Below are 57,671 nucleotides of genomic sequence, written 5' to 3'. Positions count from 1 at the left end.
ACCCGGTTGCCGTGACCCGCACATAGTCTGCCGGGCCGCGCCCACGCCGACGGCGCACAATCTGCCCTTCAGGGAGGGTCACGGTATTATCGGCGGCTGGTTGAATCGCACGCCAGCCATGGGGCGCAGCCAGATCGAGGATACTAAACTGTTGCTTTTCCTGCACCGGAATCGTGCGCAGTCTACCAGGGGCTACTGATGGCAGAGCCGGCAGCGCCGCAATCCGGTCGGCAATTGTCAGCGTCACGAAACTACGCTGCGCCAGGCGGGCAAGCAAACCTTCCCGTCGCCAACTGGTTAGCCGAAAATGAAACCCTTCCCGTTCGCCTTCACCGCGCAACACGGGACCAAGTGCCGGATTGTGGATGAGAAACAGATTGGGTTGAATCTCTTCAAAATCGGCGGGCGCACCGGGGCGACGACGAGAAGCCATAATGCAATACACCTGTCAACATTGCCAGGAACTGTGTCTTGTCCCAGCGTTACGCAGCGCGGGATGGTCACGACAACCCAAAGCGCTGGAGGGTTGGGGCAGTATAGGCGTGGCAGATCGCAATCGCCAGCGCATCAGCAGCATCATCGGGGCGGGGTATCGTGGCCAGACCGAGCGTCAGGCGAACCATCTCCTGCATCTGCCGCTTATCGGCGCCGCCGTAGCCTGCCACTGCCTGCTTCACCGCCAGCGGCTTATACTCGTGAACAGGAATACCGGCCTGTGCGAGCGCCAGTAAGGCCACCCCTCGTGCCTGACCAACCGTCAGTGCGGTATTGACATTCTTCCCGAAAAACAGCTCCTCGACCGCAGCGGTATCCGGACGCAGGCGTTCAATAATCGCACGGAGGCCATTGTAGAGCTGCAAGAGCCGTTCAGGGTGGGGCATACCGGCAGGAGTCGTCAGCGTACCAACATCGATCAGGCGCAAATGACCATTGCTGAACTCAACGACACCCCAGCCCATCGTAGCCGTACCGGGGTCGATACCAAGCGCACGCACAGCCTGTTCCTGTTCAACACCGGGCAGCTACGCATCGAAGCGCGCAACCAGTTCGGCGGTAATATCGAGGTTCGAGTACACCTTCTGCACGTCGTCGAGATCTTCGAGCTTCTCAATCAGGCGCAGTGCCGCCAGCGCGTCTTTCTCATCGGGCTGAATAAGCGTCTTGGCACGCATAATCTTCTCAGCATTTGCTACCGGTACACCCTGATCGAGCAACGCCTGCCGAATCGCATTCAGTTGCGTCCAGTCACAGTAAATCTCAAGCGTCTCATCATCGACGACCACATCATCAGCTCCGGCATCGATTGCCATCAGTTGCAACTCATCGGGGTCGTGTTTGACGGCACTGAGGTCAATGGTGATCAGTCCCTTCTGCTCAAACATCCAGGACACAGAGCCGGGTTCACCGGGGTTTCCGCCATTCTTGTTAAACGTGGCCCGAACTTCCGAGTTGGTACGGTTGCGGTTGTCGGTTGCCGCTTCGATCAGAATCGCAACGCCCCCAGGGCCATACCCCTCGTAGAAAATCTCTTCCAGCGCAGCTTCATTCGATTTGCCTAGACCGCGATCAATGGCGCGCTGAATGTTCTCGTTCGGCATATTATTGGCACGCGCTTTTTCTATCGCCAGGCGTAGGCGAAAATTTAGATCCGGGTCGCCACTACCGCCTTCGCGAGTTGCAATTGTTATATCACGCGCCAGTTTGGTAAAAAGCTGCCCACGTCGCTGATCATTGACACCTTTTGTGCGACGAATAGTATGCCATTTCGAATGGCCTGACATACGATCCAGCCTCCTTTGATATAGAAGGTTATACTAAACCAATTATAGCATGCCTGGTCGAGAGGCTTACACAGATCGCTACAATATGTTTATCAAGACGTTTATACAGGTATAGCATTCAGTCATCAGTCGGCAGGAGGAGCGCATGAAGAAGATAGTATCGGCGGAGCGAGTACGGTGTCTACCTAACGACATCTACGTCGTCACGACCACTGCCGGCGATATTCTGGTCAATAGCCCACCAGAGAGTCTGAAATTTCTGCTCGCGCACGGCTTAACGCTACCTCAATATGTCCTGTTGCCGCCTGATGCTCCGAGCGGGAGTGAACCGGGTTCGCATGGCTTTGTACGGCGCGGGATCAATTATGCCAGCGTCGAGTTTCTGATCTATGCCAGCTTCTTCGGTCGGCAACAGCGGATTACATTAATCACGCCCACGGTAGCCCAGGCTCAGCGACTACGCATCCTGTTGCAAGAGACGATCAACGGCCCTTCAGTACCGGAAGATTGGCCTGGAAGCTGGTTACAACAGGAATGTGCGACGGTAGCTTTCTTTCCGCCACTTAGCCGCGCACCGACTGTTGACGATATGGTCACCATTGTGGCGCTGGAGACCGGTGGCGGCAACCTTGGTGAAGTACAGATCACCTATCAAGACAATGCGTTTCACTTTACCGAACATGGGGTTGACATTGCACGTATTCCGGCCACGATTACCAGCATTGTGCAGCCGCTCACGGTGGCGCCACCACGTCCGCTTGTGCGTCAGATGATCACACTCCAATTCATCGGGGGCAGTGATGGTTTTGATCCGACCGGCATCACAACCTGCTTTCTCGCCTATTTTGGCAACAATCAACCCCTCTTGCTTGATGCCGCAGCCTATCTGAATGTGCGACTGGCCCATCTTGGTCTCTCACCACGGCAAATCGATCTGGTAGTCATCTCGCACCTCCACGAAGACCACATTGCCGGCCTACCTGAATTGATCCTCAACGGTGGTAAACGTGTGCAACTGGTGACGGCCCAACCAATCTATCGCTCGTTGCTGCGTGTTTTGGGCGTCATGCTTGATCTACCCCCGACAACAGTCGCCGAACTGTTTGACTTCTACCCGCTTGATCCGGGGCGACCGCTCGAACTCCATGGCTATCACTTTACTGCAACCTATGCAGTTCATTCAGTGCCCACCATTGCGGTGCGGGTGAACGGTGTCGGTTATTCAGGTGATATGCGGTACGACGAAGCATGGCTGGAACACCTGCATCAAACCGGCCATCTGAGCAGTGAACGGCTCGATGAACTCCGTCGGTTTGCCGATGGTGTCGAAATTCTGGTGCACGATATGGGTGGTGGGGCTATCCATACCACGCCGACTGAACACCTGCTCCGCACTCTTAGCACACGTAGCCGGCGCCTGGTACTGGCCCACACCAGCCGTCAGGATTTCACCGTAACCGACGAATTGGCCGACCGGGTGGAAGTTGCCGGGAGCGGTCATGTTGTCGGGATAGGTGAAATTGTCCACGACGACGAACAGCGTCAGCGCTTTGAAACCTTCACCATCTGCCCGCTTTTTGCCCGCCTCCCGGTCGCAGAGCGGGTAAACCTGGCAAACCAATGTGTTATCGTCTCGTACCCGGCAGGGCAGGTGATTGCCCACGAAGGTGAAGCGTCTGACGGTTGTGCATACGTGATACACCGCGGAGTCGTGGAGATTATTGTCGGCAACGAATCGGTACGCTTCCTGGGGCGTGGCAATAGTCTGGGCGAACGCGGTGCTTTGATTGGCGAGCCTCGTACCAGTACTATGCTGGCTCACAGTGATGTACAACTCTTACAAATCACCCCAGATTTGTTTACCAGAGTGGCCGGGCAACTGGGATTAGCAGAGGCTTTTGCCCGTGCTGACTGGCTCTGGCAACAATCAACACTGGGGCAATTGCCCTGGGCAACGCTGCTCGATCTGGCGCTTGATTTCACACCGCATACGGTCGCAGCCGGTACGGTACTCTGCCGGCGCGGCGAGATGAGCACAACCGGCTACTTGCTGGTGCACGGTCGTGTCCACTACAGCGCCATGCGTGATGGTGAGAGCGAGCGAAGTGGTGACTGTTTTGGGATGCGATCTGCCCTGCGTGGCGAACCTTATCGCCTGACCGTGCGCACACTTAGCGACTGCGTGGTATGGTCGATAGAGGCTTCTTCCCTCCAGCGCTTCTATCTGACGTATCCCGATTTATTTCTCCACTTGCGGGTGATTGATCGATGAAGGCCAACTAATGCCGTTCCGTACGGTCTGCCATATCTGGCAAACTCGACCGGTGATGATCGTATCCGCCGCAGGTACGGTGATCATCCGGCGGGACGGCACTTATAGAGCAGTTATCTCATTAATTACCTACAGACTACATGATCGTGACGAGAACTCACAGCATCCCCGTGACCACAGAGTGAACGGCGTGACACGCGCCTGACTCAAAGCACGGCTGTTGCGGCAGCAAGGCTGCCGCACTCCAAACGACGCGACACGCTCATGATGCGCGGGCAAGGCAATCCATCCAGTGCGTGATGACACCGGAGATGGTTGTAAGCCATCCTCGCTGCCATACTGGCAGGTTGGGAGCGGGATACATTGTCGTTGGCGATTGGCAAGCGTTTATGAACCTGTGCTACGGGCAGGTAGCAAGAACTGCGCAGCTTTTAAGTTCTGAAATGAGGTTCACAGCCAGCACTTCTCACCTGCGTTAGAGATGCCGGGCTATTGTAGGGGCGACGCATGCGTCGCTCATCCTCTGACGCCAATTCACCAGCGACTCGCCGCTAATACACCCGGCAACGCTTCAGCACGCGGCTCGCCCCTGAACGATGCACATTGTTGCGCAAGATTTAGTGCAAGACACCCTGGCTTACCCATTTGACAAAGTTCAGTGCTCGTAGTATTATTTCACTTGCGTCGGGGAACCGAGCCATGCCGAAGTGGCGGAACTGGCAGACGCGCTACGTTCAGGGCGTAGTGAGGGTGACCTCGTGTGGGTTCAAATCCCACCTTCGGCACCATGTTGGGGGATAGTTTAAGGGTAGAACACCTGGTTCTGGCCCAGGCGGTTGGGGTTCGAATCCCTGTCCCCCAGCCAAATAAAACGATATAACCCCTTCTTCACAATGGCGTGAAGAAGGGGTTTTTATATGGTCATCCTGGTATCGATTATCAATCTATTTTGCCACCCGCGTGCCACAGGCAGGACAAAAAATGGCCGTAGCCGGCATCTGGAACCCGCACTGCGGACACATTTTCGACCCAGTCGTTGGCGCAGGGGCTTCGCTGATCGGCACCGATTGCATCGGTGGCGGTGAGGGCGTTGGTTCGATATACACCTCATTCTGCGCTTTCTTCAGCTCTTCTTCGCGCACCAGCAAGGTAGAACGCAACTGATCGAGGGCTACCGCTAGCTCAGCTAATGAAGGTGCCTGAATCTGACCGGCCCGCTGCAAATCGTATGCACGTTGCCCTATCTCCATCAGTTTCTGATCGATCTGGCGACGTAACTCATTAATCTCGGCCTGGAGACGAGTCGTTTTTTGAAATTTCTCGGCCTCGAACTTTGCCCGATCAGTAACCTGGGAAAAGGTTTTCCCCAGTTGATCTAAGATACCCATCGTTCATTCTCCTTCTGTCGAGTATGGTTGTGTTCATTGTAGCATCAGACAGGTTACCGTCTCTAGCTTTGACGAACAAAGGTAATTGCTGGATGCAGCAGGGTGAGCGGCGTTTGAGACAGGCTGATGAGTAGAGTTCATATTTGACGATCACCCTGGTACCACCTATAAGCGTGGAAGTGCAGCACCAGCATTGCTGCTCCTCACGCAGTGGGAGTGGGTTTCGGTGAGGATACCCTTGCCGGGTAGAGGTGTCCGTGGCGCGTTGTGTGGAGTGCGGCAGCCATGCTGCCGCGCAGCCGTGCTCGTGCTCCGGTGCGTGGCAGATCGTTGCCTCAACTCATCACGGGGATGCCGGGTGTGATCGTTACAGTCATGGGGTCTGTCAGTACTGAATGAGATCACTTCAGGAGATGTTTTTTGAAACAGGTTTTAGTCTCTTGATACCTGCGTTGACCCCTTGAAACCAAATCTTGCTCAACAATGTGAATGTGCATTGTTCAGGTATGCTGGCGGCGGGGCACGGCATGCCGTGCCCCTACCTCGTTCAGGTGCAGTATCAGAGTCATCATCTGGTGGGTCATGAAGTCCATCTCCCGTGCGACGCACATACTGGCATGTGGTATAACAATACTGGCTAGTCGTGTAAGGGTATGCTCATTACCTGTGTTGCGCGCCGTAAACACTCACGGTCAGGCAGGCGTTGCGTTTGGCAGCAGCCTCGCCTACAAGGGGAGATGCTGGACGTTGTTGAATGCTTCTCAAATATCACACAACAGGTAACCCTGCCACAGCATAAATGGGTGATTGAGTGGATGGTGATGAACAGGTTGCTCGCCGTGTACCAACAGCTTGTCCGCTGGCTATTTCACCGCCTGTACAATGAGTTTGCCTGGAGTTATGACGTTGTGGCCTGGGCTGTTTCGGGCGGCTACTGGCAACGCTGGGTACGGGCGGCTGAACCATTTTTGCACGGGCGCATTCTTGAGTTGGGGTGTGGCTCCGGCTATCTGCAAGCGGCTCTCGCGACCCGTACCTGCGTTGTCGGCCTCGACCTGTCGCCGTCGATGCTTCGGCGCGCAGCGCGTTTTAGCCGACGACTGGTACGGGCTGACGCTCGCCGGTTACCCTTTGCCGATGCGAGTTTTGACACGGTATGTGCAACTTTTCCGGCAGAGTACATTCTCGATCCGGCAACCCAGGCCGAAATTCGGCGCGTTCTCACACCTGATGGTCATCTGGTGATTGTGGATGGCGGGCGGCTGGAAGGTGGCTACGGGCGGTTCATCGATGCCATTTACCGCCTGCTATGGTTGGGACGCAAGACAGGGACATTGCCGGCAACGGTACCATTTGGCGATTTTATGCTTCAGGTACAGCGCATACAGGTGGCAGACAGCAGTGTACTGGTGATGATTGGAAAACCGAATGTTGCCCGATCTGAGTATTGAGCACGACTTGCAAATGCGTGGCTACGCAAATCTGGCCGGTATTGACGAAGCCGGTCGTGGCTGTTGGGCAGGGCCGGTGGTGGCAGCGGCAGTTGTGCTTTCTCCAGCGGTTTATCGGCAGCCGGATTTGCTGGCCGGCGTGAACGACTCGAAACAATTGACAGCCGGTGCCCGTGAACGCATCTACACCAGCATTCAGGCCCACGCGCTGGGTGTGGGTGTCGGGATTGTGCCGGCATTTCTGATCGATGCGTATGGCATTCTGTCGGCAACCAGACTGGCAATGACTCAGGCCTTGCTGTCGTTGCCGTGTGCAGTTGATGCCTTGATCATTGATGCTGTGCAGTTGCCTGGTATATCCCTGCCGCAGACGGCACTGGTGCGTGGTGATGAACGGTCACTCTCGATTGCGGCTGCATCCATCATTGCCAAAGTCACCCGTGATCGGTTGATGGTAACAGCCGATCATTGCTTTCCTCACTACGGTTTTGCGCTGCATAAAGGTTATGGTACAGCCACGCATCGGCGTGCACTCGCTCAATATGGTCCCTCCCCTTTGCATCGGCGTACCTTTCAGCCGGTGCTAGAGGCTTTGCTGTCGCTGGAGCAATCATGAACTTGCAAGAACACCTGATCACGTCGACTTTGCTGGCTGTTAGCTTATACCCTCGCCAACCACTGGCAGCAGCACTGGTGATCGCCGGTGGTGTTTTGGTCGATCTCGACCATCTGGCCCTGTACATCAGCCGTACCGGCGACTGGAGCATAAGCGGCGCACTTCATTACAACCGCTATCGTCATCGCTTTCCCCAACCCGGCGATAGTCGACCGCGCTACGGTTCACTGCGTTCCCGCCTTCACCATCCGTTGATCGTCCTGCCACCACTCTGGGTACTGGCACAGCGCCTGCCCTGGGTACGGCCGCTGGCCGCAGGTGTAACCCTCCATCTGCTGCTGGATCACATCGCTCTGCCATTTGTCTGGAACATATACCTGCGGGCCGGTGGCCGTTGTGTACGTTGTGGAAGCCGTCGCAAGGTTAGCGTCTATCTGCGACCCGATGACCGGCATCAGCAATGGCAATGGACAGTTCTCTGCCAACGTTGTGCCTATCACACCAAACCGCTCAGAAGTCGACAATCGGTAAAGGCATCTGTCCGCGATTGAGCAATTCATCAGCAGGAGCAGGGTTTTCTGCCCAAGACGTGGTACACTACATACATGTACGGCGTAAGCAATTGCATCACGCCGGCCCCCTTGTTCAGGTAACGAAGGCAGATTGCACAAAAGCTGGCGTAACCGGAACTGCGTGCTAACTACAAATGACCTCTATCCGTCAGACTGTAAGGAGTTGTTGATGGATCCAGATAATGAATTTCTTCCCGAAGACCCGTTGAACGAGCTGAGTCGACTTGCCGCTGAAGCCATTGAAGGGCAGGCAAGGGGTGCTACGTCAGCCGAGCGTAGACAACGTTGTGATCGAGTACTGGAACTGGAAGCACAGGGACATCTCAATGATGAGCGTGCATACTTTCTGGCCGGCCTGGTCATGATCTGTGGCGAGTCGGTTGCCGATTTTCATCATGCCCATCGCTTTGCGCGGCGTGCCACCGAACTGGGTGATGAACGAGCCTGGACATTGCGAGCAATGGCCTGGGATCGTCTGCTGATCGAACTGGGCCGACCACAGCACTTCGGGACCCAGATCATTCGGATCGGTGGCCGCTGGTCACTCGGCGAGATTAATCCGCGCGTTACCGACTGGGAGCGAGCGCTTTTTGGTGTGCCACCGCTTTATGTTCAGTTGCAACGAGTGGAGGAATTACAGCGCTCTGAGCAGGGTTAGGAGCTGTTGTCTACACGCATACCAGCGTGTGCTTGTTACCTGATCACCCTCTACCGTTTCACCACGTGACATAATTTTTGAACAGTATCTTGCGCACCTATAGCTATAGGGATGCGACGCATGGTGGTGCGTCGCATTTTTATGTGAGAGTAACGATACCGTAATCTACGTAGATTGTACGTGGAATCTAGCTTATCATATATTTTTCATTACCATATCAGGTTTTTTATAAAAAACATAATAGGGGGGGTGTATGAAAGACTTGTCATTACGATCAGTCTTTGCCGTTGGATTCAGTGTATGCATTGCTTTCGTCATCATCTTCTTCGCGTATGGTGCTGCCGCCTCACGGGCACGAGTTGAAATCTTCACACCGCAAGGCTTTGCCTCGTGCGCAACCACGGGTGCTCCGGCACCGGCCATCTTCCAAACCCAAACCCTACTGGCCCACTTCGATTATTACCGCGTCCTTGACCCACCGTTTGGCCCCGAACCTATCGAAGTCGATGTTACCTTTCCTGATGGACGGATTTTTACCCTGGGGGCAAGTCAATTGCTCGATGGCGTGATCGATATGCCGACCAACGTCCAGTTTGCACGCTTCAGTAATAACGCCGGCCAGCTCTCGCTCAACATCACGATACCGGGCACATGGCCCTACGGCTGTTACCGGCTAACCGGACGTGGTCTGAGCAGTGGTGGTGCCAATACCGCCTCAGCGTTCTTTGTTGTGATCCCCGGTGGCCGACCGGGACCTCACGGAGATGTGGAGTTACGAGTAACGTTGAACGGGCAGGACACCAGCGTCATTCAACAGGGACAAATCCTCGAAGTCGATGGCCGTGGTTTCATTGGTGGTGAGTTTGTCTCATTCTGGCTCACGGCCCCTGATGGCACCGTTATCGATTTTCCGCCCGGCCAGCAGGTCGTGCAAGCCTCACCTGCTGGTGCCGTCTCTACATCATTCCAGTTTGAGGGTAAGAATCCAGTTGGCCGTTATACCGTGACCGCACTCGGCAACACCAGCGGTTTTCGCGCCTTTGTCCACTTTGAACTGCGCTCGCGACCGGTAACACCACGCGGCCCAGCCCAGCTATCGGTCATAGTTCCATTTGGTGCCGAAGCTCCGCAGCGCTCGATCTTCTACGCAAACGGTGACCTCTTCTTCCCTGGTGAGCGCGTGGATCTCTGGTTGACAATGCCGGACGGATCGGTGCGCGGATTCCCCTCGACCTTTGCCGATCCTGTAGCGGGTCAGTTTACAGTCGAGCTGTTCCTCGATGAGCGGCTGCCGGTCGGCTTCTACCAACTGACTGCGCAGGGGGCAGTGAGTCAGCAACTGGTGATTGCTACCTTTACCCTAACCCAAACGACAGATACGATTGTCAATCCACAACCGGTACCGCAGATCGGGCTAGACAACAATCCGATCACGCCGCCCAATATCTCTTTCAATGATCCCGATCCAACGAATATTAACGAATACGGCAATCCCGATGAGTAGTTGCTGGATCGCATGCCCGATCACCGCAAACGTGTGAACAGCCATCACTGACGACCATGAAGAGTGGGCGGAGGAAATTCTTCTGCCCACTTGTCATACCTCAAAAACAGACTTAAAGTGTTGCTTACCAGATCGGGGGGAACTATTCGCCGACAGTGGGTGAAGCAATTAACCCAAGTAACCGATGCACTTCTTGCAAACGGGCAAACTGCGCTTCGAGATCGCTAAGCGCCTGAAGGTCACCAGCACGGGCGCGTTCAAATGCAGTGCGGGCCTGGGTTTCGATCTCGCCTAACAGCTTTACACTACGTTTACGCCGGGTTTCAAGATCGGCGGCGTAAATTGCCAGTGAAATGTGGCATGCGACCAGTTCCAGCAGATTGAGATGGGAACTATCAAAACGACGACTATGGGTTGTTGTCACCGTAAGTGCACCGAGCAGGCGCGTTCCCCAGCGTAACGGAGCGGCCATCGCACAGCGCGTTGGCGCGTCTATTTCACGCATCCGCAACGACAGCCAGCGGCGGTCGGCTTCGGTCTCATCGATAATCAGTGGCTGCCCTTCACGCAACACCAGACCGGCAAAGCCGTGTTCACGTACCTCACGGGCACGGTCTGGTGTAGCAATGTGACCGTTACTGAGTAATAACATCGGCGATTCTTCATTGTCAAGCGGGATCAGCAACAATGATGCTCGCTCACCACCAACCATCGCCGGCACCTGAGTTGCCAGTTGCAAGCCAAGATGGAGCGGATCGGCCGTAGCGCTAACGACCAGCCGGCCAAACTGCAACAATTGATCGAGGGTATCAGCATGAGCACGTGCCTGGTTGAGGTACTGATCGAGTTGCCCCTGAAATGACGACTGTTCAAGCACCGCACCGACAATCTGACCGAGTGCCATGAGTAATTCGCGATCATCGCTATCAAATGGAGGTGTCGCCCGTGTCACTTCAATGCGCCCGACAACCCGCCGACCAATCGTCATCGGGCCAACCAGCATTGTGGGAGCGTGCGAGCGTAAACTACCGGTGCCGGCGGGAACGATGATTTCAACCTTATCGGCCAAAAGCCACTCACCGCACAGATCGCGCAGCATTGGCAGTGGATCGGACTGGCGAGCAGTTGCGAAAAACGCACCTACCGTCGTTAGGGCATTGCGCAGACGGGCAGTGCGCCGCTGAGCAGCGACAAGTTGATTTGCGACATCGGATGCAGTCACGGCCACTCCTGATCTGGAACAAAGAACTTGATGATCTTCATCCACGATAATACCACGACGCCAGGTGAATGAAGATGACAAACCCGGCGTCGTAGATTACAGTTCAGGCATCAAGAGGTTCAGCCGGACGGTGTTCTTCCATTGTCAAGATACCACCGCGATGGAAGACCAGTTGACCATTCTCGACATCTACTTCTATCTGATCACCGGCCCGGAATATCCCGCGCAGCAGCTCCCGCGAGATCGGAGTTTCGAGGAGACGCTGGATGGTGCGGCGAAACGGGCGCACACCAAAGACCGGATTGTAGCCCTCTTGCACCAGGTATTCCCTGGCAGCCTGGGTCAAGGTGAGACCAATCTGCTGTTCGCGCAGCCGTTCCACCAGCTCGGCGATCTGCAGGTCAACGATCCTGGTCAGATCGTCCATAGAGAGCGGATGGAAGAGAATGATCTCATCGATCCGGTTCAAAAATTCGGGCCGGAAGGTCTGACGCAATGCTTCGTCGACCTTCTTACGTGCCTCACGCATATCAAGCGTTTTGGCGTTTTTGCCGCCGACATTGAAACCGATCCCGCCGCCTTGCAGATGTTCGGTGCCGGCGTTGCTGGTCATGATGATGATGGTATTGCGAAAATCGACCGTGCGTCCCTGACCGTCGGTCAAACGTCCATCGTCAAGCACCTGCAAGAGGGCATTGAACACATCGCGATGCGCCTTTTCGATCTCATCGAAGAGCACAACCTGGTACGGTCGGCGGCGAATGCTCTCGGTCAACTGTCCACCTTCATCATAGCCAACGTAGCCGGGTGGCGCACCGATCAGGCGACTGACGGTGTGGCGTTCTTGATACTCACTCATATCGACGCGGGTCATCGCCTCTTCGCTGTCAAACATAAACTCGGCGAGGGCCCGCGCCAGCTCGGTTTTGCCAACACCGGTTGGGCCGACAAAGAGGAACGAACCGATTGGGCGACGAGGATCGCGCAGACCAGAACGGGCACGGCGAATTGCATCGCTCAGAGCGACAATCGCCTCGTGCTGACCAATCACGCGCTCGTGCAATCGCTCTTCCATGTGGATGAGCTTCTCGCGTTCGGTTTCGAGCATACGACTGACCGGCACACCCGTCCAGCTTGAGACGATCTGGGCCACGTCTTCATCATCGACGACTTCATCGAGGTTGTTGTGCGCCAGCCACTCATTGCGCTCGGCTTCAAACTGGGCCTGGAGGGCAAGGTAGCGGGAACGGAGCAGGGCCGCCCGCTCGTAATCGCGTCGGGCACCGGCCTCTTCCTCTTCGGCCTGAAGTTGCTTCAGTTCTTCCTCTTTAGCCTTCAATTCAGGCGGCATCGAGAAGATGTCGATGCGCAACTTGGCACTGGCTTCGTCGATCAAATCTATCGCTTTGTCAGGCAGGAAACGATCATTAATATACCGACTTGAAAGCTGAACGGCTGCTCGTAAGGCTTCATCGCTGATAGTAAGCTGATGATGCTCCTCATAGCGCTTGCGCAGACCGCGCAGCATCTCGACCGTCGTCTCCGGGTCAGGTTCTTCGACGAATACCGGTGAGAAGCGCCGCTCGAGGGCTGCATCCTTTTCGACATGCTTGCGGTACTCATCGATAGTGGTTGCGCCGATCACCTGAATCTCGCCACGCGAAAGGGCCGGTTTCAGCATATTCGAGGCGTCGATACTACCGGTTGCGGCACCGGCCCCGACGACCGTATGCAATTCGTCGATGAAGAGAATAATCTGCCCCTTCGCATTGCGCACCTCGTCCATGACCGCTTTGAGGCGCTCTTCAAACTCACCGCGGAACTTAGAGCCAGCCACCATCCCGGCCAGATCGAGCGCCAGCAGCTTGCGGTCGCGTAAGGTCGGTGGTACATCACCACGCGCAATACGCTGAGCCAATCCCTCGACAATCGCCGTCTTGCCGACGCCGGTTTCACCGACCAGCACCGGATTATTCTTTGTTCGTCGCGACAGAATGCGAATGACCCGCGTAATTTCGGCTTCACGGCCAATCACCGGATCGAGTTTATCTTCACGGGCCAGCTCGGTTAAATCAACGCTATACTTGCTCAAAATTTCGTAGCGGCTCTCAGCCGACGGGTCATCGCTGCGCTGGCTACCACGAATCTCCATCAACACTTGATAAATCCGCTCCTGATCAATCTGATAGCTCTGCAAAATCCGCGCCGATGGGCCATCACGCTCGTTGGCCAGTCCGATCAGCAGATGATCAAGGCCAACATACTGGTCTCCCAGGCGGTTAGCCTCTTCCTCTGCCCGCTTGACTAATCGCTGCGTGCGTGGCGTAATATAGACCTGACTGCCCATACCGTATGGGCTGAGAATCTTAGGGAGCTTTTCCAGCTCGCGTTCGACACGTCGTTCCACCTCGTGGGGGTCTACGTTTAACCGCGCCAACGCACGAGCTGCCAGACCATCACGCTGCCGGAGCATAGCCAGGAAAAGATGCTCAACATCGAGCTGTGAATGTTGATGCTCCTGCATAATCTCTTGCGCAATATGGAAGGCATTTTGCGCTTTTTCGGTAAATCGCTCCAGTCTCATCGCAGTCCCTCTATTGTGTCCGCCGGAGGCGGGTTAGCAGATCACAACATTGATCTGCTCTGGTAGTATAGCACAGGAAGTGCTCGAAAACAGGGGTAAACTGTTGGATTTGTGTTAATGGAGATAGTATGAAGCTACGATTGTGGTCTTCATCAACCGACATCTGGTTGATGATCGGTGTGATGTGTATTGGGATAGTCTGCGCCGGTATATCCAGTCTGGTTCCACCGATGGGGATTCTCGATATTGGTACCACGTATGCCCAGCCCTACCTGGAAGGATTTCATGGTCTGGAGCGGAATCCTCAGTTCTCGTATTCTTTTACGAAAGAGCAGGCGACAGTCACATTTCCTGGCATTGGTTCTAGCTGGACAACACTCGTCCTGCGTGCAAACGGCTATCGACCAGAGGGTGTTCCACCAGCCGAACTATTTCTGGCAACCAGTGAAACTGCACCGATTCGGCTGCAACTGCGCAGCGATACTGCGCGCTACTATCTCCTCTTGCCGCCAGGGGATGATGATTTGCGCATACAATTGACCAGTACGACCTTCACGACACCGACCGATCCTCGACGGCTGGGAGTGGCAATTGACTGGCTTGCCGCTTATCAACTGGAATACGGCTGGCCGTTCTGTCAGGCATTGTACCTGGCGCTGATCGGTGGTTTGGGCTACTGGTTGTTACGTCGGGTAGCGGTCGAGCGCCAGCCTGCGGCGGTCATTATGCTTGCAGCACTCATCACGCTGAGCGGCCTGCTGGCATCGTTTCGCATCTGGTGGGCCATCTTTACCCCACTGCTGGTTGGGTTACTGGTGGGATTGCACCTTTGTTTAGGGCCACTCCGGGCTTTCACCCGCTTTGCCTTCGCCCGTGGTGGTGAAACGCTCCCCCAATGGCACGAGACGTGGCTCTGGCGGATTGTGTTGCTGGCGGCATTGATCAAAATTGGCGGCGTGATTTACCCGCAAACAATTGTGTATGATGAACGCTGGCATGTTCCGCGCACCCAACTGGTCCTCGATGGCCGGTTTCTGGAGCTGGTAGTACCGAGTCGGGTAACGCTGTTGGGTGATACCGTGGGCTTTGAGGGTGGGCATTTTCCATATTCGCCCCTCTGGTATCTGATTACAGCACCGTTTGGCCTGATCGGTATCGATCTGGGTCTGGCATCGAACGTTTTGAACACAGCCCTTGACGTATCCCGGAGTCTGCTCATCGCCTATATTGCCCTCCGACTATTTGGACGTCCGGAGCTGGCCGTAATAGCCGCCGGTTGTTATCATCTGCTGCTGATGCCCTATTTTCTGATCTCGTGGGGCAACTGGCCGACCCAACTGGGACTCTGGGGAACACTGGTCTTGATTGCGGTTGTGTTGGCTTACGATGATCGGCCAGCAGAGCGCCGGGCATTGTGGGGTGTTGCCGCTGCCGCAGCTCTGGCAATGCTGACCTACACCGTTGTAGGGATTATGGCCTTTACAATGATGGGCATCTATGCGCTGTTTGAACTGGTTCGCCGCGAAATCCTGGCGCGCCATCGGGGCAGACTAATCTTGCTAGGGCTGGCAATCGCTGAGGGAGTGGCATTTCTTATTTATCACATGTGGTATGTACCGGTGATTGTAGCCGAAACTGTGCCAGCCATCGGCGCAGCCCTCAGTCAGCGGGTGAGTCGTGCCGATGCGCCACCATTACCGACACCGATGATTGATGGTGCTTTTATGCTCAATCATCTGACCTGGCCGGGCATTCTGCTGATCCTCGGCGGTGCGGTGCTGGCCTGGTCGGCAGTGCGTCGTGCCAACGGCCTGCTCATCGGTTGGTGGGCAGTGCTCCTGCTCTACTCACTGGTGAGCTGGAATATTGCTGACATGATTTTGAAACAGGTCTTCTTTATGTTGCCGCTGGCTGCTCTCTGCATGGCGCTGGCCATCGATTGGCTCTGGCGCCAGCAGTGGATCGGGAAGACGGCGGTTGTTTTGTCGTTAGTCTATCTCTCACTACGACTTGCCGACCGCTGGTATGAATACATTATGGTGAAGCGTCATATTGGGTAATGGTACCGTTCGGTACAGTGGTGGGAGAAAAGAGAAAATAGGAGAGAGGAAATAGGATATATAGCAGGAGGGAGGAACAAGATACGTCATGTTCAGGCGAGACGTTGAGAGAGGGGCAGGAGTATGCTTCCAGCTCAATCATCTTGCCGGAATGGAGATGGAGATTCTTCGATTGGGCAGGTAGACAGTCAGTACCTGCCACGTCGCAGCGATAGGGGCACACGGCTGTGTACCCCTACTGATACATTCAATCTCCCCCTAACCGTTCGAGACGAGCCGCAGTCGCGGCGGGAAGGAGGTCACCGCCTGTGATGATCCTACTGTCCTCTCTACTCTGGGAACGGGATCGGCGAAGATGGTCGTATCGACCACCGAGTTATTACCGCCGTAGGGGTTGGTGACATAGCTGTCGGCATTCCAGTCGTTGTGCCATTCGTTGCCATTCACAAGGTAGCGATATTGGTAGGTCCGCCCGGCTTCCAGATCGAGCGTCACCATCCAGCCGTGTTCGGTTGCGCGAAGCGGGGTAGCTTGGGGTTTCCAGCCGTTAAAGTCGCCAACGAGATAGATCGTGTCGGCCCACAATGAGGCCGGGAGCGAGAAGGTTACTCGCACTTTTCCGGCGGGGCCGGGCTGTTTCGCAATCATGGCCAAACTCCTTTGTCAGGCCGTTGTTGTGACTACACTGTCAGTTGTTTTTCAAATTATAGCACGCCCCTCGCGGTTATGTCGATAGGTGTTGCGTCTTGGTTTTATCGCATCATCGGTACAATGTATCAAGAGCGGTATGAAATCTCTCGCAGGAGGCCCGACGCATGCAGCCTGGTACTGTCGTTCGTTGTCGGAATCGCGATTGGGTGCTGTTACCATCCGATCATCTCGACATCGTATTACTCCGTTCGCTGGCCGGGGCAAGCGATCAGGTGGCGGCAATGTATCATTGGCCGATCTGGTTGATGACGACAATTACCGGGCAAATGCGCCACCATCGCTTTCGATCACCCTGGTAGATTTCTCGTACCGTTGACAGCAACCGCCCTGCTGTGCTATCATCAATGACGCATTGTGTTATAAAGTAAGGTGTAGCGGAGTGGCACATGCGCTGGATCGGTTGGTCGCTGGCTGGAGCAGGAGTAACGGCAGCAACGGTCTTCGCTCTGCGTCGCCCTTTACTGGCGCGGCTCCTTGGTTTGCGCCCCGCTGAATATGCCGTTCGGGTGGTACGCGACATTCCTATTCGCATGCCCGACGGTGTCACTCTCTACGCTGACCACTATGCCCCACGTACAGGCGGCCCACACCCGACGATTCTCATCCGCACACCTTACGGTCGTCCCGGCGAACTTGGCCCGCTGGGTATCTTTGAGCATACCGGTTGTCTGCTCTTTGCTGAACGTGGCTACAACGTGATCGTGCAGGGGGTGCGCGGGCGCTACCGCTCCGAGGGCGAATTCGAGCCATTTGTGAATGAAGCTGCCGATGGGTGGGCAACGATGGCCTGGATTGCAGCCCAACCCTGGTTTGATGGCAATCTTGGCTTGTGGGGGCCGAGCTATGTCGGCTATGCGCAGTGGGGATTGGCGATTGATGGGCCACCGTATCTGAAAGCGATTGTACCGATCATGACCAGTGCCCGCTTCTCGCCACTCTTCTACCCTGGTGGTGCATTCACCTTCGAGTCAACACTGCGTTGGGTCTTTCTGATCGATGCCACGAACCGCCATCGTCATACCCTCAACCCATCCGCGCTGTGGCGATTATTTGTCGTCGGTGAGCGAATTCTAGATCGCGCTCTTCATCATCAGCCCTACGCCACAGCCGACACTATTGCGGCTGGTGCACCGGTATCCTTTTTTCAGCGCTGGCTCACCGATACCGATCCCCAGGGCGCCTACTGGTCGCGGGTTGATATGCATCGCCAGTTGCACCGGATTGACGCCGCCGTCCATTTGGTGGCCGGCTGGTACGATATTTTTCTCTCCGGCCAATTGGCCGATTACACGGCGCTAGTCGCGGCCGGCAAGCGTCCGTATCTGACGATTCTACCATTGGCGCATACCAGTCTTTCACAGCCGTTTGAAGGGATGCGTGAGGGGTTGTGGTGGTTTGACGCTCATCTGAAGGGCAAACGCGAGCTGTTGGCCCGCCGACCGGTACGGCTTAAACTCATGGGCAGTAACGAGTGGCACGAGATGGATTTCTGGCCGCCACCGGCAACTCTGCACCGCTACTTTCTCCAGTCAGGGCGTGGGCTTGATCGGCAACCACCACCCTCCGCTGCTCAACCGAGCAGGTTTTGCTACAATCCCGCCGATCCGCCGCCGTCGATTGGCGGTGCCATCCTGAGTCCGTTTGCCGGGCCACGTGATCAGCGTGCGCTTGAGGCGCGGAGTGATGTGTTGACCTTTACCAGTTCCCCTCTCACTGCCGATCTGGATGTGATCGGGCCGGTGCGCTTGATCCTCTATGTCAAGAGTGATCACCACTTTTTCGATGTCGTCGGTCGGTTGTGTGATGTCTACCCCGATGGGCGGAGTATCAACATTTGCGATGGTATCATTCGTGTGCGGCCAGGCATTGGCGAATGCCAGCCCGATGGCTCACGCCGTATCGAGATCGATCTCTCGGCAACCGCCCAGCGCTTTCGGCGCGGGCATCGCCTGCGTTTACAGGTGACCGGTGGTGGCAGTCCTCGGTGGGGGCCGCATCCCGGTGATCATAGCCCTTATGGACAGAGAAACGGTGGTTCACCGCTGGAACAGTCTATCTATCACGATGCTGCGCATCCGTCGGTGTTGATTTTGCCGGTCGTGGATGGCATAGTATCGCGTGATCAAACCGCATCCGCCATGTGAAACAGACTGGCCGGTTGGTGGCATCTTCTCTGATCCGTCTTGGGATAGATGGCAGTCAGGTTCGGTTAATGGCAGGCATTGTATGAACGAAGGGAGCTACGACAATGGAGTACGAGCACAGTGAAGAGATCAAGATGTTACGGCAGGCAGTTCGTGAGTTCGTTGACAAAGAGATCCGCCCGATTGCACGTGCCATCGATGAGGAGGAGCGCGTGCCCTTTGAGACGATGAAGAAGGCGGCTGAGCTGGGATTTCTTGGCATTCCTTTTCCCGAACGGTACGGCGGGCTTGAGCTGGGCATTACCGGCTACTGCGTGTTGATGGAAGAATTGAACCGGGTCTGTGCCAGCCATGCCACCATCATCGGTGCTCATTCGCAATTGGCGGCAATGAGTATCTATCTTGGCGGTAACGAGCAGCAAAAAGAGACCTACCTCCGCGCTCTAATCGAAGGCCGGAAGTGGGGGGCGTGGGCGCTCACCGAACCTAATGCCGGCTCTGATGCGGCTCACATTCAGACGACCGCCGAACGACGTGGCGAGGAGTGGGTGCTCAACGGTCAGAAGATGTGGATCACCAACGGCAGCTTTGCCGATGTCATTGTGGTCTTCGCCGCAACCGATAAGAACCTCGGTGCGCGTGGTGGTATCACTGCTTTCATCGTTGAGAAGACCATGCCCGGTTTCCGGGTCGGGAAGGTAGAAGAGAAGATGGGCTTGCGCGCCTCACACACGGCCAGCCTCTACTTCGAGGATTGCCGGGTTCCGGCGGAGAATGTGCTTGGTCAGGTCGGTATGGGCTTTCCGCTCGCGATGCGCACGCTCGACATCGGGCGCTGTGGGTTGGGTGCGAGCAGTATCGGTTCGGCGAAGGAAGCCTTTGAACTGAGCCGCCGGTACATGGTTGAGCGCCATCAGTTTGGCCGCCCGATTGCCGAATTTCAGGCGTTGCAATTCAAGCTGGCCGACATGGCGGTGAAACTCTACACCATGGAGCAGATCGTCTATGACTGCGCCCGTCGGGTTGACGCCGGTCAGCAGGCGACGCTCGAAAGCAGTATCGTCAAGCTCTACTGCACCGAGATGGCCAGCCAGATCATCGATGAGGCAATTCAAATCCACGGTGGTATGGGCTTCTCGCGTGAACTACCTCTGGAGCGGATGTACCGCGATGCCCGCGTAACCCGTATCTTTGAGGGTACCAATGAGATTCAGCGTCACGTGATTGCCAGCGAGCTGCTCAAGCAGGTTGGTTACAAGATACGGTTGTATTGAGGAGTCTGGGGGCGGGAACCAGCGATGCCGGGTGGTTCCCGCTGCCCCCGTACCTGATCGTGAGCATGGGTGGTGCGGCAGCCACGCTGCCGCACTCCATACCATACCATGCACGACGGGCAATCCTCTCGGGCAACGCTATCCTCTCCGAAACGTGAGGCTATTACGTGTGAAGCGGAAACGCTGGTAATGCACTTCCGCGCTCAGGTGGGTGGTAGGGAGATCGTCAGATCACGTATTATGAACGCTATTACATCAGATCCGATACAACCATTCCTCAACTGTTTTGGCATCCACCCCCGGCGAGGGAATCTTACCGTTCACGCGGGTCGAGCGCATCACGCAATCCATCACCGAGGAAGGTGAACGACAGCATCAGACCGGCAATCAAAATCACCGGAAAGCTGAGCAACCACGGCCCGGATGATAGATTGTTGTAGCCTTCGGTCAGCATCACCCCCAGACTGGTAGGGAACGGATTATCGGGATCAAGCGAGGGGCGCATCCCGACACCGAGAATAGTCAGTACAGCTTCGGCGCTGATCAACGCCGGAATGCTGAACGACGTGGACACGATGATCGGAGCCAGGGTGTTGGGTAAAATATGCCGCCAGAGAATAGCCAGCGTAGGCACGCCGATGGTACGAGCCGCCTCTACAAACTCCTTCTCCTTCAACGACAACACCTGACCGCGTACCAGCCGGGCAATGCCGGTCCAACTGACCAGCGACACCGCAATGAAAATCAGCAACAGGCCATTAAAGGTACGGCCCAGCCACGTTTCGCGAAATGCGGTTGATAACGCGATGATGAACAGCAAATCCGGGAAGGCGGCTACAATCTCGGTAAACCGCATTAACAGATTATCGAGCCAACCGCCGGCAAAGCCCGATATTAAGCCGATGGTGACACCAATCAGCAGGATGGCAAATTGCGGCACAATCCCGACAATCAGCGAGACCCGGATCGCATACATTAAGCGCGATAGCACATCGCGGCCCAGGGTATCAGTGCCTAGCAGATGCTCCGGCACCCCCATTCGGGCCGGATTATCGGTTACCCAGGCCGGTGGGCGTAAACTGTTGTTCGGGATTTGCTGAACAGGGTTGTAGGGTGCCAGCCACGGTGCAGCAAGTGCAACGATGATGTACAGCACAATAACCAGCAACCCTAGCATTGCGGCCCGATTACGGCGCAGCCGGCGTAGTGCATCTGACCACAGGCTCCGCGGTTTCGTGTTTAAGTTCTGGAGATCGATAGGATTTGTCAGTGGTCTGGCCGATGAAGTCACACTGTTCCTCACTACTTGTAGGTAATACGTGGATCAAGAATACCGTAAGCAATATCGACCAGTAAATTGGCAATGCCCAGGAAAAAGACGTAGATGAGCGATCCGGCCATGATCATCGAATAGTCGCGCTTACCGATGGCATCAACGAAGGTGCGCCCCATACCGGGAACCTGAAAGATAGTTTCAACAAACAGGGTGCCGGTAATCAAACCGGCCAGCGCCGGTCCCAGAATCGTTACCACCGGCAGTAACGAATTTTTCAGCATATGGCGCCAGATAATCACGTGGCCGGCCAGTCCTTTTGCCTGCGCAGTGCGAATGTAGTCCTGACGTTTCACTTCCAGCACACTGGCCCGTGTCAGGCGGGCAATGAATGCCATGCTGGTCGAACCGAGAGCTACTGTTGGCAAAATCCACGGCTTGATCGGATCGTTCCAGTCTGGAATAACCGTGAACCAGTTGAGGATGACGGCAAAGATAATAACCAGAATCAGACTGGTAATCAGTGTTCCCAACGCAACAAAGATGGTTGATGAGAGTGAAAGCAGATAATCAAGCCAGGTATTCTGTCGTAGTGCCGCCAGGATGCCAAGCGGAATACCAAACACAACAGCAAAGGCCAGTGCCTGCAATCCCAGGCGTGCCGAATAATAGAACTTACTCGGTCGGGATGGTGTGCCTTCAAACAATTCCTGCTGTACCGTCCGCGCCCCGCGTGAAGCGTAGGTTGGGCCGAGATTTCCGGCAATGGCACCCCATTGAATCTTCCATTCACCGGTGCGGGTATCGGGCACAATATCAAAAAACATATAACGGGTAAACTGCCGCCAGAACGGTAAATCCATCCCAAAGCGTTCACGCAAAATTGCTTCAACCCGCGGCGAGAGTTGTCGCCGTTCGGGCTGGGTATCGAATGGCCCGCCCGGCGTTAGCTTGGCAATGCCAAAGGTGATAAACCCAACAATGATGAGAACAGGAATATTCCACAGAATGCGCCGAATGATGTAGCCTGTCATAGGCATGCTCTAGTGGCGCGAGATGGACTGCTCGCGCCACCGATAGGGCTTCAGGAACGCCGACTATGGTTGGACATCAACGTTGGGCAGGTTGAAGAAGCCGAGCCAGTAATCGAGAGGGGTGATGGTATCAGGTGTCACCCCCTTCACGTATGGCTTCACCAGTACCGGTCCGCCGTTGTTGAGCATGAAGACCACAGGTGCATCTTCGACCAGAATCCTCTGCGCCTGAGCGTACAGTTCGGCCCGCCGGACCGGATCTTGCTCGATATCAGCCTGGCGTACCAGCTCATCAAGTTGAGGATTCGAGTAGTTCACCCGTGCGCTGAGCAGACCGTTGGTCTGGAACAACGAGATCCAGTTCTGCGGATCGGGGTAGTCGGCACACCAGCCAAGCGAGAACATCTGCGGCGGGTTGTCCTTGGTGGCCGCAGCAAAGGCTGTCGGATCAATCGGATCAAGGATTACATCGATCCCCAGATTCTGCTTGAACTGGTTGGCTACCCACTCGAAGCGCGCATTGTTACGCGCCGTGCCTGAATAGGTGAGCCGGATTTCAGGCAGCCCCTCCCCATTCGGATAGCCGGCTTCGGCGAGCGTCTGTTTCGCCTTCTCCGGGTTAAACTCCCACAGTCTCAGATCAGGCTGGTACCCAGGGAAGCCAGGCGGGATGAAGCTGTAGGTTGGCGAACCAAGACCCTGGAAGACATCGCGTACATACGCTTCACGGTCGAGTGCCTGCGCAAATGCCTGCCGCACCAGTTTGTTGTCAAACGGTGGCTTCGCCAGGTTGAACCCGAAGTAGACGGTACAAGAACCTGGTACGTCAATTATTTCCTTGCTCAAAACGGGGTCAGATTGAACGGTCGCCAGGTCTTCGGCACCCACGCCGAGGATGTCAAGCTCGCCGTTCTGATAAGCCTGGAACGCTACCTGACCGTCGGTGATCATATAGTACTCAACCCGCTTGAGCTTGACCGGACCGAGTGGGCCGACGTAATTGGGATTAGGCTCCCACACTGCCTTGCTGTCGTGCTCCCACTCCTTGAGCACAAATGGGCCGTTACCGATGTAGTTTTCCGGGTAGTACCACCAGTCGTCACCCTTCGCAACATCCTCCTCACGCACCGGTGCACCAATCCAGAGGGCTGCCATGCTGAGGAAGTAGGGAGCGGGGGCGACCAGCTCGATCTGAAGCGTGTAGTCATCGATGGCCTTGACGCCAAATTCGTCACGCAGCTTCTCGAGATCGAGCTGCATGACCTCTTCCATCGACAGTCCCTGGCACGCAGCGGCACTGTACTCGCTGTAGCCTTTGATGATGCCACACGGCAGCGACTGGTACTTACCGGCAGTCTCAGGATCGGCCAGGCGTTTCCAGGCGTATTCAAAGTTACGCGCCGTCAGCGGCGTCCCATCACTGTACTTACCGTCGCGCCGTAAGGTGAAGGTGTAAACGGTACCGTCTTCCGAAACCTCAACCTTTTCGGCAGCCCCAGGGATGGGATTCATATCGAGATCGAAGGTCATGAGAGCCTGATAGGCCATCATGATGAACTGAATCTCGTTGACGAAGCTGGATTTTTGCGGATCGATGTTCTCCGGCTCAAAACCGGTCACCAGGCGCAGAACGCCGGGTTGCGCAGTGCCGGCGACTGGCGCGGCGGTCGGTTGTTCAGCGGGGGCGGTTGTTGGCTGTGGAGCCGCCGCAGTTGTTGGTTGCTCAGCGGGGGCAGTTGTCGGTTGAGTTGCCGGCGCAGAACCACCGCCACAGGCTGCGAGGATGGGTAAGAGTAACCCAAACAGGAGAGCCAGTGCGAGCGAGCGACGCCAGTAAAGCAAATTCATCGCAACACTCCTTGAAAGGTATCTGTCAGGCGAACAAAACACTCGAAGCGAGGAACACCGGCGAAGTCGCACTACGCTGCACAGGAACGGTTTTTGGACAAGTAGGGTGTGAGTCAGAGAATGGTAGACATACCTCCTTTCTTAACTCAGGTCAAGCGTATCCGTATCAATTGCGTAGTGCGTCCTTGCACATGTGGAAAAATTCCCCGTTCGATGATTGTGATCGTAACACGTTCTACCGAAACCTGTCAAGACAATCATTTGCTACGGCAACATGTTATTGAGATAACCCACGTTGCTACCTTTATCTCCACAGAGGCACGGAGGACACAGAGGATGGGCATAACCCCAGTTGCTACCGTAAGGCGTGATGTAGTACGTCGATGGGAACTGGCTGCTACCCACATGGTTCATACAGTTCAGTTACGTGGCACGGTGTTGTGCCTGGTGTCGTGCTGTTCATCATAGTAGTCAGCCTCACGTGGCCTGCTCACAGCGTAAGTGACACTTGGGTTATTGAGATACTACTGACAGCAAATCTGGTGTCATAAACACTGTCACCCTGATGCCGAACCTGAGCGTTGTACTTCCGTGCGCAAGTGCAGGTATCACCCTGGAAGCTGGGAGCGCGAGCCTCTGGCTCGTCCATCACCTGAAACCGCACTACTGCCCCCCTTCCAACGGTGTATCGTATACCTACACCATCATGCGACAGCGGATGCCATCCTGCGTTGGTATATCTCGCCTCCAGCAGGTACGGATTGTGCCGAGGCGTGTCGCAGATCACTGCCGCGAGAAACTAATGCGTGACAGGTTAGCTACCCATTTTCCCGACGCCGCATCTGAGTACGGATGCGTTATGCCAGCGCTCCCATACGATAACGACGACCCAGCGCTCGCCGGTGGCACGCCTGATGGTCTCTCAGCACGGGGATAATGTCAGCACGATGTACAGCGTTGCGGAAGAGGTGGTATAAGGTTTCTTCTTTTGCAGCAATACTACCGCATCAAGATCCCAACACAGCCGTCGCAGCGATTGCAAAGAAGATTTGAACGCCCAACGAAAACCCTTGCCAGAGCCGGGCTGCCAGCGGACTACGGCGATACACGATCAATCCGCCAACCAGATTCAGCAGCGTGATGATCAGGGCTGCAACAGGCAGAAAGAAGATACGCACCCGTGGTACAAGTTCGGCTGCCGCACCAATCTGATCGCCCCGCCACTCAATCTGCGCCGGTAGGGTTGGATAGATAAAAGCCAGCACACCGAAGATTAGCAGATTCAGGACAAGTGTGCTGAGAAGAATCTGGCGAATCACCGGGTCGGCCCAAAAGTCGTAGACCAGAAAGCGAGCAACCTGAACACCGGGCGCCAGGGTCTGAATAGCACCCAGGCGACGCCGTTGCTCCAGCTCCTGGACAAAGGTCTCCTGGTCAGCAGGCGAGATCGCGTAGGCTTCCTGACCGGCGTAGATGATCAGTGCTTCGGCCAGTGGACGGGTAGTGAAACGGTGGATGATTGTTCCATCCAGCGCTTTCACTCGTCCATGGTAATAGCCAACGCTGGCAAACGAAGTACGCCAATCGCCAATCGCTAGAGCACCCTGTTCGATCCGATCAATCATATTGAGCGGGATGATTGCGCGACTGCCTATCCAGGAGATGTACAGACCATTGCGATCAAGGCTATAGCGGAGTGTGAGCGCAGCACCAAATCGATACAGTAGCACGATGGCGAGGATGATCAGCCCAAGTGCCAGCACGGCTTCACCAAAGAGCCAGCTATCGATGGGCCATTGTTCTGGTGATCCGGTTAGTCTGGCGGCGAGGCGCACTATCAACCAACCGGCGCCGATGAGACTCAGCGCGGCGAGCGCGAGGCTGATCCAGACTCTTGAGGATGGAATTGGCGGCCAGCGTTGCATAAGTCTTTTGCGTGCCGGAGCGCCTGGCTCCGGCACGTGCGAGCGTTACGGTGTGGTAGGAGCAGTCGACGTTGGTGTTGGCGTTACTTCCGCCGTTGGTTCTGCGGTGATCTCCACCGTCGGTGCCAGCGTTGGTGTTGGGAATGGCGTTGGTGGGCCGGGCAGATACGTAGGTACCGGTGTGGGTACCGGTTCGGTTGGCGCCAGTGTCGGTGTTGGAGTTGGTTCGGGGAAGCGACGGACATCAGCGGCTGCCCGCTGTTCGGCGATCCAGCGATCAAACGCCTCGGTGCGGGCCTGGTTTAGTTGTTCTTCCTGAGAAGGAATCGTTTGATCGGTGACTTCCAGGATGTGCCAGCCAAACTGTGTCCGGATCGGATCACTGACCTGATTGACCGGTAGGCTAAAAGCAGCCGCTACCAGCTCCGGCGGATAGGTTGCGCCATTATCGGCGAAGCCATTCCGGTCGAATGAACCAATATCACCGCCATTCTCACGCGATCCAATATCATCAGAACGCTCGGCGGCCAGCGTGGCAAAATCGGCACCACTCCGAAGTTGCGTAACAATCTCTTGTGCCGCAGGTAGAGCCGCTGCGAATGCTGCTTCAATCTGCTCTGGCGTCGCCTCAGCCGGAGGGGTGACGGCAACGAGGATCTGGCGTGCACTAATCCGTTCCGGCTCTGTCTTGTAGGTGAAGCCATCTTCGGGCACCAGCCGGGCCTGAATCTGCTCATTAAGCAGCCGCTCCCGGTACTGATCGATCAACGCCTGCCGGAACTCGTCTTTGCTTAACTCTGGCTGACGTTCAGTGACGATCAGTTCGAGTTCGTAGCGGCGAAACACCTCATCGATGATCTGATCAAACTGCACCCGCGCCTCAGCCGGTAGCGGTGTCGGTTCTGGCGTGAAGGTAGGTACCGGTGTCGGCGACGGCTCTGGAGTTGGGGTCGGACCACCAGGGGTTGGCGATGGAGTTGCGGTTGGTTCTGGTGTCGCCGTGGCCGCCGGATCGACCGTCGGTTCTGGAGTGACATTGGGATCGGGTATCGGTGTCGGTTCGGGTAGTGGCGGAATGAAGATGAAGCCAAGATCGGCAACGATATTCTGGATAACCTCATCATCATTAATAGTCATACCGAATTCACCGGCTGCTCGCTGCTTGATCTGGCGATCAATCCATTCCGACACCACCTGCTGATCAACTTCAGCCCGGCGCAACGCACGGATCTGCTGATCGATCGCGATACTGCGGCCCTGGAACTGCTGAGTAATCTGGGGATTGTTACCAAAGAGATCGAGCAACTGAAAATTCTGGATAATCTGCCGGGCGTATGCAATGCGCTGTTCACGCCAGTAATCACTACGGGTTAACGTAACTGCGCCAACCTGAGCGACCGGTCGGCTGGGAATCCAGAGCTGCTCGTAGATCAATCCGCTGGCAACGGCAAGCAGGGCGATGACCAGCGCACTCGCTGTTACGATAATAATCAGGCGCTGACGGCGCTCTTCTTCCATGCGGCGACGTGATGGACGGCGTGGCGCAGGGGTTGGCGCCGATGACGGTGCGCTCCGTGGCGGTTTGGGTGTTTGTGACATAGGCTAAAACGGAATATCATCATCGCCAATATCGGGCGGTGGTTCACGGCGAGGGCCGCGCGACGGTTCATCAGACCGGGATGGACGCTGATCGAGCAAAATCATATCCTGCACAATAACTTCAACCCGTGAACGTGTCTGACCACTCTGCGCATCCTCCCAGGTTCGCGTTTGCAGGCGTCCCTCGATATACACCCGTGCGCCCCGACTCAGATATTGGTGGCAAATTTCAGCCAATCGATTCCAGGCAACAACATTAAACCATTCGGTCTCATCGTGCAGATCGCCATTCTGGTCACGCCACTGGCGACTGGCAGCAACACGAAACGTGGCGACCGGTGCGCCGGATGCGGTGTAACGTAGTTCGGGATCGACGCCAAGACGACCAATTATCAACACTTTATTCAGATCACGCGCCATGGCGTCTTCCCTCCACAGTTGTATCCATCGCTACCAGCACACCGGTAAACGCCTACGCCTCACTCGGTGCTTCCTCTGTTTCCGATTCTGCCGGTTCGACAGGTGTCACCTGAACCGATTTCTCTTCGACCAGCACCAGCAGGTGGCGGAGAAGGTTGTCATTCAACCTGATAGCCCGGTCGAGTTCGGCAACCTTTGCGGCACTCAATTCGAGGGTGAAGAAGACGTAATAGCCTTCCGTGAACTTACGACGGCTGGCTTCACCGGTCACGTATTCCCGAATGGGATACGCCAGCTTGCGGCGTCCCCACGGTGACGACTGGCTCACCGTGTTAATTTTCCCACCGAGTTGCTCAACAGTCTGCCTGATCCGGTCAATATTCGCCGTAATGCCTTCTTCGTTGGCAAACAATGGATTGATGATCACCACCAGTTCGTACTCTCGACGACGTTCGCGCACAAAATCCTCCTCTGGCGATGTTTCGCTCATTGCATCACCGGCAGCGCGCTCCGGCGAGATGGCGAAACAGAAAGACTATTGGGGAGCTACCCGATTCACGCTCCCCGTGACATCACGCGATTATAGCATACCTTGACTGATATGGTGTTAGGGTGTCTGTTCACCCTCTCGCTGCATCAGCGCTTCCCAGGCAGTTGGGGTATCGACATCGGTAACCACCGCCGGATCGGTAACTTCCAGCTCAATCACCCGATCCGCATAGCGGCGAAAGATGGCACGGGCACCGGTGTCGCCGTGCAGGGTGTAGAGTTCGGGGAAGAGTGAAGCGGCAATGATGACCGGATTGCCACGTTGACCCTGGTACAGCGGCACGAGCGCTGCGGCACCGGGGGTTGTCTGATAGGCACCGAGGAGCTGGTCGATCAACCGGGTGGTGACCAGGGGTTGATCAACCAGCAATACCATCGCAGCAGCGGCATCACCGGGTAAGGCACGCAGACCGGCTACGAGCGAGGTGCTTAAGCCTGCGCTGTAGGCTGGATTTGTGATGATGGTGAGGGGGAGATCGTGTAAGGCGGTACGCACGGCTGCCTCGGCAGCGCCTACCACTACAATCAGGCCGGTCAGTTGACTGGCGAGAGCTTCGCTGGTGATGTGCGTCACTAACGGACGACCACGCCAGGATAAGAGCTGTTTGGGTTGCCCCATGCGAGAAGATTGGCCAGCGGCCAGCAGGAGACCGTATATCTTCATTGCCAGACCTCATGCACGACATTGATCAGAGTGGTGTCTTCGTGGGGGAAAACGCTACGGAGATCGCACAGCACCTGATCATCGACGATGCGGGTTATCACCGGTGGATTGGCCATGCGCAGACGGTGCGCCAGCGCAGTAGCCCCACAGCCAACGGGAAGCAGTGCGACACCGGCACTGGGTTGCGTTGCACCGGGGAGTGAGCCGCCACCAATCGCACTGACACAATCCACCATCTGGGCCGGAATACCGGCAGCGCGCAGTTCACCGGTAATACGCTCCGCTCGCGCCTGTAATGCGGTCAACGGGGTACTGATCAGTTGCCAGACCGGAATCTCGCGCAGGGCAGTGCCGCGCAGATAACTATGCAGAGTCGCGGTTAAGCCGGCAATCGTACACTTATCGACCCGTAAGGCGCGGGCAAGTGGGTGACGCCGCAATTGCGCGATCAACGCACGTCGTCCGACGATGATACCGGCTTGCGGCCCTCCGAGCAGCTTATCGCCAGAAAATGTCACCAGATCGGCACCGGCAGCAACACTCTCCTGCACGGTTGGTTCAGGCGGCAGGCCGAACTGACGGGTATCAATCAGGGTGCCGCTCCCCAGATCATCGAGCAGGGGAATGCCGTGGGTATGGGCAACCGCAGTTAACTCGGCAAGAGGTGGTTCGTGGACAAACCCGATCAGACGAAAGTTGCTAGTGTGGATGCGCAAGATCAGGGCAGTGCGCTCGGTGATGGCTGCGGTATAGTCACGGGCATAGGTGCGGTTGGTCGTGCCAACTTCGATCAGGAGCGCGCCACTTGCCCGTAAGACATCGGGAATGCGGAAGCCGCCACCGATCTCTACCGCCTGCCCACGCGAGACAATCACCTCGCGTCCGGCAGCCAGGGCGATGAGCACCAGATAGACGGCAGCAGCGTTGTTGTTCACGACCAGGGCTGCCTCAGCGCCGGTAAGCTGAACCAGGAGCGATTCGAGATGAACGTGACGTGAACCACGTTCGCCCTGAGCCAGATCGTATTCGAGATTGCTATAACCGCTGCCGACTTCCTGCATCGCCGCGCAAGCCGCAGCGCTCAGCGGTGCCCGACCGAGGTTGGTTTGAATGATGACCCCGGTGGCGTTGATCAACGGACGCAGGCTGGGTGTCACATCTGCGCGCAGGCGCGCCTGGACAGCTGCTACCAGCGTAGACAGATCGGGTGGCGGGTGACCGGCACTGATAGATGTTCGTGCCTCGTGCAAAACAGCACGGGCAGCCTCGCGCACCAGGTCGTGCGGCACATCGGTCCCGTCGCTTCGGACGGCGCGGATGAGTCTATCAACACTGGGTAAGGCGCGGAACGTCATTGTTTATCCCAGACCATCACGACTTGGTTGCGTTATCTCAAAAGCCTTGCGCAGAACCTGTTCGTAACTGGGCGTCAGCTCGCGTTTCCGCCGTGCCATCACGATACGGGCCACACTTATCATAGTATCAATGCGGTACTCGCGAAAGACCTCGCCACCCCAGGTGAAATGGGGAACGTTTTTTGGCGCACTATGCATACCGAAGACATTCGATCCAGTACCAATCATTGTTCCACCGGTCAGATGGAGACCGATCCCCAGCTTCACGTGATCGGCCAGAAAGCAACCCAGTTTCAGAATACCGGTATCGATCTGACCGATACCTTCGAGAAGCACGCGCACCGAACCATAGTTGTTTTTCAAGTCGGAATTGGTCGTCATTGCCCCGATGTTCACCCATTCCCCCAGCCAGCTATGACCGAGAAAGCCATCGTGATGTTTGTTAGAGTAGCCGTGAATGATCGACGCCTCCACCTCACCACCAACCCGGCACACCGGCCCGATACAGGTTTCAGCCCGGATACGAGCGCTGGCAATCAGGGTGCCCGGGCCAATGTAAGCCGGCCCCTGAATGTAACTGAATGGCTCGATCTGCGCTGCCTCGACGAAGACCGGTCCATCGCGACTATCAAACACAATTGGCCCGGCCAGTTGCGCCGCCGGATCAACATAGACTCGCTTGCCGTGGGTAATGACGTGATGCTCATCGGTTGTCAACAGCGGTAACCGGCGGGCTAGCAATGGCTCATCACGGATGAGCTGTTCGCCGGCCTGAGTGATGAGATCCCAGGGATAATTCACCAGTGGCGCGGTGAGTTGCAGTTCGCGAATCCGGGTAAAGCGCAGCAATTCGTCGCGTGCAGCTTCAGCCTGCTGTTCACGGAGATAGTAGATGATTGCACTGGCCAGGGCCGGCGACACGCGAGCACCGAGGAGCGTTTCACCAGCAATATAGGCGGTGTTGATCGGCTCACAGACAAGTGCCGGCAACCACTCCAGATTGAGGGCACGGCCATTCACAAAGATGACCGGATCACTACGGGCCAGCAATTCGGCCAGTCCACCGGCAGGGCCAAAGTGGGACATCAGATGGGCACGACAGAGACCGTAAGCCGGCTGATCAAGAATGGCGGTAACTCGTTCGCGGGTTGAAAATGCCCCACAGCGAAGTTCAAAGACCGGACGGGCTTGAACCAGCGTAGCAAAGTGTCGCCAGAGTTCATCTTCAAACAGGATGACGGTCATAAAGTTTTGAGACCATGGCTATACGGGTGGTGATACTGTTCACTCAAAGCATAGCACAGAATGCGTTGTTGGCAAGGAATTGATAGAACGAAGCTAGAAGTTATCTCATTCATTGATCGTAACAAGCACACACAGCATCCCCGTGACCGGTAGGGTCAACGGTGTGCCACGTGCCGGATCGTGAGCACGGCTGGGGTGACAGCCACGCTGTTGCACGCCAAACGCCGCGACACGCGCCTGAAGATTGGGAAAGGCACCCAATCCAGCGCGTAATGGCACGACCGGAGCTGCTGCGCTTTATCAACGGGTCGGGAGCAGGGTAGGCTATCGTTGGTGATTGGCAAACGTTTATGTATGCGTCTGCGCGACACTGGTAGCATGACCTCACAGCTTTATGAGATAGGTTCGAGATGGAACATCATGCACGCTTGATGGGAGTATGGAAGCCATGCTACTGCCCGCCAAACCACATGTTACGGACACTGCCAGATTTGATATCAGGAATGATGGTGTGTTATCAATCTGTAATCCACCGCTATGCAAAAGTTATCCACAATTTTCGTTCACTTATCCACATTACGACAGGGTATCGTGGATAGATTGGGGATAACGGCGTCCAACGAAACGACAATCGCGATCAGCAGGGCGTTCGCTCTATGAGGTTGATAGCTAATCAGTGCCGATGAGCGATTGCACCACCTGTCTACCTCTGCACCGGTTCGGCAGTTGGCTGAACCGTAATCACACCCACATCAACCGTTCCCTGATTGGGCACATCGACCGCAACTTCCCAGGCAGCACCGGCAAAAGCAACGTACAGTATTTGCCGTCCTGAAGGCACACCACGCACGATGAAACTGCCATCCGCAGCAACCGGAATTTCGGTTAAATCTATCCCGGTGAAGACCACTGCTCCCTCGGCGGGGGCTGCGACTCGCCCCACAATATCACCACGGCCACCGGGAATGGCGATCAGGTTGCTTCGCCAGAGTGCAATGCCCGCTATGATAACCAGTACACCGCTCAAGAAGACAATCGCGATCCGCACCACTCGTCGTCCCTGACCTGGTGGAATAACTGGTGGCTGCCATTGCACATAGTAATCGGGATCGAATTGCCCCTGTGGCGGTTGTGATGATCGCTGTTCGTTGGTCATAATATGCCACCTTTGAGAACATTGCCACATCCTCACGGCCTGCGCACACTCACATCATCGAAGCAGGCACTCGATGCATCCCAACTGCGGAAGCCGATACCGCCTTGCGCAAAACTGCTATCACGCGCCTGAACAACCGGTTGACCATCAATAGAGGCAACAAACGTATTCCCGCGTACCTCCAGGTGCACTGTGCGATTTGAGCCATACCAATCGTAGCCGGCAGGTGCATCTACACGGGCAATCGGCACTGCCAGTTCATTGCCATTGATCCACTTGCGAATGATGAATGCCCCGCGCCCGTAGCCTGGATCGTACTGGAACGAGTAGCCATTGAATTTTGGGCCGCCTGAGTCGCGGAAGAAGAGACCATAGCCATTCCCTCTGGTCAGACGGGCCAGGCTGACATCGATCACGTAGTCACTGCGATCAAATGAGCGATAGATCCGCCCTGGCCCATCGATACAAAGGCGTCCCTCACGAATTTGCCAGCGTCCGTTCTGAATAGTCCAGTTATCGAGATTGGAAAAATCGTCGCGAAACAGATCGCCACAGGTACTCCCGAACGCACTTGCTGCCCGACAGAGCGCATCGCGGGTGCCTTCACCGGTGAGCATTAAGCCGGAAATTGCTACTGCTGCCACCAGTGCCAACAGGATGGTGATTTCAGTCATCGACTGACCGGTTTTTCCCCAATCGAGTCGCTTCACGACACCCACTCCTTTCAGGGTTGTGCTGTGAAGGAAATGTCACGATATGGTCAGATGCGCGATGGCCAGACCTGTACCCGATTACTGTGAAATGTGCTCTGACCACCGAGATCGGCCAATGCATCAGGTGTTGTCCAGTTCACATTCCGCCCGTCGGGCGAGAGCGAAGGCCAGTGGCCCTTGACCGCAGAGACGACACCGGGCGGTACATTGGTACTCACCACTGCACGCAGATAGCACTGACCACGCTGATTGCTGACAACAACAACATCACCATCACGAATGTTGCGGGCGGTAGCATCGAGCGGATTGATCTCGATTGTGGCTTCCCCCTCTTTTGCTCGCAAACCGGGCTGGTTGGCCATACTTGACGAGACAAAATGGTGGGCAGCGGCTGAGATGAGGGTTAGCCATCCCTCTTCCAGTGGATGCGCGACATACTCAGCCGGTGGTTCATAACGAGGAAGCGGATCAAGTCCCTGAGCCGCCATGGTTGCACTCCACAATTCAACTTTGCCCGATGGGGTTGGGAAGTAACCATCAGCAAACGGCACTTCATTCTCTGGTGACAGTGTGAGCCGGACTGTTCCCTCTTGTTGCAGACGTTCAAAGGTGATGCCGGCCAGAAACGGATTGCGTGCCCGCGAGGCATCGAGGACACCACGGATCGCCTCTTCCGCACTCTCGCGCAGCCATGGTTCGCTATAGCCCATCGCCTGTGCCAGCAAACGGGTAACATCCCAATTGCTCTTCGCTTCACCTAAGGGGGCAATTGCCGGCTGGTTAAGCGTGAGATAGCGATGACCATAGGCACGGTGCAGATCGAGGTGCTCGAGTTGACTGGTTGCCGGCAAGACAATATCGGCGTAGCGGGCCGTGTCGGTCATAAAGAGTTCGTGGACGACCGTGAAGAGATCTTCACGCCGTAAACCCTGTTCGATCAGGCCGGCATTGGGTGATGACGCCAGAGGATTTGCGCAGTAGACAAAGAGGGACATGATCGGCGGGTCGGTTACTTCGCCGGTGAGCGCCGCGCCAAGACGGTTCATATTAACAGTCCGCGGTACAGGTGGGCATTCAGAGGCATGACCAACGGCTTCCGCGTCCCACGTGGCATAACCGCCAGTGGAATAGGCCAGGCCACCGCCGCGAACACCGTATTGCCCCACGACCGCCGGCAGGCAAAGGAGTGCCCGGAAGGTTTGCCCCCCATTCTGATGGCGTTGAATACCGTCGGCTGTCTTAATGATAGCCGGTTTGGTGGTTGCATAGCGGCGTGCCAGTTCAATGATGCTCGATACCGGCAGACCGGTAATGGTTGCGACCCGTTCGGGATCATACTCCGCAGCTCGTGCGCGTAGTTCACGCCAGCCAATGGTATGCGCTTCTAACCATGCCTCATCGTGCAGGTTTTCAGCGAAGATGATATTCATCATACCCAGGGCCAGCGCCCCATCGGTTGCCGGCCTGATCGCCAGATGGATATCTGCAGAACGAGCGGTAGCCGTCCGTCGCGGATCGATCACCACCACACAGGCACCAGCACGCTGCGCCTGACGGATAAACGGCATCGCGTGGGGGCCGGCGCTGGCCGGGTTATGTCCCCAGAGGATAATAAGCCGGCTGTGCCGCAGATCGTCGTAGTCGGGACTGCGGCGGGCACCGAGTGTAGCGTAGACAGCAGCGTGGGCAGCAGCGCAGCAGATCGTTCGATCCAGGCCACTGGCACCCATGCGGTTCCACAAGCGGGCGTCAACAATCGCTGTTTGCAGCAAGCCCAGCGTACCACTGTACGAATAGGGCAGGATGGCGGCGGCGCCATGTTCGGCAATAATTGCCTGCCAGCGCTCTGCGATGGTAGTGATCGCTTCGCCCCAGCTTATCCGTTCCCAGCGTCCGCTGCCTTTTGGCCCTAACCGACGGAGTGGATAGAGCAATCGGTCTGGGCTGTACACTCGTTCGAGGTACGGACGGACTTTAGCACACAGCCAGCCCTGGGTAATTGGATGCTCAGGATCGGCATAAAACGCGACTGCCCGTCCATCACGTACTTCGGTTATGGTGGCACAGGTGTCGGGGCAATCATGCGGGCAGCAACCACGAATACGTTGTGTTGTCATAGTAGTCTCTCCGCTTGAGTTTATTGGACTTATTGTAGCACTCTCGATATATCGTGACTAGAATTCTACTTCAAAGCCGCCTAAAAAGCGTGTGCCATGCTCTTTATTCGTGAAATACAATAGGCATTGCATGTCGTCTCATAAGGGTCAGTTTGGGAGGAAACTCTTACTATTTAACCCAAGTTGCCACCTTTGTCACCCCATAAGCACGGAGGACACAGAGGATGGGTATACCCTGATGCTACCTTGAGGCGTGACGTAGCGCGTCGATAGGAACTGGATGCTACCTGCATCGTTCATGCGGGTACGCTGCACTGCATTATGCGCAACCTTGTGCTGTTCATCCTGGCAGTCAGCCTCCATGGCATGCTCACAGAATAGGTGGCAACCTGGGTTACCGTTTAGTGTTTGTGTACAGAGGTACAACGTTCCGGTATGATACCGGTGGTGTGGGAGTGCTGGTGCACGGCAAGGGTGATGGGTGAGCAGCGTGTCACGCTTTGGCCCCGCCCAGCGGCGCTTTGTGACATGTCCCCACGTCAGTCCGCCTGCCCGCTGGAGGCAGATACTACGATACTACAGAACAACCTGATGTGAGAGTATGAGGTAGGGGGACGGCATGCCGCGCCCCTACCTCATCAATATTTCCTGTTTTCGGCTTCCCCGTCAGTCGCTCGACAGCGAATGCTTACCCTCGATGCGATTACATTGCCAGTACCCGGTCAGGGCCAAGCACCTGCTTCAGTTCGGCAACCAGGGCATCAGAGAGGGTAATGGTATGCTGCGACTGTAAGACGACCATGCCCACCCCATTTGGCAGATACAGTGTCACCTGGTCATTGCCCTGACTGCTGCTCAGAATCGTGTGGACGTGCTGCATCAATGCAATATCGGCATCAAAATCGTGGCTACGCGGCAGGTAGATGCGCAGATTACGTGCCGGCGGCCCGTCGACCCGTGGCGGTTCTGGTGTATGGTGACCGCCATGTCCATTCCCATTACCGGCGATCTTGACCGGCTGGCGGGTGCGCACAGCCGGCGGTCTGACCGGCGGCGGCGATGCCGGGGCAGGAGTTGGTGCAGGCGCTGGCGATACCGGTGGCGCCGGCAATTCCACACCCCCTTCACTGCTCAGATCATCGCTTACCCCTTCCAGATCCATCTCAAGCGGTTGGGCACTTGTTGTCTGATCTACTGACGCGGGCGTTTCCACGTGCTCGACCACCAGTTGGGGTGTATCACGACGATTATCAACCTTCGCCGTAATCCGCACTACGGCGTCATTTTGTAATAGATCGGCGCACTTCGCCAGCACCTTTGGAAAGACCACTATCTCGATGCTGCCGGTCAAATCTTCAAGATTGGCGACCAGCATCGTCTCGCCCTTCTTTGTCGCAATCCGACGCACCCCACTCAGCACCCCCACGAAGGTGAGCGTCTCACCAATATGTTCAGCATCAATCGAACCAAGTTCGGTAGCACCGGTGAGATCAATACCTTCGAGGGCCTTAGCGATAGGATCGTCGGAAATATTCAATCCGAGCAGCTCCTTTTCCCAGAGCAGCACCTCTTTCTGATCGGCAGGACTCTCGACGATCAGCGGCAACGGAATACGGGCTACCACCGGATTGGCAGTCGTTGCTTCGCCAAAGATGTCAAACAGGCTACTCTGCCCGATTTCACGTGCCTTTTGGGCTTCGATCCCGGCGCTGACGGCCTGATCGAGGATTGCCAGCTTCTGGCGGCGCGTACCGGGGAGTGAGTCGAGCGCACCGGCTTTGATCAGGCTTTCCAGGGTGCGCTTGTTCAGCGCGTGGCGATCAACGCGCGCACAGAGGTCTTCCAGCGATTGGAAGGGGCCACCTGCCTCGCGTGCAGCAATGATCGCTTCCACCGGCCCTTCGCCGACATTCTTGATTGCCATCAAGCCAAAGCGAATACCGCGTTGGTGCGTTACGCCCGGCGGCAACGGTTGGGCAAGTGGTTCGATGGTGAAGCCCTTGTGCGAGCGGTTGACATCAGGGGGCAGTACTGCCACACCCAGACGCCGTGCTTCGAGCGCCGCCTTCGTTACATCTTCGATCACGCCACCCGCACCGGTCAGCACGGCGGTCATATACTCGACCGGATAGTTCACCTTTAACCAGGCCGTCTGATAGCTGAGCAAACCGTAGAGCGTGGCGTGCGGTCGGTTAAACGAATAGCCGGCAAACGGCAAAATCAACTCCCAAAGCTGATCGGCAACCTCCTTACTGATCCCTTTGCGCTGACACCCCTGCTTGAAAATGGCCTCATTTTCGGCCATCAGTTCACGATTCTTCTTGCTGATTGCCTTGATGACGATATAGGCCTGACCGAGTGTATAATCGGCGACCGTCTGCAACAGTTGCATAATCTGCTCCTGATAGACGATCACACCGTAGGTATCGGACAGGATCGGTTCGAGCACCGGGTGGAGATAGCGGATCTGGGATGGATTATTTTTGTTCTGAATGTAGACTGGAATCTGCTCAAGTGGGCCGGGGCGGTAGAGCGCCACCATCGCGTAGAGGTCTTCAACGCGGGTTGGCTTCAATTGCATCAGGTAGCGCGTCATTCCCGCCGATTCCAGTTGGAAGACATTCTTCGTTTCGCCTCGTCCTAATGCTTCAAAGACCTTTGGATCATCAAGTGGAATTTCATCAAGCCACATCCGCCGGCCAGTCGTTTGCTCGATATACTTGAGGGCCTCGGCCACCACGGAAAGGTTGGTCAGACCGAGAATATCCATCTTCAACAGCCCCATCTTGGCCAGGGTCGGCCCTTCAAACGCAGCCATCAACGCATTCTCGTCCTTGGTCGTGCGTTGCAAGGGCACCAGCTCGGCCAGCGGCGTTCGACTAACTACCACGCCACAGGCATGCGTACCAACCGAGCGCATTCGGCCTTCAACTTTCTGCGCCTCATCGATCAGTTCGCGCAGGTGGGGCTGGGTTTCGTAGATCTGCTTCAACTCTGGGACGCGCTCAAGGGCCTGAGCGATGGTGGTGCCAACCGGTAACGCTGGAATTAGTTTGGCAACCCGATCTACCTCACCGGGATCGAGGCCGAGTACACGGCCCATATCGCGAATCGCCGCTTTTGCTCCGAGTGTACCGTAAGTAATAATCTGCGCAACATTCTCCCGCCCGTACTTCTCGGCGATGTAGTCAAGAATCTCCTGGCGGCGTGAGTCGGCGAAATCGGTATCAATATCGGGCATTTCCAGACGTTCGGGCGAGAGGAAACGCTCGAAGAGCAGCTTGTTCTTGACCGGATCGACATCGGTGATGCCGAGGGCGTAGAGCACGAGCGATGCACCGGCAGATCCACGCGGCAGACAGGGGATACCGCGTGAACGAGCAAATTTCACGTAATCCCACACGATCAACATGTAATCGGGGAAGCCGGTTTGATTAATCACCTCCAGTTCATACGCCAACCGACTCATATACTCGGCAGGTGGCTGGCCGTTGAACCGGCGCATCAACCCCTCTTCACACACGAGGCGTAGATATGAGGCGGCATCGTGGCCCGGCGGCAACTCAAAGACCGGCAACTGAACCCGGCCAAACTCCAGTTTTAACCGGCACATATCAGCGATGCGACGAGTGTTTTCCAGTGGTTCAGTACCGTAGCGCCTAAACCGCTCCCACATCTGCTCGCCTGACAAGATATGGTAGCTCTCGTCCATCGCGTATTCACGAGCACAAAACTCGGCGTAGGTCATATTCATCCCCATCGCCATAATCTTGTGCTGGGTGGCTTTATCTTCTGGACGGACGAAATGCGCGTCACTGGTGGCTACCAGTGGAATGCCCAGCTCGCGACCGATCTTCACCAGCTCTTCGTTGAGTGGTTCGAGTTCGGGGGTGTTATCGTGCAGTTGCAACTCAAGATAGTAGCGGTCGGGGCCGAGCAGATCACGGTAATATGCGGCAGTTTCAACGGCTGCACGACGGTCACCCGCTTTCAGATAGTGCAACACCTCACCGGCCAGACATGCCGAGGTAACGATCAGTCCTTCGTGATGAGCTTCCAGCAATTGCCGGTCGATGCGGGGGCGGGCAAACACACCCTTGCCCATCCCGTCGAGATGGGCGCGCGTGGTGAGTTTCACCAGATTACGGTACCCCACTTCATTTTGGGCCAGTAACAGCAAATGAAAATAATTCTTCGCCCCTTTTGTCATCGGGTCGCTGAGTGAACCAGGGGCCATGTAGGCTTCGACACCGATAATCGGGCGAATACCGGCTTTCTTCGCAGCCTCGTAGAACTCCATTGCGCCGTACATTACCCCGTGATCGGTCAGCGCGATACTGTCCATCCCCAATTCGGCAGCACGCTGGGTAATGCCTTTCGTTGTGGCATAGCCATCGAGCAGGCTGTATTCAGAGTGGACATGCAGATGAACAAAGTCGTGCATGGCGTACTCGTCTCTCAAAACAATTTACACTTAACACAGTTGAACGAAGGCTGAAAGGCGATCTAAGCCTGAAACATTTGTCCGAGAGAATAGATGTGGTGTCGGTTTTTTTGCTATTAAATCAACATAATATCAGGTTGTCAGGCGCACGCTTTCAGTTCTGATTATAACATATCAGCGGCGGCTTGCGAATAGGCTTGTCAACAATTGTAAGGTGTTTGCAAACCCTGACGGGTCTGAACGTGCTGCCGTAGCCTGTTATGACAGGGATGAAAACGTCTTCCAGAAGTTATCTCATTTATTTCTGACCGACTCATCGTAACGAGTACATCCAGCCTACCCCTGATCAGTAGGCTCAACGGCACGTCACGCGCCGGGTCATGAGCACGGCTGCTGCACTCCAAACGTTGCGATACGTATATGACGAGCGAACAAGTCAACCCATCCAGCGCGTGATAGCACAACCGGAGCTGCGCTCTGCCAACGGGTCAGGAGCCGGGTAGGCTGTCGTTGGGATTGGCCAGTGTTCATGCGCCTGGACGACTTTTATGCAATAAGTTCTATTGTGGTGAAGACGGTGCCGCACACGAACGGGAATCGTGGCACGTCCCGCCGGGGGCCTAACCGTAAGGACGGGAACACACGCCGTTGTCAGGTCAGTATGGATGTGAAGCAACAGAAACAGAGGTTGGTCAGGTGAACAAATAGTTATTATTGCCGACGGAGTGCAAACAGGCATAACCCGGCCAGGATCAGCCAGAGCCAGTGCCACAGACCGAAAGGTTGCTGGAAGGCCACAACAATGGAGATGATCACAAAGACCAGTCCCAGCACAGCCAATAGTGCCCGACGATAGGTTGGCGACATGAATGGCCTCAACGTACCACAAAGAAAGCCAGGGCCAGCAGCGCTCCTGCGACAAGGAGTAATAACGAAAACGCCAGGTTACCGGTTGCGCTGATCAGAAAAATGGTCATGGCAATAACAATGATTGCCATCATCACACAACCCCGACGCACCCGGCGAATACTGGTTGTAACATCGGGATCTTCCGGTGCTGAATTCATATACATTATCCGCAGCGACATACGTCCCGGCATATCTTACCATATGACAGCAGCAATCGCATCTGTAATATTTTTGCAATCAAAGAATAGTACTAAAGTACTGTGCAATACTATGACGGCATGATATACTAAAAAGTAAATAAATCATCGTTCTACTACAATGACGCAGGGAAGAAAGGGGGCTGCCAGTGTTTGATCGAGAGACATGGCGGCAGCGGGTAGCCGAACGATTCACAACCTTTGCCCGCAACCCTCGGCAAGAGATACAAATTGCCGGCGTGAATAGTGTGCTCGGATACCTTACCCTGCGTGCACTTGAACCATTTCTTGCTGCCTTCCAGGACGAGCCGGTTGCCGCTGTGCTGTCACTGGCCGAGATTTCACGTGGCCCAGGCGCCAATCACATTGTCCGCCGTGCCAGCCGCTGGCGCTACCAGCTTGCCCACCTGATCGAGCGCGAATTACGTTCACGCCCAGAACTTCGCCTGACCGTCGAAGAAATCCTGTTAGCGTTACAGGTGCTGCATCTCGCCCGGCAGCGTCTCAACAGTTCGCGCGATGAGTGGTTACGGCTGACGTTGCTAGCCGAACTCGACACCTTCGAGAGCGGTGATTTTGAACAGTTACGCCGTCAATTGCAAGACCCTGGCTGGCAAAGTCGCTATGAAGCAATTCGCCGTCTGCGCGTGCGGGAAGGTCACTACACAGCGGCAGACCTGGTGCTCCTGCACGACGGTTTGAGTGACAGCGCCTCGCATGTACGTGCAGCTTCAGCGCGTATGCTCGGCCTGATTAATGGGATACCGCCGCAACCTCTGGTCAAGACACTGATCCGATTGGCAATCCATGATTGTGATTTGGAGACGCGCTTCGCTGCTGCCCGCACACTGGGTCAATTGCGTGATCGGATCATCTCGCCACAACTCCTCGATCATCTGATTGAATGTCTCGACAATCCCGATAGTTTCGTGCGCTCAGCAGCAGCCCTGGTGGTGAGTCAGTTGGGAGAGCTGGCCGGTACGGCCCAGATGATTGAACACCTGCTGCCAATGCTCTCTGATGCTGACGCCTACGCTCGTGAAGCCGCGGCGCGTGCGTTGGGGCGGTTGGGTGTGGCAGCCGCAAACACAACCGTTCTCAATGCCTTAACTCAGGCCGTCGATGATACCGACCCCAATGTCCACGAAGCTGCCGTGGATGCCATTACCCGGCTACGTAAATTACGAGCCACCCTGCCGCTCCCCCCTAGTCGCCATCCAACCGAACCATTAGCCGTGTAGAGGTTGGCATGCAGCGACAGATCAGTGTCTTCGCCGATTGGAACGCGGTAACTGAACTGTTAGCCTTCAGCGATGCGCTGGAGACTGACTGGCAGTTACCGCACGATTATGTCTATCTGTTGCGGCTGGTGATCGAAGAAGTCGCTACCAATATTGTCAAGTATGGCTACGATGACCAAAACCGCGATCAGATTCAGTTGTCGTGCCGGTATGAACAGGGAGTGCTGACGATTATCATTCGTGATCGCGGATACCCCTTCGATCCCCACGACGCACCACCACCCGATCTGGGCAGGGAGGTTGATCAACGGACCATTGGTGGCCTTGGCCTCTTCTTTGTGCGCGAATACGCCGACACCCTTCAGTACCGGCATGATCCGGCAAGTGGCTGGAACGAGTTAATTGTGACCAAAACGATGACGATGCTGGATCGCTTGCGGAGTTTACCGCTCTTTCAGGTAGTACCCGAAGCGATTCTGGCCGAGTTAGCCCCTCGCCTGGCCGAGTGTCGCCTTGCCGCTGGTGAAATATTGTTTCATCAGGGTGATTCGGGAACCGAATGCTTTGTGATCTTGAGCGGTGCGGTAGAGGTGATCACGTTCGTTAACGGCACAGAGTTGCGGCTAGAGGTTTTTCACGCCGGCCAAATCATTGGCGAGATGAGCCTGATCGATCAGAGTCCACGGTCGGCAACGGTACGGGCAATCGAACCGAGTCGCCTGGTTGCGCTGAATGAAGCGGTGTTTGCTACCCTGATTGGCTCCAGTCCGGCCCTGGCAATGACGATGCTACGCAGTATCGTCAGTCGGGTACGCAATACCAATCAGCGCATGATTCATAATCTCGAACGCAAGAATGCCGAACTACTGGCGGCGTATCAGCAATTACAGGCTGCGCAGGCGGAATTGATTCGGCTCAACCGCCTCGAAGAGGAGCTGGATGTTGCCCGTCGTATTCAGCAGTCTTTCTTACCACGGGTGCTGCCGCAACCAGCCGGCTGGCGCATTGCCGGGTTTAGTCGCGGGGCACAGGCTGTGGGTGGTGATTTCTTCGATACCATTACGCTTCCCGATGGTAGGGTCGGCCTGGTGGTGGCCGATGCCTGTGGCAAAGGGGTAACGGCTGCCCTGTTCGTGGCGCTGAGTCGATCATTGCTGCGAGCGGCGTCGCAGGCTGTAGGGATGGCGCAGTCGCCCGGAAGCATCAATACATCTATTCTCCTCCACGCTGTCAGTCTTACCAACGACTATATCTGCCGTGAGCACGGTGATGCCAATATGTTCATCACTCTGTTTTACGGTTTGCTTGATCCACTCAGTGGTACAATGACATATGTCAATGCCGGGCATAACCCTCTATTGCGAATTGCCCGAAATGGCGATGTGGTAGAAGAACTACACGAAGGATCATTACCAATCGGCATTGTGGCCGGGCAAACGTATGACGTGTATGAGTTGCAGATACAGCCCGGCGAGAAGCTGGTAGCCTTCAGCGATGGTATTACCGAAGCGATGAATCCAGCCGGTGAACTGTTTGGTGATGCCCGTTTACAGGCATGTCTGCAAACCCTCTGCCAACAGCCCGCTCCCGATCTGGTGACAGCAGTCGTCGCGGCGGTTGACACATTCGCTGCCGGTGCACCACAGGCTGATGACATTACCCTTTTGATTGTGGAACGTCTGTCTGATGGTCAGCTTTAACGTCAAGGGCTTACCAGAGTACCCAATACTCACAACGATATGCAGAGCATACCGGGCGGTATCCTGAGCGCTGTACTACCTGTTCTAAGACAGGTTCAGAGCATGCTATAATGACGGTACCCTCAATCGTTGCATAGCGGTGAAAACTCGCTAGAAAGAGAGACTTCGGCGTGAAGACCGAGCATGTAGATGATGTGCTCATCATTGAGCTTCCGGCTCGCCTTGATGCAGCCGGGATTGCGACCATCGAGCAGGAGCTGGCAGATGCCATCAACCGGCATCGTGGTAAGGTGCTTGCGGATATGACCGAGGTCAATTTCGTGGCCAGCCTGGCCCTGCGAATGCTCTTGACTAACCTGCGCGCCGTTCAACCACTGGGTGGTGATCTACGGTTGTACGGTTTGCAGCCACAGATTGCCGAAATTTTCCGTAAGAGCCGCTTCGATACGCTGTTCAAGATCTATCCGGATCGGGAAACAGCTTTAGCTGCATATCGCAATCAATAGAAGTTATCACAGAGTCGTGCATTCCACAGAGTTAATCTCGGCTGGATTTACGTTATCCGTGCTGCGTTGTGTCCGTGCGTTCATACACTATACGATGCGGCACGGGTATTGCCGAAGGATGTGTCATTCGGCGGGGTGTGCTCTACGTTAAATATGCCGGCATCGGCACAGTAGAATTTATTTCAAAAAACATCTACTAAAAGCTATCTCAATTCATTACTGACAGACTCTATGCTCGTGACGAGCACACATAGTATCCTCGTGACCAGCAGGGTTAACAGCGTACCACGCACCGGATCGTGAGCACGGCTGCTGCGACCAATGGCTGACAACGGGCCAACCATTTCAGCTCAGTACCACGCACCGGATCGTAAGCACGGCTGCTGCGACAGCATGGCTGCCGCACTCCACCCCCCGCACCACGCGCATGACGAGCGGGTAAGGCAACCAATCCAGCGCGTGATGGCGCCAGCGATGGGCGTCAGCTATCCTCGCTTTCATACCGGTAGACTGGGAGCAGGATTGCTATCGTTGGCGATTGGCAAGCGTGCATGCTCCTGTGCGACCCTCTGGGAGCACGGCAGCATAGCTTTTTATGAAATTAAGTGCTATAGTGTGACCATGCCGCTGGAAATACTTACCGCCATAACTGGTCGAGTAATTCGATTAGCAAATGACTATGACGGATCAGGTCGGTGAGTGAAATATATTCATCAGGAGCAAAGGTCGCGCTCACAACCGGTGTCAGGCCGAGGCTTACTGTTGGAATCGGGTGATGACCCACCAGTAAGCTGAAAGGTACCGTGTATGGGCCAGCCGGCACAATCACCGGTGGTCGTTCAAATACGGTTGCGCCGATAGCAGCCACCTGTGTCACGAAAGGATTATCGGTCGCAGTCATCAACGGAGGATAGCCGCCGGGTAACCGCTCGATCACAATGTCAGGAAACCCCTTCTCGTACAGGTGGTGCTGTATCAGTTTCACAATCGCGTCTGGCTGCTGATGGGGAACCAACTGAATATCGAGTAGCGCCGTAGCCTGCGCAGGGATAACCGGTGTCTCACCCGAAGGGTCAACGGTGATGCTACTTACATTACAGGTGGGGAGTGTTACTTCCGAACGACTCAACGCTGCACCGTCGATACCGAAAAGAAACTGATCGATCCGCCATGCGTCCCGTCTTACAGTCGAGGCCAGTTGCAGTTGTCGGATCACTGCATTATCGTTGCGCGAAGGACCTTCAATCGCGTCGTAGAATCCCTCGACCCGTACATCTTCATCATCACCCTTGAGAGAAGCCAGAGCCCAGATCAACCGCCAAAGCGGATTGACAACGCTGGCAGCAAAGCCGGTTGGTAGAGGGTATGCCGGTCCATGCGCACTCAGACGTAGACGGATCCAGCCTTTACTACCACTCACGCAGATAGGCGTACCGGTAGCATCGCGGTCACCAACACTGGCCAGGATCGCGTCACATTGCAGTAGATCGCTATGCGCGTGTAGAGCTTCTTGCAGACCAGAACTACCCGTTGTGGCTGCCCCTTCAATGACCAGGGTGATCCCACACGGCAATTCCCCTTCACGGTGCAGCATGGTCTGTAGGGCCGCCAGATGGGCTGCCAGGGCACCTTTGCCACCGGACACACCGCGTCCGAATACACAACTATCACGTTCCGCAATATCAAACGGTTCGTATGACCAGTGTCGCCAAGGGCCGGTTGGTGGCGTATCGTAGTGATGGTAGAGCAAAAGGGTCTGTGGCCGTCGTCCTGGCCGATGGGCAATAACTACCGGTGCTGTACCGGTAGTCGCAATGCGCACGTGCATGCCTAACCGACGCACAAGAAGGGCGACATGTTCAGCCATGGTGTGCAACTCATCGATCTGACCGGCGGTCGATGGTTGCTTGCAGAGGTACTGCAAGGTCTGAACAAGTTGCTCAATTGATGGCGGTGCATGGACTGTCACCAGGATGCCCCCTCTTGCTCACACGTTTGCGTTTAGTGAACGAATTATAACACGGTGTTTACTGCACGCTACGCAAGGGTCATGCTAGAATAAAGTGCGATATGTCACATAGTTCTTGCAATCCGCGCCAACACGGTCGCGGCGGGAGGAAGTTGCATGGATCCGCGGCATCGTGCCTTTGTCAATTTTGCATGGCTCAATGTTGGATACAACCTGTTGGTCATCATGTGGGGTGCATTTGTGCGGGCAACTGGCTCAGGTGCCGGTTGTGGCGATCACTGGCCACTCTGTGATGGTCAGGTGATACCGCGGGCACCCGGTACAGCGCAACTCATCGAGTTTTCCCATCGCGTAACCAGTGGCATTGCCCTGCTGTTGACGATAGGGTTACTGGTTTGGGCCTTACGACTGTTTGCTGCCGGCCATCCGGCACGGCGGGCGGCGATTGCAACGATGATTTTGATGATTGTTGAGTCGCTGATCGGAGCGGCACTCGTGCTCTTCCAACTGGTAGCCCATGATGCATCACTGACACGTGCGCTATCATTGGGACTGCACCTCGTTAATACATTTCTGCTGCTTGGAGCAATGGCTCTCACAGCATGGTACGCCGGTGGCAAGCCGGCACCTGACCTGCGTGGTAAAGGTGGCTTGTTGAGCGTGCTAATTGCGGCGTTGGTCGGCACGGCAGTGGTGGGTTCTAGTGGTGCGATAACGGCTCTGGGTGATACCCTCTTGCAATTGGGTGTGCTGCCTGGTGGTGTATCGCAGTCGATCACTCGTGATAGTCATCCCCTGGTATGGATGCGGATTATCCATCCGGTATTGGGTACACTGGTCGGCCTGGCGATGATTTCGCTGGCCCAACGGGCAGTGCGCTACGATCCATCACCAACAACGCGCCGACTGGCGTGGGCTACTGCTGCGATCTTTGTTGGTCAGATTTTTCTGGGTGCAATCAACGTCATCCTGAAGGCTCCAGTGTGGATGCAACTGGTGCATCTGCTCTTCGCCGACCTGGCATGGCTAGCGTTGGTGTTGTTAAGCGCAACTCTCCTCGGTCGATCCGGCGAGGATCATGTCCCACAGCCAGTGACGAGACGTGCACCGGCACGCTCCGCGTAGTACGGGCTGCACCGATTAGCTATGGAACGGGAGAAGGGTAACTGCACTGCGTTACCCTTCTTTCGTTTCCCAAAGGAGCGAGTTTTACGGGGTATTCCACCTGATCATACCGTATGTCTGCCAATCTATGTTCGCGCAGCAACAAGGCTACCCTCAGGCCACACCATGACTTCCGCGCTTCACACAGGCGACACAGACATACTGCACGTGGCAGGCATGCCGGTCAGCAGCGTGCGATCTGCTATGGTCTCCGTAACGCACATTCGGGCTTCGCCGCACACAACAACATCGTCTGCTGGCATGGTGAGGTAGGCGTTACCTAAACCGGTACTATGACGACTTCTTCTATGACTGGACTATGGTCACATTGTTATGGTTGCTGAGTTGTGGTATAACCAATTTTAAAGGGCATCCCATCCTATCCTTCAGTTGTGCCCAGGAGGCCCATGATGGCATTGCACGGTTCGTTACAACAGGTACCATTGCGCGAGTTGATCGATCTCGCTGCATACAGTGCCCTCTCTGGCTCGCTCGATATTCAGGGAGAGCGTTCCGGTCGGATATTCTTCACCAATGGTCAAATGTATCACGTTGAGTGCGAGGGACAAATAGGGACAGAAGCGCTAGGCATTCTGCTCAACGTCCAACAAGGCACGTTCAACGTCAGTAGCGGTGCCAGAAGTAGCCAGCAATCGATATGGGGCGATATTGCGACGATGATCCGCTACGCTGAGCGCATGGCGTTGCGGTGGCGGCGGGTCTGGCACAGGGTTTCTTCGCTGAAACTGATACCGACACTGAAGGTTTCCCGTGAAGAGGCTTTGCCGCGTGCAAGTGTTGCGCTGCATTTGCTGCTTGAGGCCATTGACGGTCGAAAGAGCCTGTCGGATATTGCCACTGATCTGCACTGGTCGGCGATTGATGTGGTTGAAGGCATTGTTCAGTTAATGGACTTACAGATCGTCGATCTTGTTTCTGTGTCGTCATGACCGGTGGAGTCGCACCAGAACATGCAGGCTGCGACACCATCAGCGCCGACAACGTCTATCGACTACCTCCTGTCTATCTTGCAGCAGTAGCCATCACGTATAGCGCTGAGAACATCGGTTGCACAACGTCTTAAGCGCGTGCCTGCTTGTAGAACAGAGTGCGGAAAGCTGACTTCCGCACTCTGTTCACTTTAATTACTGACAGACTATAAGAACGTGAGAGCACATCCAGCATCCCCGTGACCGGCAGGATCAACGGCGTGACATGGAGAAGTACGGCTGGTGTGGTAGCCATGCTGCCGCACGCCAAACGCTGCGACACGTGCATGATGAGCAGGTAAGGTAACTAATCCGGCGAACGATGGCACCGAAGATGGTTGTCGGCACTTCTCGCTGCCGTGCCGGTAAACTGGGAGTAGAATATACTGTCTTTGCTGATTGGAAAGCGTTTATGAGCCTGTGCGACAGTCTGGGAGCGTGACAGCACAGCTTTTATGACATAAGTTCTACTGTCTATGCCGTCGTGCTGTCGGGGGATTAGCAGGTGATACTCTACCCTCATACCCAATGGCAACCAGTGTCGCATCCGGTGTAGAACGCAGACACCATCTGATGCAGATTCTCTTCCCTATGGTAAACCGTGCGGCATGTTTCGCATATACTGGTACAACGATCCCGGCAAGGGTAACTTCAGAGCATAGGCTGCTATTTGTGCGACGTGTGCTGTATAACGTGTTATGCAGATGTATCATGCAGCCATCCTGATGTCCGGCAACACGCTGACAGGCGTTTGCCAAACGCATTGCACTGGTTGAGTATCGGCTCAGAAACGGAGGTACCAATGCACGTGACCCTCCCCCACGGTGTGCAACTACGCTACGATGATGCAGGAAGTGGACAACCGGTCGTCTTGTTGCACGCTTTTCCGCTGAGTGCGGCATTATGGCGAGCGCAATTGAGTACATTGAGTGATCGCATGCGTATGATTGCCCCTGATCTACGCGGGTTTGGCGGCTCGCTGGCGACACCGCTGCCACAGTCACTCGATGACTATGCAACGGATGTCCTGGCATTACTCGATACCCTGAACATCGAACGGGCAGTGCTGGCCGGGTTGTCGATGGGGGGCTACATTGCCTTTGCTCTGCTGCGGCGGGCACCAGAGCGGATCAGCGGCCTGTTGCTGGCCGATACCCGGGCAACTGCCGATAGTGAAGAGACGCGGGCAGCACGGGCCGTTAATGCCAGGATTGCGTTGGAAGAGGGAAGTGCGGCACTGGCCGGACGAATGTTACTCAATCTGGTAGCGCCAGGGGCAAGTGAGGCGTTACGGGCTGAGCTGCTGAGCATCGCTGCGGCGAATCCACCTGAAGGGATTGCCGCAGCTCTCCACACCATGGCGGCACGCCCTGATTCGACGCCGCTGCTGGCCGAGATTCGGGTGCCGACAACCGTTGTCGTCGGTGCGGAAGACACCCTCACCCCCCCTGCTGAAGCGCAGGTGATGCACAGTGCGATTGCCGATAGTCGTTTCGTCGTGATTCCGCACGCTGGCCATCTCAGTGCGATTGAACGGCCAGCAGAGTTTAATCTGGCACTGGTCGAACTGGTGATGCGGGTTGAGGCAGCGTCCAGGCCGTGATCATGTACAGCCTAAAGCATGGGTAGGGGCGAGGCATGCGGCGTCCCTACGGTATGTGCGCAAATGGGTCACGCCATACGGTAAGGCACTGGCAGTCGGGTAATCCGCGCATATCCGCTGCATCGGTGAGCATCTGTGGGTGTTATCCGCAGAACACGGATGGACGCGGCTCTGACGGATGCACGCGGATATGTTGTTTACAATGGTGATCTGCTTATGACAATACATATTGTACAAGTCACTGTTGGATGATGTGCAAATTGGAGCACGTGCATACCTGTATCTTGCCAGATGTTACAGAACACCCTCTAACCGCGATCCTCATCGAGAGCAGCCAGCAACAAATCACCCTCTGCCGCTGAGATACGACCATCGGCAACCATCTGCAAGATCGAGGCCCGTTGGTGTTCTCGTTCGGCCTCACTCATCGGGGACTGTGACGGGACAGGGCGAAGCTGCACTGTTGGCCCGGTTGCTGGCGGATGTGGTGGCGGTGGCGCTGCTGGCGGATGCGGTGGTGGTGGCGGATTGGGCGCAGCCGGGGGCGGTGGTGGTGGCGACTGAATCCGACTCAGCGCCCGTTCGACCGCCTCAAGTGCACCATTTAGACCGGCAGCCGCAGCCTGACGGGCCTGCTCCTTGATGCGCTCGATCCGTTCGGGATCAAGACGCCACTCGCGTTGATTGATCTTGACGCGCATCCGTTCTGGCCCAGACTCGGCTTTCCAGCGCCGGGCCTGCTCGGCGAAGCGTTCAGCCGCCGCACGGGCACGCTCGCCCGCACGCGGATCGTTGCCGGCTAACGCACTTCGCAACTCGGCGGCCAGTTCACGCCCCAGTTCACTTAGCTCGCGCCCTAATTCGCGGCCAAGCTCACTCAGTTCTTGCCCAAGCTGGGCACCGATACTGCTGAACGAGTCGATCTGACCTGCGCCTTTAATCGTGAGATCACCACCTACATGCAGATGGATGCTGGCGTTCCCCTGCCCATAGCGCAACTCCAGCATCTGACCAGGTATTGAAGGTCGGGTTTCAATCCCACTCACTTCACCACCGACAACTGCATTGATGGTCAGATCAGGCGTTTCGGGGAGCACGATGACCGCGTCACTGCCAACCTGTGCCCGTATGGTGCTACCAGCTGTGGCAGCGGCGTGAAGACGGAGATCACCCCCAATAGCTGTGATCATAACGTTGCCGGCAGCCTGTTTAACAACGCAGTCACCTCCGACATGACTGACCGTCAGGTCCCCGGAGACCCTGCTGAGTTCCAAATCGCCACCAATCGTCACCATCCGACCGCTGGTGATAGTTCCTGCTTCAACATCGCCAGCCACCGTCTCAATTGTAAACTGATCGATCTGGGCTTCAGAGGCATCAACATCACTGCTTACTGTAAGGCACTGCATACGACGGGCCTGTCCTTTGAGCGTCAGGTCACCGTTGACGCGATCAAGCTGCACATCAGCGGTACCGGTGACTGTAAGCTCAACGTCGCCATTCACGTTAGCGACCCGTAACTGCTCGCTCAGACCGGCCACCTCAAGATCGCCATCAACCTGATTGATGGTTAGACTCAGCACACCTCGCCCATTCACATCGCCCGCCACGCCAGCCAAATGTACTACTGGAACCTCAGTAAGCGAGACATCACCGTGGACATCAGCAGTGACGCTCAATTCAGCGACGGTCGTTGCCGTGAGATCACCTTCGAGCGAGCCGATGGTGGCCTGACCGGTGATCTGGCGCAGCGAAAGATCACCCTCGACACGCTCGGCGGTGAGGCGATAGAGATTCTGGGCACGCGCATCACCGTGGATCACGACGATCCGCACATCAGTAGTTTCTGGCACCGCAAGCTGGAGATCGCCAGCACAGGGGCTGACAACCAGACCATCGGCTTGCGCAGTCACCGTCACCTGACGATCATCACTCTGCCATTCGATCAGCGGTTCAGCCCAGCCCCGAATCGCCAGATCGCCGTGCACCGCCTGGATGATAAGTGTTACTGGCAGATCAACCGAAAGTCGTTGTTTCATGCAAACCCTCCTCATGGTGAAGACTACGGGTGTAGCAGGGGTTATTCGATCACGATCTCAATCCGTTCACCCTCTTCCAAATCCTGCCATTCCAGCAACAAACCGGTAGTTCCACGTTCCACGCTGCGGATCAACTCTTCCAGCGCACTACCACTCAATTGCGGAGCTAGCCGAGCGCCGAGGCGCAGACCGACATTAATCAGGCTCACCGGAATAGCTACCGACGCTTTGAGGCGTTGTGAAGGGAGATCGGTGACACGAATGCGCACCAGACGGGCCTGACTACGCTCTGCTGGTCGGGGATCGGCACTCAGGGCATCGAGCAGACGCGCAGCTTCCGCAGCCGACAGTTGCCCCTGCTCGACCATTTGCAGAATCCGGTGACGTTCTTCATTTGCGCTGTTCATGGTCAGCTCCCTTCAACAGACGCAGTGCCTCTTCGACAGAGATCTCGCGGGCAGCCAGCCGGTCGAGAATCTGACGCCGATCAACTCGCGGTTCCTGTTCAGGTGTGCCGCCGAGCAGAGCAACGATTTCATCGAGACGAGCGCGGGCCGTATTGTAGGCAATGTCGAGTTCAGCAGCGAGACGTTGAATATTCCCACGATTCTTGACCAGCAACTCAACGAATGCGAGCTGATCAGGCGAGAGACGACCGATCCAGCCCAGGCTAAAGCGACCTTCGATGACAATGCCGCTCTCAGGTGATTCGAGGCGGGTGACGATTAACTCACCACCGGTGATGGGGTCACGGGTCAGTAGTGGGTACATAGCAACCTCCGTTAGCGGGCATAGGTAAGATGGCGAGAGCGCCGATCCGCTGCGTAGCGCAACAGGTAGGCGCCAAACCGAATCAAGCGCAAGCCAAACCAGCGGGCAAGTCGACGACTGATGGGCGAAGGCGAAAGCTGGTGGTGTGAAGCGGCACTGGCAACCCGTTCCTGCATCTCGCGAGCGTACAATTGCTCGTGGTGGTAGAGGTCGCGCATCATACGAACTCCTTTCATTACCTGGTTGGTAATATTTACCAATCTGAAAGAGATTTTATCACTTTAATTGGTAATTGTCAATGCTTAACCTAGAAATTTTTGCCATTTTATCATCGTTTTTCTGCAAGACAGATAAAAGGAGGGGTAGCACCCTCAATCTGTGGTTTTTACCACAGAGACACGGAGGGCACAGAGATACCCGCTCCCTATGCCGGCAATGGTTGTGTGGTGTATACAAACCAGGGTAGCAGGGACGCAGCATAATGAGACGTGGTACGCTGCGGTACCACGGTGAGTAGTGACGTGACTTCAGCTCATTCATCATCGCCCGGCCAGATGATGGTAGTGAGCACGTATGTTGTGCTTGTGACCAGTGGCGACTGGCAGTATCGTGGGGGCGGACGCCATGGATCGGCACGCAAATCGACAACACGACATACCGACCAGGCGAGAGGCCATACCACAGTGGGCGTTTCACTGGCGAATCGCTGGTGGGTTGTCGCAGGTGCAGGCACACCGATCGGTTCCGTACATTCATGCTCAGTAGAGTGCCAGGGCGATGAGTGGCGAGCGTGTGGGGAGCGCTGCTCGCCGTGGTGATCTGCGCACGCTTCCAGCCCTGGCGATCCGGAGGCACGTGCTCCCAGCTCTGGCGAGTTGTCTGATCATCTGGTTACAATCCCGCCGGCGGTGAGCGATCCACGCAATACGTTGGCGATAGTCATAGGTGTCGGGTGTTAACCGGACATGCGGTATGATCAGGAACAATCGGTATTGGCGGGCTGTGTGATACAGCTTCCAGACAAGGCTTTGCGAAGACAGGCGTTACGATGATGTCAACCCCACACGCTCAACGTATAGCAACCCTTGCAGGTGATGTTGTCTTTGGTCTGATCTGCCTGCTTGGCGTGATTGCTTTTCTCTACCCCTTTTTTCTGGGTCGTGCTGAAACCGGGTTTACCCAGGCGCATGCCACCACAGCCCCGATCTTTTTCGCTCTTCTCGGCCCGGCACTGCTTGTCCTGTTGATTGCCGAACTCAGTGCCGGTCGGCTTAATACCCGTATGGTCGCCATTTTGGGTGTGCTCACCGGGGTCGTAGCGATCTTGCGTCTACCGGCGGGACCGGCAGACTCGCCTACGTTCTTTTTTCTGATCATCCTGATTGGCTATGCGTATGGAGCGCGTTTCGGCTTTCTGATCGGTTCCCTGGCCTTGCTGGTCTCGGCACTGCTGACCGGGGGCGTAGGCCCGTGGTTGCCGTTTCAGATGTTCGTGAGTGGCTGGATGGGCATGAGTGCCGGTCTTTTGGCACCATTGGGACAACGACTCCGTCCTGGGGGATGGGGCGAGGTTGGGCTGCTTTGCGGTTTCGGTTACGTTTGGGGCTTTCTCTTTGGCGCCTTGATGAATCTGTGGTTTTGGCCGTTTGCACCACCCGGCGAATTGGGCTGGCTACCGGGCAGTGGTCTGGCGGCAACAATTCAGCAGTATCTCCGCTTCTATATCGTTACATCGCTAGCGTGGGATGCAGTACGGGCAGTTGGGAACGTCATCTTGATTGCGCTGCTGGGGCAAGTTGTGCTGAAAGAACTACGCCGTTTTCGCGAGCGCTTCTGGTTCACCATCGCAACATAAACCCCTCCTCTACCATAGAGGAGGGGTTGCGCAAGGAGGAGGGAAAGTTTGCTTATTATCGGGCCAGAGCGCCGCTCACTTCACCACCCGCTGGCGCACCGCTCAGATCCGGGTAGGCAACCATACCGTGCTCGCCGATGTCGAGACCAGCCTCTTCCTCGGCCTTGCTAACCCGCAGACCAATGGTGGCCTTGATGGCGAAGAACATCAACGCAGCAGTTGCAACCGTCCACAAACCGATAGCGACAACACCAACGAACTGTGAGATGAGCAGGGTCAGACCGCCGCCGTAGAACAGGCCGGTCGTGCCGGTGTTACCGGGGATGGATGCGAACAGACCGACCGCCAGCGTGCCCCAGATACCGTTAACCAGGTGTACCGGAACTGCGCCAACCGGATCGTCGATCTTGAGCTTTTCGAGCAGTTCTGCCGAGAAGACGACAACCGGGCCGGCGATGAAACCGATGATGATCGAGGAGAGTGGATCGACGTAGGCACAGCCAGCGGTGATCGCAACCAGACCACCGAGCACGCCGTTTAGTGTCTGACCAAGATCGGGCTTGCCGTAGCGCAGCCAGGCGGTGAAGAGTGCACCAAGGGCACCGGCGGCGGCGGCCAGATTGGTCGTAACGGCAACCATTGCGACCGCATCGGCGTCGGCCTGTGAAGCGATTGCCAATTGCGAACCGGGGTTGAAGCCGAACCAGCCCAGCCAGAGGATGAAGGTGCCCAGTGCAGCCAGTGACATATTGTGACCAGGGATGGCGCGAGGCTTGCCGTCGGGGCCGAAGCGGCCAAGACGTGGGCCGAGGATCATTGCACCAACCAGTGATGCCCAGCCACCGACACTGTGGACAACCGTGCTACCGGCGAAGTCGGTGAAGCCCCAGTTACCCTCGGTGCTGCCACTATAGGTATTCAACCAACCGGCACCACTCCAGACCCAGTGGACAACAACGGGATAAATGAAGAGCGAGATGATGAAGCTGTAGATCAGATATGCAGTAAACTTCGTGCGCTCGGCCATTGCCCCGGCCACAATCGTAGCAGCCGTACCGGCAAACACGACCTGGAAGAACCAGCTTGCCAGCACCGGTACTTCACCTTCAGCCGTAATCGCCGAGAGGAAGAATTGATCGGTGCCGATAAATCCACCCGCTGAAGTACCGTATGCGATCCCCCAGCCGACTGCCCAGAAGGCAATCGAACACATCACGAAGTCCATCAGGTTCTTGAACAGAATGTTGGTTGTGTTCTTCGAGCGAGTCAAGCCAGCGGTCAACATCGCGAAACCGGCCTGCATAAAGAAGACCAGCGCTGCGGCAACGATCAGGAAGAAGGTATTCATTGCAACTGCCAGTTCAGCAGTGGTTGGCCCTTCCTGAGCAAAAGCGCGTCCGGTACCCACCAGCCAGAGACCAAGGCCAAACCCAAGACCGAGACCGATCTTTGTGCGCCATGCAAGCTTCATGAGAACTGCTCCTTTAACCTATACCTAAGCGATTGCATGTGATGCATGGAATGATTTTCCAAAAACAGCTCCATGCATTTGTAACATTTGCACAAACCATCTGCCTCTGCCTCGTTGCAGGCCGTCTGAGCACCATCGCGATTGCAGGCATTACCGAATGTCCGCTATGGACTTGTAAAAAAAACTAACAAATTGATGATAAAGTCTATCCAGAAGCCATTTCTCTCTCTTGCGTTTGCGGCTCTGAACTGCAACATCGCAGGAGATGCCCGCATTACGCACGTTCACCCCCTCACTATCCAGGCATCATGGCATTCACCAGATTGTGCACTCATTAGTGATGGTATGATAACAAGCCTTCATGGAGTTGCCAATAGACAGGATTGCCAATATCCAGGTAGAGAGGATTAGACTTTTTGTCTAAATTGGTAACAAGGTGACAGCATTCTTCTCACCCTCAACCTCTCTTACACACAGCGGGAGCGTGGAGAGCAGCAGATCGTTCTGGAACTTCCCGATACGGCAGCAGGTGGGTTGACTGGAAGTTGTCTCATTCATTACTGACAGACCACATGCTCATAGCGAGCACCCACTGCACCCTCGTGCCCAGCTGGGTCAACGGCGTGCTCTGTGCCGGATCGCGAGCACGGCTGGCGCGGCAGCATGGCTGCCGCACTC

General features: G+C 55.9%; 47 protein-coding genes and 2 tRNA genes (1 of these 49 running past the window's edge). 19 read left to right on the top strand and 30 right to left on the bottom strand.

Features of this window, described 5'->3' with window-relative positions; genetic code table 11:
• From VAE57_RS01360 to VAE57_RS01350, 3 genes are all read right to left on the bottom strand, one after another.
• Positions 1-433, bottom strand: partial view of a hypothetical protein gene (locus tag VAE57_RS01360; protein ID WP_322820121.1) — the 5' portion only. The gene continues 248 nt to the left of window position 1, outside the view; 433 of the gene's 681 nt are visible here — the first part of the coding sequence; the start codon lies at positions 431-433; its stop codon lies beyond the left edge, outside the window.
• Positions 434-500: 67 nt separating this feature from the next.
• Complete coding sequence (gene ruvC / locus VAE57_RS01355) at positions 501-995, bottom strand: crossover junction endodeoxyribonuclease RuvC (protein ID WP_322820120.1); 495 nt, start codon at positions 993-995, stop codon at positions 501-503.
• A 27-nt stretch (positions 996-1,022) separates the two neighbouring features.
• On the bottom strand, positions 1,023-1,781 hold the full coding sequence (locus VAE57_RS01350) for a YebC/PmpR family DNA-binding transcriptional regulator (protein ID WP_012256931.1): 759 nt from the start codon (positions 1,779-1,781) through the stop codon (positions 1,023-1,025).
• Between the two features lie 145 nt (positions 1,782-1,926).
• Here VAE57_RS01350 and VAE57_RS01345 point away from each other — a divergent pair, with 145 nt between their 5' ends.
• The 3 genes from VAE57_RS01345 (at position 1,927) to VAE57_RS01335 (ending at position 4,918) form a co-directional block, all read left to right on the top strand.
• Positions 1,927-4,053, top strand: coding sequence for a cyclic nucleotide-binding domain-containing protein (locus VAE57_RS01345; protein WP_322820119.1), 2,127 nt, complete (start codon positions 1,927-1,929; stop codon positions 4,051-4,053).
• Positions 4,054-4,754: 701 nt separating this feature from the next.
• Positions 4,755-4,841 (top strand) — tRNA-Leu (locus VAE57_RS01340).
• 3 nt (positions 4,842-4,844) lie between these two features.
• Positions 4,845-4,918 (top strand) — tRNA-Gln (locus tag VAE57_RS01335).
• 79 nt (positions 4,919-4,997) lie between these two features.
• Here VAE57_RS01335 and VAE57_RS01330 read toward each other — a convergent pair.
• Positions 4,998-5,441 (bottom strand): zinc ribbon domain-containing protein, encoded by a 444-nt coding sequence (locus VAE57_RS01330; protein ID WP_322820118.1) that lies wholly within the window; start codon positions 5,439-5,441, stop codon positions 4,998-5,000.
• An 821-nt stretch (positions 5,442-6,262) separates the two neighbouring features.
• Between VAE57_RS01330 and VAE57_RS01325 the strand changes: the two genes are divergently transcribed.
• From VAE57_RS01325 to VAE57_RS01305, 5 genes are all read left to right on the top strand, one after another.
• The gene (locus VAE57_RS01325; protein WP_322820117.1) at positions 6,263-6,892 is read left to right on the top strand and encodes a class I SAM-dependent methyltransferase; all 630 of its coding nucleotides are present in this window, start codon (positions 6,263-6,265) and stop codon (positions 6,890-6,892) included.
• Positions 6,870-7,508 (top strand): ribonuclease HII, encoded by a 639-nt coding sequence (locus VAE57_RS01320; protein WP_322820116.1) that lies wholly within the window; start codon positions 6,870-6,872, stop codon positions 7,506-7,508. Before VAE57_RS01325 ends, VAE57_RS01320 begins: the two co-directional genes overlap by 23 nt.
• Positions 7,505-8,059, top strand: coding sequence for a hypothetical protein (locus VAE57_RS01315; protein WP_322820115.1), 555 nt, complete (start codon positions 7,505-7,507; stop codon positions 8,057-8,059). Before VAE57_RS01320 ends, VAE57_RS01315 begins: the two co-directional genes overlap by 4 nt.
• A 190-nt stretch (positions 8,060-8,249) precedes the next feature.
• Complete coding sequence (locus VAE57_RS01310) at positions 8,250-8,738, top strand: hypothetical protein (RefSeq protein ID WP_322820114.1); 489 nt, start codon at positions 8,250-8,252, stop codon at positions 8,736-8,738.
• Positions 8,739-8,991: 253 nt separating this feature from the next.
• Positions 8,992-10,242, top strand: coding sequence for a hypothetical protein (locus tag VAE57_RS01305; protein ID WP_322820113.1), 1,251 nt, complete (start codon positions 8,992-8,994; stop codon positions 10,240-10,242).
• A gap of 142 nt (positions 10,243-10,384) precedes the next feature.
• Here VAE57_RS01305 and VAE57_RS01300 read toward each other — a convergent pair whose 3' ends face one another.
• Together VAE57_RS01300 and VAE57_RS01295 are read right to left on the bottom strand one after the other, a co-directional pair.
• A complete protein-coding gene (locus VAE57_RS01300; RefSeq protein WP_322820112.1) occupies positions 10,385-11,464 on the bottom strand; it encodes a GAF domain-containing protein in 1,080 nt (359 codons plus the stop codon).
• 103 nt (positions 11,465-11,567) lie between these two features.
• The gene (locus VAE57_RS01295) at positions 11,568-14,048 is read right to left on the bottom strand and encodes an ATP-dependent Clp protease ATP-binding subunit (protein ID WP_322820111.1); all 2,481 of its coding nucleotides are present in this window, start codon (positions 14,046-14,048) and stop codon (positions 11,568-11,570) included.
• A gap of 128 nt (positions 14,049-14,176) precedes the next feature.
• On the opposite strand from VAE57_RS01295, the gene VAE57_RS01290 reads away from it, so the two are divergent.
• A complete protein-coding gene (locus tag VAE57_RS01290) occupies positions 14,177-16,108 on the top strand; it encodes a hypothetical protein (RefSeq protein WP_322820110.1) in 1,932 nt (643 codons plus the stop codon).
• A gap of 258 nt (positions 16,109-16,366) precedes the next feature.
• Here the strand turns inward: VAE57_RS01290 and VAE57_RS01285 are convergent, their stop codons facing one another.
• Positions 16,367-16,756: an isoamylase early set domain-containing protein gene (locus VAE57_RS01285; RefSeq protein WP_322820109.1), complete on the bottom strand. Its 390-nt coding sequence runs from the start codon at positions 16,754-16,756 to the stop codon at positions 16,367-16,369.
• 167 nt (positions 16,757-16,923) lie between these two features.
• Between VAE57_RS01285 and VAE57_RS01280 the strand changes: the two genes are divergently transcribed.
• The 3 genes from VAE57_RS01280 (at position 16,924) to VAE57_RS01270 (ending at position 20,237) form a co-directional block, all read left to right on the top strand.
• A complete protein-coding gene (locus VAE57_RS01280) occupies positions 16,924-17,118 on the top strand; it encodes a hypothetical protein (protein WP_322820108.1) in 195 nt (64 codons plus the stop codon).
• A gap of 87 nt (positions 17,119-17,205) precedes the next feature.
• Positions 17,206-18,963 carry a CocE/NonD family hydrolase gene (locus tag VAE57_RS01275; protein WP_322820107.1) on the top strand — a complete coding sequence of 586 codons (1,758 nt, stop codon included), beginning with the start codon at positions 17,206-17,208 and terminating at the stop codon, positions 18,961-18,963.
• Positions 18,964-19,067: 104 nt separating this feature from the next.
• Entirely contained in the window at positions 19,068-20,237 is a 1,170-nt protein-coding gene (locus VAE57_RS01270; protein ID WP_322820106.1) for an acyl-CoA dehydrogenase family protein, read from the top strand.
• A 313-nt stretch (positions 20,238-20,550) separates the two neighbouring features.
• Here VAE57_RS01270 and VAE57_RS01265 read toward each other — a convergent pair whose 3' ends face one another.
• The 17 genes from VAE57_RS01265 to VAE57_RS01185 all read right to left on the bottom strand — a co-directional run bounded on the left by VAE57_RS01265 (position 20,551) and on the right by VAE57_RS01185 (position 41,646).
• Complete coding sequence (locus VAE57_RS01265) at positions 20,551-21,528, bottom strand: ABC transporter permease (RefSeq protein ID WP_322820105.1); 978 nt, start codon at positions 21,526-21,528, stop codon at positions 20,551-20,553.
• 11 nt (positions 21,529-21,539) lie between these two features.
• Complete coding sequence (locus VAE57_RS01260; protein WP_322820104.1) at positions 21,540-22,544, bottom strand: ABC transporter permease; 1,005 nt, start codon at positions 22,542-22,544, stop codon at positions 21,540-21,542.
• Between the two features lie 63 nt (positions 22,545-22,607).
• Positions 22,608-24,392, bottom strand: coding sequence for an ABC transporter substrate-binding protein (locus tag VAE57_RS01255; protein ID WP_322820103.1), 1,785 nt, complete (start codon positions 24,390-24,392; stop codon positions 22,608-22,610).
• Between the two features lie 1,007 nt (positions 24,393-25,399).
• A complete protein-coding gene (locus VAE57_RS01250) occupies positions 25,400-26,317 on the bottom strand; it encodes a PH domain-containing protein (RefSeq protein WP_322820102.1) in 918 nt (305 codons plus the stop codon).
• Positions 26,318-26,362: 45 nt separating this feature from the next.
• Entirely contained in the window at positions 26,363-27,916 is a 1,554-nt protein-coding gene (locus tag VAE57_RS01245; protein ID WP_322820101.1) for a peptidylprolyl isomerase, read from the bottom strand.
• 3 nt (positions 27,917-27,919) lie between these two features.
• Positions 27,920-28,336 carry a single-stranded DNA-binding protein gene (locus VAE57_RS01240; RefSeq protein ID WP_322815769.1) on the bottom strand — a complete coding sequence of 139 codons (417 nt, stop codon included), beginning with the start codon at positions 28,334-28,336 and terminating at the stop codon, positions 27,920-27,922.
• Positions 28,337-28,388: 52 nt separating this feature from the next.
• On the bottom strand, positions 28,389-28,826 hold the full coding sequence (gene rpsF, locus VAE57_RS01235; protein WP_322820100.1) for a 30S ribosomal protein S6: 438 nt from the start codon (positions 28,824-28,826) through the stop codon (positions 28,389-28,391).
• A gap of 117 nt (positions 28,827-28,943) precedes the next feature.
• Positions 28,944-29,549, bottom strand: coding sequence for a nucleotidyltransferase family protein (locus tag VAE57_RS01230; protein WP_322820099.1), 606 nt, complete (start codon positions 29,547-29,549; stop codon positions 28,944-28,946).
• Entirely contained in the window at positions 29,546-30,904 is a 1,359-nt protein-coding gene (gene selA / locus VAE57_RS01225) for an L-seryl-tRNA(Sec) selenium transferase (RefSeq protein WP_322820098.1), read from the bottom strand. The genes VAE57_RS01230 and selA overlap by 4 nt, the downstream gene beginning before the upstream one ends.
• A gap of 3 nt (positions 30,905-30,907) precedes the next feature.
• Positions 30,908-32,149, bottom strand: coding sequence for a putative sugar nucleotidyl transferase (locus tag VAE57_RS01220; RefSeq protein WP_322820097.1), 1,242 nt, complete (start codon positions 32,147-32,149; stop codon positions 30,908-30,910).
• A gap of 105 nt (positions 32,150-32,254) precedes the next feature.
• Positions 32,255-32,428 carry a hypothetical protein gene (locus tag VAE57_RS01215; protein ID WP_322820096.1) on the bottom strand — a complete coding sequence of 58 codons (174 nt, stop codon included), beginning with the start codon at positions 32,426-32,428 and terminating at the stop codon, positions 32,255-32,257.
• A gap of 424 nt (positions 32,429-32,852) precedes the next feature.
• Positions 32,853-33,305: a hypothetical protein gene (locus tag VAE57_RS01210; RefSeq protein WP_322820095.1), complete on the bottom strand. Its 453-nt coding sequence runs from the start codon at positions 33,303-33,305 to the stop codon at positions 32,853-32,855.
• 32 nt (positions 33,306-33,337) lie between these two features.
• Positions 33,338-34,015, bottom strand: coding sequence for a family 16 glycoside hydrolase (locus VAE57_RS01205; RefSeq protein ID WP_322820094.1), 678 nt, complete (start codon positions 34,013-34,015; stop codon positions 33,338-33,340).
• Positions 34,016-34,065: 50 nt separating this feature from the next.
• Positions 34,066-36,135: a molybdopterin oxidoreductase family protein gene (locus VAE57_RS01200; protein WP_322820093.1), complete on the bottom strand. Its 2,070-nt coding sequence runs from the start codon at positions 36,133-36,135 to the stop codon at positions 34,066-34,068.
• A 703-nt stretch (positions 36,136-36,838) separates the two neighbouring features.
• Positions 36,839-40,579 carry a DNA polymerase III subunit alpha gene (gene dnaE, locus VAE57_RS01195; RefSeq protein ID WP_322820092.1) on the bottom strand — a complete coding sequence of 1,247 codons (3,741 nt, stop codon included), beginning with the start codon at positions 40,577-40,579 and terminating at the stop codon, positions 36,839-36,841.
• A 711-nt stretch (positions 40,580-41,290) separates the two neighbouring features.
• Positions 41,291-41,446, bottom strand: a complete 156-nt coding sequence (locus tag VAE57_RS01190; protein WP_322820091.1) for a hypothetical protein — start codon at positions 41,444-41,446, stop codon at positions 41,291-41,293.
• Positions 41,447-41,454: 8 nt separating this feature from the next.
• Positions 41,455-41,646 carry a hypothetical protein gene (locus VAE57_RS01185; RefSeq protein ID WP_322820090.1) on the bottom strand — a complete coding sequence of 64 codons (192 nt, stop codon included), beginning with the start codon at positions 41,644-41,646 and terminating at the stop codon, positions 41,455-41,457.
• 188 nt (positions 41,647-41,834) lie between these two features.
• On the opposite strand from VAE57_RS01185, the gene VAE57_RS01180 reads away from it, so the two are divergent.
• From VAE57_RS01180 to VAE57_RS01170, 3 genes are all read left to right on the top strand, one after another.
• A complete protein-coding gene (locus VAE57_RS01180; RefSeq protein ID WP_322820089.1) occupies positions 41,835-42,926 on the top strand; it encodes a HEAT repeat domain-containing protein in 1,092 nt (363 codons plus the stop codon).
• Positions 42,927-42,934: 8 nt separating this feature from the next.
• Complete coding sequence (locus VAE57_RS01175) at positions 42,935-44,626, top strand: SpoIIE family protein phosphatase (protein ID WP_322820088.1); 1,692 nt, start codon at positions 42,935-42,937, stop codon at positions 44,624-44,626.
• A gap of 170 nt (positions 44,627-44,796) precedes the next feature.
• A complete protein-coding gene (locus VAE57_RS01170) occupies positions 44,797-45,132 on the top strand; it encodes an STAS domain-containing protein (protein ID WP_322820087.1) in 336 nt (111 codons plus the stop codon).
• Between the two features lie 637 nt (positions 45,133-45,769).
• Here the strand turns inward: VAE57_RS01170 and VAE57_RS01165 are convergent.
• Positions 45,770-47,101: a M20/M25/M40 family metallo-hydrolase gene (locus VAE57_RS01165; protein WP_322820086.1), complete on the bottom strand. Its 1,332-nt coding sequence runs from the start codon at positions 47,099-47,101 to the stop codon at positions 45,770-45,772.
• A gap of 156 nt (positions 47,102-47,257) precedes the next feature.
• On the opposite strand from VAE57_RS01165, the gene VAE57_RS01160 reads away from it, so the two are divergent.
• From VAE57_RS01160 to VAE57_RS01150, 3 genes are all read left to right on the top strand, one after another.
• Positions 47,258-48,226 carry a COX15/CtaA family protein gene (locus tag VAE57_RS01160; RefSeq protein ID WP_322820085.1) on the top strand — a complete coding sequence of 323 codons (969 nt, stop codon included), beginning with the start codon at positions 47,258-47,260 and terminating at the stop codon, positions 48,224-48,226.
• Positions 48,227-48,672: 446 nt separating this feature from the next.
• Positions 48,673-49,215 carry a DUF4388 domain-containing protein gene (locus tag VAE57_RS01155; RefSeq protein WP_322820084.1) on the top strand — a complete coding sequence of 181 codons (543 nt, stop codon included), beginning with the start codon at positions 48,673-48,675 and terminating at the stop codon, positions 49,213-49,215.
• A gap of 841 nt (positions 49,216-50,056) precedes the next feature.
• Positions 50,057-50,857 (top strand): alpha/beta fold hydrolase, encoded by an 801-nt coding sequence (locus VAE57_RS01150; protein WP_322820083.1) that lies wholly within the window; start codon positions 50,057-50,059, stop codon positions 50,855-50,857.
• A gap of 308 nt (positions 50,858-51,165) precedes the next feature.
• Here VAE57_RS01150 and VAE57_RS01145 read toward each other — a convergent pair whose 3' ends face one another.
• From VAE57_RS01145 to VAE57_RS01130, 4 genes are read right to left on the bottom strand one after another with little or no spacing between them, the layout of a single operon-like run.
• Positions 51,166-52,896 (bottom strand): DUF4097 family beta strand repeat-containing protein, encoded by a 1,731-nt coding sequence (locus VAE57_RS01145; RefSeq protein ID WP_322820082.1) that lies wholly within the window; start codon positions 52,894-52,896, stop codon positions 51,166-51,168.
• A 41-nt stretch (positions 52,897-52,937) separates the two neighbouring features.
• Positions 52,938-53,303, bottom strand: a complete 366-nt coding sequence (locus tag VAE57_RS01140) for an SHOCT-like domain-containing protein (RefSeq protein WP_322820081.1) — start codon at positions 53,301-53,303, stop codon at positions 52,938-52,940.
• Complete coding sequence (locus VAE57_RS01135) at positions 53,287-53,667, bottom strand: DUF2089 domain-containing protein (RefSeq protein WP_012256893.1); 381 nt, start codon at positions 53,665-53,667, stop codon at positions 53,287-53,289. The genes VAE57_RS01140 and VAE57_RS01135 overlap by 17 nt, the downstream gene beginning before the upstream one ends.
• 11 nt (positions 53,668-53,678) lie before the next feature.
• Positions 53,679-53,888: a hypothetical protein gene (locus VAE57_RS01130; protein ID WP_322820080.1), complete on the bottom strand. Its 210-nt coding sequence runs from the start codon at positions 53,886-53,888 to the stop codon at positions 53,679-53,681.
• Positions 53,889-54,715: 827 nt separating this feature from the next.
• On the opposite strand from VAE57_RS01130, the gene VAE57_RS01125 reads away from it, so the two are divergent.
• Positions 54,716-55,522, top strand: coding sequence for an ECF transporter S component (locus tag VAE57_RS01125; RefSeq protein WP_322820079.1), 807 nt, complete (start codon positions 54,716-54,718; stop codon positions 55,520-55,522).
• Between the two features lie 55 nt (positions 55,523-55,577).
• Here VAE57_RS01125 and VAE57_RS01120 read toward each other — a convergent pair whose 3' ends face one another.
• Positions 55,578-56,993: an ammonium transporter gene (locus tag VAE57_RS01120; protein ID WP_322820078.1), complete on the bottom strand. Its 1,416-nt coding sequence runs from the start codon at positions 56,991-56,993 to the stop codon at positions 55,578-55,580.
• Between the last annotated feature and the right edge of the window lie 678 nt (positions 56,994-57,671).

The sequence above is a fragment of the Chloroflexus sp. genome (assembly GCF_034434295.1).
Lineage (GTDB): Bacteria > Chloroflexota > Chloroflexia > Chloroflexales > Chloroflexaceae > Chloroflexus.
Note: the sequence above shows the minus strand (reverse complement) of the source record. Positions and strands in the feature narration are given on the sequence as shown.

What these genes read in the sequence shown, in the direction of transcription:
- VAE57_RS01350 (WP_012256931.1), bottom strand. Translation starts at nt 1,781, where the DNA reads ATGTCAGGCCATTCGAAATGGCATACTATTCGTCGCACAAAAGGTGTC.
- VAE57_RS01345 (WP_322820119.1), top strand. Translation starts at nt 1,927, where the DNA reads ATGAAGAAGATAGTATCGGCGGAGCGAGTACGGTGTCTACCTAACGAC.
- VAE57_RS01330 (WP_322820118.1), bottom strand. Translation starts at nt 5,441, where the DNA reads ATGGGTATCTTAGATCAACTGGGGAAAACCTTTTCCCAGGTTACTGAT.
- VAE57_RS01325 (WP_322820117.1), top strand. Translation starts at nt 6,263, where the DNA reads ATGAACAGGTTGCTCGCCGTGTACCAACAGCTTGTCCGCTGGCTATTT.
- VAE57_RS01320 (WP_322820116.1), top strand. Translation starts at nt 6,870, where the DNA reads ATGTTGCCCGATCTGAGTATTGAGCACGACTTGCAAATGCGTGGCTAC.
- VAE57_RS01315 (WP_322820115.1), top strand. Translation starts at nt 7,505, where the DNA reads ATGAACTTGCAAGAACACCTGATCACGTCGACTTTGCTGGCTGTTAGC.
- VAE57_RS01310 (WP_322820114.1), top strand. Translation starts at nt 8,250, where the DNA reads ATGGATCCAGATAATGAATTTCTTCCCGAAGACCCGTTGAACGAGCTG.
- VAE57_RS01305 (WP_322820113.1), top strand. Translation starts at nt 8,992, where the DNA reads ATGAAAGACTTGTCATTACGATCAGTCTTTGCCGTTGGATTCAGTGTA.
- VAE57_RS01295 (WP_322820111.1), bottom strand. Translation starts at nt 14,048, where the DNA reads ATGAGACTGGAGCGATTTACCGAAAAAGCGCAAAATGCCTTCCATATT.
- VAE57_RS01290 (WP_322820110.1), top strand. Translation starts at nt 14,177, where the DNA reads ATGAAGCTACGATTGTGGTCTTCATCAACCGACATCTGGTTGATGATC.
- VAE57_RS01285 (WP_322820109.1), bottom strand. Translation starts at nt 16,756, where the DNA reads ATGATTGCGAAACAGCCCGGCCCCGCCGGAAAAGTGCGAGTAACCTTC.
- VAE57_RS01280 (WP_322820108.1), top strand. Translation starts at nt 16,924, where the DNA reads ATGCAGCCTGGTACTGTCGTTCGTTGTCGGAATCGCGATTGGGTGCTG.
- VAE57_RS01275 (WP_322820107.1), top strand. Translation starts at nt 17,206, where the DNA reads ATGCGCTGGATCGGTTGGTCGCTGGCTGGAGCAGGAGTAACGGCAGCA.
- VAE57_RS01270 (WP_322820106.1), top strand. Translation starts at nt 19,068, where the DNA reads ATGGAGTACGAGCACAGTGAAGAGATCAAGATGTTACGGCAGGCAGTT.
- VAE57_RS01260 (WP_322820104.1), bottom strand. Translation starts at nt 22,544, where the DNA reads ATGACAGGCTACATCATTCGGCGCATTCTGTGGAATATTCCTGTTCTC.
- VAE57_RS01255 (WP_322820103.1), bottom strand. Translation starts at nt 24,392, where the DNA reads ATGAATTTGCTTTACTGGCGTCGCTCGCTCGCACTGGCTCTCCTGTTT.
- VAE57_RS01250 (WP_322820102.1), bottom strand. Translation starts at nt 26,317, where the DNA reads ATGCAACGCTGGCCGCCAATTCCATCCTCAAGAGTCTGGATCAGCCTC.
- VAE57_RS01245 (WP_322820101.1), bottom strand. Translation starts at nt 27,916, where the DNA reads ATGTCACAAACACCCAAACCGCCACGGAGCGCACCGTCATCGGCGCCA.
- VAE57_RS01240 (WP_322815769.1), bottom strand. Translation starts at nt 28,336, where the DNA reads ATGGCGCGTGATCTGAATAAAGTGTTGATAATTGGTCGTCTTGGCGTC.
- rpsF (WP_322820100.1), bottom strand. Translation starts at nt 28,826, where the DNA reads ATGAGCGAAACATCGCCAGAGGAGGATTTTGTGCGCGAACGTCGTCGA.
- VAE57_RS01230 (WP_322820099.1), bottom strand. Translation starts at nt 29,549, where the DNA reads ATGAAGATATACGGTCTCCTGCTGGCCGCTGGCCAATCTTCTCGCATG.
- selA (WP_322820098.1), bottom strand. Translation starts at nt 30,904, where the DNA reads ATGACGTTCCGCGCCTTACCCAGTGTTGATAGACTCATCCGCGCCGTC.
- VAE57_RS01220 (WP_322820097.1), bottom strand. Translation starts at nt 32,149, where the DNA reads ATGACCGTCATCCTGTTTGAAGATGAACTCTGGCGACACTTTGCTACG.
- VAE57_RS01210 (WP_322820095.1), bottom strand. Translation starts at nt 33,305, where the DNA reads ATGACCAACGAACAGCGATCATCACAACCGCCACAGGGGCAATTCGAT.
- VAE57_RS01200 (WP_322820093.1), bottom strand. Translation starts at nt 36,135, where the DNA reads ATGACAACACAACGTATTCGTGGTTGCTGCCCGCATGATTGCCCCGAC.
- dnaE (WP_322820092.1), bottom strand. Translation starts at nt 40,579, where the DNA reads ATGCACGACTTTGTTCATCTGCATGTCCACTCTGAATACAGCCTGCTC.
- VAE57_RS01190 (WP_322820091.1), bottom strand. Translation starts at nt 41,446, where the DNA reads ATGTCGCCAACCTATCGTCGGGCACTATTGGCTGTGCTGGGACTGGTC.
- VAE57_RS01185 (WP_322820090.1), bottom strand. Translation starts at nt 41,646, where the DNA reads ATGAATTCAGCACCGGAAGATCCCGATGTTACAACCAGTATTCGCCGG.
- VAE57_RS01175 (WP_322820088.1), top strand. Translation starts at nt 42,935, where the DNA reads ATGCAGCGACAGATCAGTGTCTTCGCCGATTGGAACGCGGTAACTGAA.
- VAE57_RS01160 (WP_322820085.1), top strand. Translation starts at nt 47,258, where the DNA reads ATGGATCCGCGGCATCGTGCCTTTGTCAATTTTGCATGGCTCAATGTT.
- VAE57_RS01155 (WP_322820084.1), top strand. Translation starts at nt 48,673, where the DNA reads ATGATGGCATTGCACGGTTCGTTACAACAGGTACCATTGCGCGAGTTG.
- VAE57_RS01150 (WP_322820083.1), top strand. Translation starts at nt 50,057, where the DNA reads ATGCACGTGACCCTCCCCCACGGTGTGCAACTACGCTACGATGATGCA.
- VAE57_RS01145 (WP_322820082.1), bottom strand. Translation starts at nt 52,896, where the DNA reads ATGAAACAACGACTTTCGGTTGATCTGCCAGTAACACTTATCATCCAG.
- VAE57_RS01140 (WP_322820081.1), bottom strand. Translation starts at nt 53,303, where the DNA reads ATGAACAGCGCAAATGAAGAACGTCACCGGATTCTGCAAATGGTCGAG.
- VAE57_RS01135 (WP_012256893.1), bottom strand. Translation starts at nt 53,667, where the DNA reads ATGTACCCACTACTGACCCGTGACCCCATCACCGGTGGTGAGTTAATC.
- VAE57_RS01130 (WP_322820080.1), bottom strand. Translation starts at nt 53,888, where the DNA reads ATGATGCGCGACCTCTACCACCACGAGCAATTGTACGCTCGCGAGATG.
- VAE57_RS01125 (WP_322820079.1), top strand. Translation starts at nt 54,716, where the DNA reads ATGATGTCAACCCCACACGCTCAACGTATAGCAACCCTTGCAGGTGAT.
- VAE57_RS01120 (WP_322820078.1), bottom strand. Translation starts at nt 56,993, where the DNA reads ATGAAGCTTGCATGGCGCACAAAGATCGGTCTCGGTCTTGGGTTTGGC.